This window comes from Bowdeniella nasicola (genome assembly GCF_900107735.1).
Taxonomy (GTDB): Bacteria; Actinomycetota; Actinomycetes; order Actinomycetales; family Actinomycetaceae; genus Bowdeniella; species Bowdeniella massiliensis.
This window is the reverse complement of record NZ_FNQV01000014.1, coordinates 1-57,671: the sequence shown is the minus strand read 5'-3', so window position 1 is coordinate 57,671 and position 57,671 is coordinate 1. Positions and strand designations below refer to the sequence as shown.

The 57,671-nt window shown below is 67.2% G+C and carries 49 protein-coding genes and 1 pseudogene (1 of these 50 running past the window's edge); 9 read left to right on the top strand and 41 right to left on the bottom strand.

Going from position 1 to position 57,671, the window contains the following annotated elements:
* The 4 genes from infB to rimP all read right to left on the bottom strand — a co-directional run.
* A protein-coding gene (gene infB / locus BLU67_RS10385) for a translation initiation factor IF-2 (protein ID WP_222842472.1) crosses the window boundary here: on the bottom strand, positions 1-2,334 show its 5' portion. The gene continues 483 nt to the left of window position 1, outside the view; 2,334 of the gene's 2,817 nt are visible here — the first part of the coding sequence; it begins with the start codon at positions 2,332-2,334; its stop codon lies off the left edge, out of view.
* Positions 2,335-2,469: 135 nt separating this feature from the next.
* Positions 2,470-2,715 (bottom strand): YlxR family protein, encoded by a 246-nt coding sequence (locus BLU67_RS10380; RefSeq protein WP_222842471.1) that lies wholly within the window; start codon positions 2,713-2,715, stop codon positions 2,470-2,472.
* Between the two features lie 74 nt (positions 2,716-2,789).
* Positions 2,790-3,764 carry a transcription termination factor NusA gene (gene nusA, locus BLU67_RS10375; RefSeq protein WP_092565671.1) on the bottom strand — a complete coding sequence of 325 codons (975 nt, stop codon included), beginning with the start codon at positions 3,762-3,764 and terminating at the stop codon, positions 2,790-2,792.
* A 76-nt stretch (positions 3,765-3,840) separates the two neighbouring features.
* The gene (gene rimP, locus BLU67_RS10370) at positions 3,841-4,299 is read right to left on the bottom strand and encodes a ribosome maturation factor RimP (protein ID WP_176780784.1); all 459 of its coding nucleotides are present in this window, start codon (positions 4,297-4,299) and stop codon (positions 3,841-3,843) included.
* 128 nt (positions 4,300-4,427) lie between these two features.
* Here rimP and BLU67_RS10365 point away from each other — a divergent pair, with 128 nt between their 5' ends.
* Positions 4,428-5,231 carry a hypothetical protein gene (locus BLU67_RS10365; RefSeq protein WP_143027408.1) on the top strand — a complete coding sequence of 268 codons (804 nt, stop codon included), beginning with the start codon at positions 4,428-4,430 and terminating at the stop codon, positions 5,229-5,231.
* Here the strand turns inward: BLU67_RS10365 and BLU67_RS10360 are convergent.
* Both BLU67_RS10360 and BLU67_RS10355 read right to left on the bottom strand, forming a co-directional pair.
* Entirely contained in the window at positions 5,228-5,785 is a 558-nt protein-coding gene (locus BLU67_RS10360) for a DUF488 domain-containing protein (RefSeq protein ID WP_092565665.1), read from the bottom strand. The genes BLU67_RS10365 and BLU67_RS10360 overlap by 4 nt on opposite strands.
* Positions 5,769-7,565, bottom strand: coding sequence for a proline--tRNA ligase (locus BLU67_RS10355; protein ID WP_092565663.1), 1,797 nt, complete (start codon positions 7,563-7,565; stop codon positions 5,769-5,771). Before BLU67_RS10355 ends, BLU67_RS10360 begins: the two co-directional genes overlap by 17 nt.
* A gap of 653 nt (positions 7,566-8,218) precedes the next feature.
* On the opposite strand from BLU67_RS10355, the gene BLU67_RS10345 reads away from it, so the two are divergent.
* Together BLU67_RS10345 and BLU67_RS10340 are read left to right on the top strand one after the other, a co-directional pair.
* Entirely contained in the window at positions 8,219-11,899 is a 3,681-nt protein-coding gene (locus BLU67_RS10345; RefSeq protein WP_176780783.1) for a S8 family serine peptidase, read from the top strand.
* Between the two features lie 334 nt (positions 11,900-12,233).
* Positions 12,234-15,614 (top strand): S8 family serine peptidase, encoded by a 3,381-nt coding sequence (locus BLU67_RS10340; protein WP_092565657.1) that lies wholly within the window; start codon positions 12,234-12,236, stop codon positions 15,612-15,614.
* A 54-nt stretch (positions 15,615-15,668) separates the two neighbouring features.
* On the opposite strand, the gene BLU67_RS10335 is transcribed toward BLU67_RS10340, so the two are convergent.
* The 11 genes from BLU67_RS10335 to rpsB form a co-directional block, all read right to left on the bottom strand.
* A complete protein-coding gene (locus BLU67_RS10335; RefSeq protein ID WP_092565655.1) occupies positions 15,669-16,490 on the bottom strand; it encodes a GNAT family N-acetyltransferase in 822 nt (273 codons plus the stop codon).
* Positions 16,491-16,565: 75 nt separating this feature from the next.
* Positions 16,566-17,708: a flavodoxin-dependent (E)-4-hydroxy-3-methylbut-2-enyl-diphosphate synthase gene (ispG, locus tag BLU67_RS10330; protein WP_092565653.1), complete on the bottom strand. Its 1,143-nt coding sequence runs from the start codon at positions 17,706-17,708 to the stop codon at positions 16,566-16,568.
* A gap of 79 nt (positions 17,709-17,787) precedes the next feature.
* Entirely contained in the window at positions 17,788-19,059 is a 1,272-nt protein-coding gene (locus BLU67_RS10325; RefSeq protein WP_092565650.1) for a M50 family metallopeptidase, read from the bottom strand.
* Positions 19,047-20,264, bottom strand: a complete 1,218-nt coding sequence (gene dxr / locus BLU67_RS10320) for a 1-deoxy-D-xylulose-5-phosphate reductoisomerase (protein ID WP_092565647.1) — start codon at positions 20,262-20,264, stop codon at positions 19,047-19,049. Before dxr ends, BLU67_RS10325 begins: the two co-directional genes overlap by 13 nt.
* A complete protein-coding gene (locus BLU67_RS10315; protein ID WP_261977101.1) occupies positions 20,264-20,815 on the bottom strand; it encodes a DivIVA domain-containing protein in 552 nt (183 codons plus the stop codon). Before BLU67_RS10315 ends, dxr begins: the two co-directional genes overlap by 1 nt.
* Positions 20,812-21,981 (bottom strand): dual-specificity RNA methyltransferase RlmN, encoded by a 1,170-nt coding sequence (gene rlmN / locus BLU67_RS10310; RefSeq protein WP_092565645.1) that lies wholly within the window; start codon positions 21,979-21,981, stop codon positions 20,812-20,814. The genes BLU67_RS10315 and rlmN overlap by 4 nt, the downstream gene beginning before the upstream one ends.
* A complete protein-coding gene (locus BLU67_RS10305) occupies positions 21,978-22,907 on the bottom strand; it encodes a phosphatidate cytidylyltransferase (RefSeq protein ID WP_261977100.1) in 930 nt (309 codons plus the stop codon). The genes rlmN and BLU67_RS10305 overlap by 4 nt, the downstream gene beginning before the upstream one ends.
* Positions 22,908-23,465: a ribosome recycling factor gene (gene frr, locus BLU67_RS10300; RefSeq protein WP_092565644.1), complete on the bottom strand. Its 558-nt coding sequence runs from the start codon at positions 23,463-23,465 to the stop codon at positions 22,908-22,910.
* Between the two features lie 41 nt (positions 23,466-23,506).
* On the bottom strand, positions 23,507-24,226 hold the full coding sequence (pyrH, locus tag BLU67_RS10295; RefSeq protein WP_092565643.1) for a UMP kinase: 720 nt from the start codon (positions 24,224-24,226) through the stop codon (positions 23,507-23,509).
* Between the two features lie 76 nt (positions 24,227-24,302).
* Positions 24,303-25,127: a translation elongation factor Ts gene (tsf, locus tag BLU67_RS10290; RefSeq protein ID WP_092565642.1), complete on the bottom strand. Its 825-nt coding sequence runs from the start codon at positions 25,125-25,127 to the stop codon at positions 24,303-24,305.
* A 12-nt stretch (positions 25,128-25,139) separates the two neighbouring features.
* A complete protein-coding gene (rpsB, locus tag BLU67_RS10285) occupies positions 25,140-26,099 on the bottom strand; it encodes a 30S ribosomal protein S2 (RefSeq protein WP_092565640.1) in 960 nt (319 codons plus the stop codon).
* Between the two features lie 347 nt (positions 26,100-26,446).
* Between rpsB and BLU67_RS10280 the strand changes: the two genes are divergently transcribed.
* Positions 26,447-26,968, top strand: a complete 522-nt coding sequence (locus BLU67_RS10280; RefSeq protein WP_261977099.1) for a M23 family metallopeptidase — start codon at positions 26,447-26,449, stop codon at positions 26,966-26,968.
* On the opposite strand, the gene BLU67_RS10275 is transcribed toward BLU67_RS10280, so the two are convergent.
* From BLU67_RS10275 to BLU67_RS10180, 20 genes are all read right to left on the bottom strand, one after another.
* Complete coding sequence (locus tag BLU67_RS10275; RefSeq protein WP_092565636.1) at positions 26,965-27,891, bottom strand: tyrosine recombinase XerC; 927 nt, start codon at positions 27,889-27,891, stop codon at positions 26,965-26,967. The genes BLU67_RS10280 and BLU67_RS10275 overlap by 4 nt on opposite strands.
* Positions 27,892-27,915: 24 nt before the next feature.
* Entirely contained in the window at positions 27,916-29,052 is a 1,137-nt protein-coding gene (dprA, locus tag BLU67_RS10270) for a DNA-processing protein DprA (RefSeq protein ID WP_176780782.1), read from the bottom strand.
* Entirely contained in the window at positions 29,036-30,577 is a 1,542-nt protein-coding gene (locus BLU67_RS10265) for a YifB family Mg chelatase-like AAA ATPase (RefSeq protein WP_092565632.1), read from the bottom strand. The genes dprA and BLU67_RS10265 overlap by 17 nt, the downstream gene beginning before the upstream one ends.
* Positions 30,574-30,933: a YraN family protein gene (locus tag BLU67_RS10260; RefSeq protein WP_092565630.1), complete on the bottom strand. Its 360-nt coding sequence runs from the start codon at positions 30,931-30,933 to the stop codon at positions 30,574-30,576. The genes BLU67_RS10265 and BLU67_RS10260 overlap by 4 nt, the downstream gene beginning before the upstream one ends.
* A gap of 100 nt (positions 30,934-31,033) precedes the next feature.
* The gene (locus BLU67_RS10255) at positions 31,034-31,333 is read right to left on the bottom strand and encodes a DUF2469 domain-containing protein (RefSeq protein ID WP_092565628.1); all 300 of its coding nucleotides are present in this window, start codon (positions 31,331-31,333) and stop codon (positions 31,034-31,036) included.
* Positions 31,334-31,414: 81 nt separating this feature from the next.
* Positions 31,415-32,098: a ribonuclease HII gene (locus tag BLU67_RS10250; protein ID WP_092565626.1), complete on the bottom strand. Its 684-nt coding sequence runs from the start codon at positions 32,096-32,098 to the stop codon at positions 31,415-31,417.
* Positions 32,082-32,807 carry a signal peptidase I gene (lepB, locus tag BLU67_RS10245; RefSeq protein ID WP_222842470.1) on the bottom strand — a complete coding sequence of 242 codons (726 nt, stop codon included), beginning with the start codon at positions 32,805-32,807 and terminating at the stop codon, positions 32,082-32,084. Before lepB ends, BLU67_RS10250 begins: the two co-directional genes overlap by 17 nt.
* 173 nt (positions 32,808-32,980) lie before the next feature.
* A complete protein-coding gene (gene rplS / locus BLU67_RS10240; RefSeq protein WP_092565622.1) occupies positions 32,981-33,322 on the bottom strand; it encodes a 50S ribosomal protein L19 in 342 nt (113 codons plus the stop codon).
* Positions 33,323-33,457: 135 nt separating this feature from the next.
* Positions 33,458-34,795: a tRNA (guanosine(37)-N1)-methyltransferase TrmD gene (trmD, locus tag BLU67_RS10235; RefSeq protein WP_092565620.1), complete on the bottom strand. Its 1,338-nt coding sequence runs from the start codon at positions 34,793-34,795 to the stop codon at positions 33,458-33,460.
* Complete coding sequence (rimM, locus tag BLU67_RS10230; RefSeq protein ID WP_092565618.1) at positions 34,792-35,298, bottom strand: ribosome maturation factor RimM; 507 nt, start codon at positions 35,296-35,298, stop codon at positions 34,792-34,794. Before rimM ends, trmD begins: the two co-directional genes overlap by 4 nt.
* 56 nt (positions 35,299-35,354) lie before the next feature.
* Entirely contained in the window at positions 35,355-35,591 is a 237-nt protein-coding gene (locus BLU67_RS10225; RefSeq protein ID WP_092565616.1) for an RNA-binding protein, read from the bottom strand.
* 2 nt (positions 35,592-35,593) lie between these two features.
* Entirely contained in the window at positions 35,594-36,100 is a 507-nt protein-coding gene (rpsP, locus tag BLU67_RS10220) for a 30S ribosomal protein S16 (RefSeq protein WP_092565614.1), read from the bottom strand.
* Positions 36,101-36,320: 220 nt separating this feature from the next.
* Positions 36,321-36,740 carry a VOC family protein gene (locus tag BLU67_RS10215; protein ID WP_222842469.1) on the bottom strand — a complete coding sequence of 140 codons (420 nt, stop codon included), beginning with the start codon at positions 36,738-36,740 and terminating at the stop codon, positions 36,321-36,323.
* A gap of 35 nt (positions 36,741-36,775) precedes the next feature.
* Positions 36,776-37,576: a helix-turn-helix domain-containing protein gene (locus tag BLU67_RS10210; RefSeq protein ID WP_176780781.1), complete on the bottom strand. Its 801-nt coding sequence runs from the start codon at positions 37,574-37,576 to the stop codon at positions 36,776-36,778.
* A 74-nt stretch (positions 37,577-37,650) separates the two neighbouring features.
* Positions 37,651-38,244: a hypothetical protein gene (locus tag BLU67_RS10205; RefSeq protein WP_143027405.1), complete on the bottom strand. Its 594-nt coding sequence runs from the start codon at positions 38,242-38,244 to the stop codon at positions 37,651-37,653.
* 47 nt (positions 38,245-38,291) lie between these two features.
* Positions 38,292-38,960 (bottom strand): hypothetical protein, encoded by a 669-nt coding sequence (locus BLU67_RS10200; protein ID WP_143027404.1) that lies wholly within the window; start codon positions 38,958-38,960, stop codon positions 38,292-38,294.
* A gap of 5 nt (positions 38,961-38,965) precedes the next feature.
* Positions 38,966-39,694: an ATP-binding cassette domain-containing protein gene (locus tag BLU67_RS10195; RefSeq protein ID WP_092565604.1), complete on the bottom strand. Its 729-nt coding sequence runs from the start codon at positions 39,692-39,694 to the stop codon at positions 38,966-38,968.
* Positions 39,691-40,080, bottom strand: coding sequence for a GntR family transcriptional regulator (locus tag BLU67_RS10190; RefSeq protein WP_092565602.1), 390 nt, complete (start codon positions 40,078-40,080; stop codon positions 39,691-39,693). The genes BLU67_RS10195 and BLU67_RS10190 overlap by 4 nt, the downstream gene beginning before the upstream one ends.
* Positions 40,081-40,136: 56 nt before the next feature.
* A complete protein-coding gene (locus BLU67_RS10185) occupies positions 40,137-41,024 on the bottom strand; it encodes a DNA-formamidopyrimidine glycosylase family protein (protein ID WP_176780780.1) in 888 nt (295 codons plus the stop codon).
* A 3-nt stretch (positions 41,025-41,027) separates the two neighbouring features.
* Positions 41,028-46,010 carry an Lhr family helicase gene (locus BLU67_RS10180; protein WP_092565598.1) on the bottom strand — a complete coding sequence of 1,661 codons (4,983 nt, stop codon included), beginning with the start codon at positions 46,008-46,010 and terminating at the stop codon, positions 41,028-41,030.
* Here BLU67_RS10180 and BLU67_RS12135 point away from each other — a divergent pair.
* Positions 45,966-46,412, top strand: a complete 447-nt coding sequence (locus BLU67_RS12135; protein ID WP_143027403.1) for a hypothetical protein — start codon at positions 45,966-45,968, stop codon at positions 46,410-46,412. The two genes, BLU67_RS10180 and BLU67_RS12135, sit on opposite strands and share 45 nt — an antisense overlap.
* A 64-nt stretch (positions 46,413-46,476) precedes the next feature.
* Positions 46,477-48,501 (top strand): HNH endonuclease, encoded by a 2,025-nt coding sequence (locus BLU67_RS10170; RefSeq protein WP_143027402.1) that lies wholly within the window; start codon positions 46,477-46,479, stop codon positions 48,499-48,501.
* Between the two features lie 80 nt (positions 48,502-48,581).
* Here the strand turns inward: BLU67_RS10170 and BLU67_RS10165 are convergent, their stop codons facing one another.
* Both BLU67_RS10165 and ffh read right to left on the bottom strand, forming a co-directional pair.
* Entirely contained in the window at positions 48,582-49,745 is a 1,164-nt protein-coding gene (locus BLU67_RS10165) for an amidohydrolase family protein (RefSeq protein WP_092565592.1), read from the bottom strand.
* 9 nt (positions 49,746-49,754) lie between these two features.
* Complete coding sequence (gene ffh, locus BLU67_RS10160; RefSeq protein WP_092565590.1) at positions 49,755-51,371, bottom strand: signal recognition particle protein; 1,617 nt, start codon at positions 51,369-51,371, stop codon at positions 49,755-49,757.
* A gap of 362 nt (positions 51,372-51,733) precedes the next feature.
* Here ffh and BLU67_RS10155 point away from each other — a divergent pair, with 362 nt between their 5' ends.
* Positions 51,734-52,126, top strand: coding sequence for a hypothetical protein (locus tag BLU67_RS10155; RefSeq protein WP_092565588.1), 393 nt, complete (start codon positions 51,734-51,736; stop codon positions 52,124-52,126).
* A gap of 51 nt (positions 52,127-52,177) precedes the next feature.
* On the opposite strand, the gene ftsY is transcribed toward BLU67_RS10155, so the two are convergent.
* On the bottom strand, positions 52,178-53,374 hold the full coding sequence (gene ftsY, locus BLU67_RS10150; protein ID WP_092565587.1) for a signal recognition particle-docking protein FtsY: 1,197 nt from the start codon (positions 53,372-53,374) through the stop codon (positions 52,178-52,180).
* Positions 53,375-53,429: 55 nt separating this feature from the next.
* Here ftsY and BLU67_RS10145 point away from each other — a divergent pair, with 55 nt between their 5' ends.
* Entirely contained in the window at positions 53,430-53,717 is a 288-nt protein-coding gene (locus BLU67_RS10145) for a hypothetical protein (RefSeq protein WP_092565585.1), read from the top strand.
* Here BLU67_RS10145 and smc read toward each other — a convergent pair.
* Positions 53,714-57,316, bottom strand: a complete 3,603-nt coding sequence (smc, locus tag BLU67_RS10140) for a chromosome segregation protein SMC (RefSeq protein WP_092565583.1) — start codon at positions 57,314-57,316, stop codon at positions 53,714-53,716. The genes BLU67_RS10145 and smc overlap by 4 nt on opposite strands.
* Before the next feature lie 68 nt (positions 57,317-57,384).
* Here smc and BLU67_RS10135 point away from each other — a divergent pair.
* A pseudogene (locus BLU67_RS10135) lies at positions 57,385-57,671 on the top strand (IS481 family transposase); the annotation flags it as partial.

Below are 57,671 nucleotides of genomic sequence, written 5' to 3'. Positions count from 1 at the left end.
CGTGATCGCACCGACTCCGCGGTGGATGATCCGCAGCTGGACTTCTTCGCCAACATCGATCTTGAGCAAGGAGTCTTCGAGAGCCTCGACGGCACCGGAGACGTCGCCCTTGAGGATGAGGTTGAGGGTTTCGACCTTGCCTTCCTTCAGGGCGGCATCGAAGTCCTCCAGCGAGATGCGCTTGCGGCGCTTGGCCAGCTGCGCGGCACGCTCGGCGGCCTCACGCTTGTCAGCGATCTGACGGGCGGTGCGGTCATCGGGCGCTACCAGAAAGGTATCGCCTGCGCGCGGTACGCTCGTCAGGCCGATCACCTGGACCGGGCGGGACGGGCCCGCCTCGTCGACGTTCTCACCGTACTCATCGAACATCGCACGGACGCGACCAAAGGCCGTGCCCGCGACGATCGAATCGCCGACATGCAGGGTGCCCGACTGCACGAGCACCGTCGCAACCGAACCGCGGCCGCGGTCAAGGTTCGCTTCGATCGCGACGCCGCGCGCGTCCTTGTCCGGGTTGGCCGTGAGTTCGAGCGCGGCTTCGTCGGTGAGCAGGACGGCCTCCAGGAGGCTGTCGATGTTCAGGCGCTGCTTAGCAGAGACCTCGATACACATCGTCTCGCCGCCGTACTCTTCCGGCACGAGACCGTACTCGGTGAGCTGGCCCTTGATCTTGTCCGGGTTCGCTTCCTCGCGGTCGATCTTGTTGATCGCGACGACGATCGGCACGCCGGCCGCCTGCGCGTGGTTGATAGCTTCGACCGTCTGCGGCATGACGCCGTCATCGGCCGCGACCACGAGGATCGCGATATCGGTGACTTCGGCACCACGGGCACGCATGGCGGTGAACGCCTCGTGGCCCGGGGTATCGATGAACGTGATCGTTTCTTCGTGGCCCTCGTGCGGGACGCGGACCTGGTAGGCGCCGATGTGCTGGGTGATGCCGCCGGCTTCGCCTTCCACGACGTTGGTCTGGCGGATAGCATCCAGCAGCTTCGTCTTGCCGTGATCGACGTGGCCCATGACGGTGACAACAGGTGGGCGCTTGGGAAGATCCTCGCCCTTTTCCCCAGCCGCTTCCGCGTCGAGGTCGATATCGAAGGCTTCCAGCAGCTCACGATCCTCGTCTTCGGGCGAGACGATCTTCACGACATAGCCGAGTTCGGCGCCGAGGGCCTGGAACGTGTCCTCGTCGACGGACTGCGTGGCCGTCACCATCTCGCCGAGGTGGAACATCACCGTGACGAGCGATGCGGGATTGACGTTGATCTTGTCAGCGAAATCCGTGAGTGAGGCGCCGGCGCGGATCCGAATCTCGGTCGTGCCATCGCCGCGCGGGATCTGGACGCCGCCGATCGACGGCGCTGACTGCTGCTCGAATTCTTGCCGCTTCGCGCGCTTGGACTTCCGGCCACGCACGCGCCCGCCGCCGCGCCCGAAGGCGCCCTGCGTCGAGCCGCGACCACCGCGACCACCGCGCGGAGGACCGAAGCCGCCGCCACCGCCGGGACCACCAGCGCCGCCGGGGCCGCCGCCACGACCGCGGCCACCACGGCCGCCGCCGCCACCGCCCTGACGTGCGGGGGCACCCGGGCGCGAGACGGCGGAGCGATCGGGCATCATGCCCGGGTTCGGACGTGGGCCACCGCCGCCACCGGGGCGAGGGCCGGGAGCCGGCCGCGCGCCACCGGGACGCTGCCCGGGACGGGGACCGCCCGAGCCGCCCGGACGGGGCATGCCCTGCGAGGAGCTGAACGGGTTATTGCCGGGACGCGGACCACCGCTGCCACCACCGCGCTGTCCCCCGCCGCGCTGACCCGGACGGGCCATGCCCTGCGAGGAGCTGAACGGGTTATTGCCGGGACGCGGACCGCCGCCGCCACGCTGGCCGCCGGGCTTGGGTGCCTGGGGGCGCGGTGCGCGGGCACCAGGCTTGGGTGCCTGGAACTCCGGTGAGCTCGACTCCGGCTTGGGCGCCTCGGGGGCCGGAGCAGACTGGCCGGTAACGTCGGCCGGCGTCGGAGCCGCCGGGCGCTTGGGCGCGGGCTTCGGGCTCGGCGTCGCCGATTCGGCCTTTTCGGCCGGTCCGCTCTTCTTTGCTGGGCCGGGCTTCGCGCCGGCCGTTGGCTTGGGGGACGCCTTCGGCTTAGCTGCCGGGGCGTCCTTCTTAGCCTCGTCCTTTTTCGGGAAGGCATCGCGTACGCGCTTGGCTACGGGTGCCTCGACCGTCGAGGACGCTGTTTTGACGAATTCTCCGAGCTCGCTTAGCTTCGCGAGCACGGTCTTGCTGTCGACACCGAGCTCTTTGGCGAGCTCGTGGACACGCAACTTTGCCACAATTCTCCTGTCCGGGTCCGTTCCCGCACAGGAAACAGACCGCTAGTTGTGCTGGCAGCTCATCGCTGGGTACTCATCGGGTGCCCATCGGCTTCCAACCCGCTTTCCTCGTTGGTGGTCCACATTGGACCGGTCTTACTGGTTGATCGTCTCGACCGACGTAATGCGCGTTTTGAATGCGCGGTTGAATCCGCCATTTTTTAGCGCCGCCGCTCGACACGTCTCATCCGGATGCAACCAGGCTCCGCGCCCCGGTGCACTGGCTTGGGGGTCATAACAAGCCGTGCCCGAACGCACAACGAACCGGATGAGGCGATCACGTGGTGAACGTTGCCGACAGCCGACGCAGGTACGCAGCGGCGTGCCGATCTCATCATTCACCGGATCCACCCTAACGCCTGGGGCGCAGTTTCGCCGCATTCAAATGCGCGAAGAGCCCCGTTGCGTGAGCGGACTCACTGCCCGGAAGGCTCCGCATCCGAGCGGATATCGAGCTTCCACCCGGTCAATCGGTGGGCGAGGCGGGCGTTTTGCCCCTCCTTGCCGATCGCGAGCGAGAGCTGGTAATCCGGCACGATCGCGATTGCCCGGTGGGCTTCTTCGTCGATGATGACCTGGGAGACCTTCGCCGGGGACAGCGCGGCAGCTACGAACTCGGCGGGATCGTCACTGTAGTCGACGATGTCGATCTTCTCGTTACGCAGTTCGCTCATGACGGCGCGGGCGCGCTGACCCATCGGGCCGATGCACGCTCCCTTGGCGTTCAGGCCCGCCACGTTGGACCTCACCGCGATCTTCGAGCGGCGCCCGGCTTCGCGCGCGATCGAGGTGATCGTGACGTCGCCCTTGGCCACCTCGGGGCACTCGTGGGCGAAGAGGCCGCGCACGAACTCGGGGTGGGTGCGAGAGACGATGATCTGTGGGCCCTTGCGACCGCGGCCAACCTCCACCACGTAGGCGCGCAGGCGCTCGCCGTGCTCATAGGTTTCGCCGGGCACCTGCTCGTGTTCGGGCAGGATCGCCTCGACGTCGCCGAGGTCGATGGAAATGTGGCGGGTGCGGTGATCGTGCTGGACGACGCCGGAGACGAGCTGGCCGGCCTTGTCCTTGTAGTTGCCAAGGACCTGCTGATCCTCGGCGTCGCGCAGCCGCTGCACGATGACCGAACGGGCGGTCTGGGCCGCGATGCGGCCAAAGCCCTCGGGCGTGTGCTCGAACTCGCCGATGATCGTACCCTCGTCGTCGTACTCCGGTGCCCACACCGTCACGGCCCCGGTGCGGCGATCGATATCGATGCGGGCGCCGCGGACGGAATCGGGCAGGTGGTGGTAGGCGGTCAACAGGGCTTCTTCGATCGCCGAGATGAGGACATCCAGCGAGATCTCCAGCTCGCTTCCCACGAGCTTGAGTGCACTCATGTCGATATCCACAATCGTCTCCTTATCTCACCCGATGCCGGGTGTGGCCATAGCTTGATGTTGGTGGGCGCGCGCGGGGCGCGGCCTCTTAGAGTGCGAGCCGGATGCGCGCTTTGCGCACCTGCTCGATGGGTAGGACCACGTCGTCTTCGTCGATGCGCAGCGTGACGGTCTGATCCTCATCAGAGGCGTCGATGACGCGGCCAAGGAGCTTGGTGCCGTCGTGCACGAATTCGATCTCGTGGCCCTCGGTGCGGCGGAAATGCCGGGGCGTGGAAAGGGTGCGGGTGGCGCCCGCCGTCGTCACTTCCAGCGTGTAGGTTCCGGGCAGCGGGTCGTGCTCGTCGAGATACCTCGAGATTTCGCGGGAGAGCTCGGTGAGTTTTTCCGAATCGACGCTGCCGGGACCGTCGGGCAGATCGACGGTGACACGGAGGACGGATTTCTTGCCGGCGGGCACGACTTTGACGTCTTCGATCAGCAGTTCGTGCGCTTGGCCAAGCGGGGTGAGGTGGCGTAGCAGGTCGGTTTCGCGTTGGTCGGCCATCTGACAACCCTCCATGTGTAGTTGTATCGCTCGCCATGCTACCAGGACGCGCGCGGCGGGTTTTTCCGCCGCGGCGGCGGCTGTGGCACCCTAAAGAGGTGCAACGACTGCGACTTCTGCTAGTGGCCTTGGGCTGCGCGTTACTGCTCGGCGGGTGCGCGCTGCGCTTCGATATGCCCGCACCGACGCCCGAGCCCCCGAGCGCGGAGGAGACCCTGCGCCAGGAGGCCGCGATCGCACTGCAGGCGCTGGCCGCGGCGAGCCCGGAGGCGCTCGGCGATGAGCAGGCCGCTGACCGCTACCGCACTCGCGTCGAGCTCGTGGGCGGCGTGTGGCAGGCATGCCCGACGGACGCGAGCGAGCAGGAGTGCGAGGCACTGCCCACTCCCCCGGCGATTCCGCCCGTGACGACGAGTGAGCAAGCGATTGCGCAGCGCACCGCGGCAGCAACGGCCCTAAAGCAGCTGGCGGGTGAGGACACGTCGAGCGGAGTCGTCGCCGCGGGCATGCTGCCCGCGTTGCTCGCTGAATTCAGTGCCGAGGATGCCCCCGTCGAGCTGCCGGATTGGGGCAGCGGGCGGTGGACGACGTCGGCCGCCGTCGTGGAAGCCCTCGACTGGGGTGCGTGGCAGCTGGAGGCGCTCGGCGCGCGCTCCGGCGACAAGGAGTCCGTGACGCTGGCCCGCAGTTATCGCGCGGCCGTCGCGGCGCCGCAAGCAAGCGGCGTGAGCGGGGTGCGACCGCCGTCGATATATGTCACGGAACAGCTCTCGCGCGCTGAGATTATCCAGCGCAGCGCCGCGGCAGTCGCGGGCGCCCTGCCCGATCTGGCGGTGGCCGAGCGCGGCGCGGTCATGAGCTATTTGACTGAGGCGACGCGGCAGCTCGCGACCGCGAAGATTGAGGTCCCCGCGAGCTGGTTGGCCGGCTAGGCGCCGCCACCATCCCATACGAGGCCGCCCGCGGGTAGGAGGCGCGCGCCGTCGCTGATGCGGTGCGCCTCGCGCCGGTTGCCGGGTAGCAGGTGGACGACGCCAACACCGAAGCTGAGCTCGGTGACGTCGGCGATGAGGCGGCGATGGCAGCGCCACCACACCGTCTCCGAGCACATGATCGCGACGCGCCCGCGAGGGACCTCGGCGAGGAGTTCGTTCATCGCGTCGGCGAATTCGGGGGTGCGGGTGTGGGCGGCGTAGGCGCGAAACGAGGCGACCTGCCACCACGTATCCGGCGAGCGCGCATCCGCCTCACGGTTCAGGTGTCGCCGGCCGCCGAGGCGCTCATCCCAGCGATAGGCAATGGCGTGCTCGGCGCACATGCGGGCGATGGCCTCGCCCTGCGCGTCCGGGTTGTGCCGCGAGTGTGGGAAGCGCCGGACGTCAACCAGTTGGGTGACGCCCGCCGATGTGAGGAGCGCGGCCAGGCCGGCTGCGGTGAGCCGGCCGTGGCCGCACGTGAGGAGACGTGCCTTAGGCTCCGGCGTCAAGGAGCTGGGCGGTGAGCTCGTCGGCGATGGCCTGCGAAGCACCGTCGATCTCGATCTCGCGGGACTCGCCAGTTGCGCGGTTGCGCAGTTCGACGACACCATCGGCAAGGCCGCGCCCGACGACGAGGATGTTCGGTACGCCGAGCAGCTCCGCGTCGGCGAACTTCACGCCGGCGGAGACCTTGAGGCGATCGTCGTAGATGACGTCGAACTCGGCGTCGTCGAGGTCCTCGGCGAGCTGGGCCGCGGCCTCAAAGATCGCCGGGTCCTTACCGGTGGCGACGATGTGCACGTGGGCGGGCGCCACCTGGATCGGCCAGGTCAGGCCGTGCTCGTCGTGGTATTCCTCGGCCAGCGCCGCGAGGATGCGCGAGACGCCGATGCCGTAGGAGCCCATCGTCACGATGCGCGATTTGCCGTTCTCATCGAGGACGCTCAGCCCCAGCGCTTCGGCATACTTGCGGCCGAGCTGGAAGATGTGTCCAATCTCGATACCGCGGGCGAGCTCGAGCTCCCCGGAGCCGTCGGGGGCAGGATCGCCCGCGCGGATCTCGGCGGCCTCGATGCGGCCGTCGACCTCGAACTCGCGGCCGAACACGTTGTTGATCGTGTGGTAGCCATCTTCGTCGCCGCCGGTCGCCCAGGCGGAGCCGTACGGCACGCGCGCGTCCATGAGGTAGGTGATGAGCGAGTTGCCGTCGGCGTCCTTGCGGCCCTGGGGGCCGATGTGGCGGGTGCCGATGAAGCCGGGAACGAGCTCGGGGTATGCCTTGAAGTCATCCTCGCTGGCGGGTTCGACCTCGGCGGGGCTGAGTGCCGCCTCCACGCGCTTCAGGTCGACGTCGCGGTCACCGGGCAGGCCAATGACGAGCAGGGAGTCGCCATCGGTGGGGTGGCTGACCTTGAGCACGACGTGCTTGAGCGTATCGGCCGCACTCCAGCCCTGTTCGCGGGGAGCTTCGGTCTCCAGTCCGGATACCAGCGTCGCGATCGTCTTGGCGCCCGGGGTATGGATCTGGCTCGGCTCGGGCACGCTGGAAAAATCGACGTCAGCGGGCGCCGGCGTCTCGACGGCCTCGGCATTGGCGGTGTAACCACCGGGCGAGCGCACGAAGGTATCTTCGCCGATCGCGGTCGGGAAGAGGAACTCTTCGGACTTTGAACCACCCATCGCGCCGCTCATGGCCGCGCAGATGACGTAGTCGAGGCCGAGGCGCTGGAAGATCTTTTCGTAGGCTTCGCGGTGCTTGGCGTAGGACTCATCGAGGCCGGAGTCTTCGACGTCGAAGGAATAGGAGTCCTTCATGATGAACTCACGGGCGCGAATGAGGCCCGCGCGCGGGCGCGCTTCGTCGCGGTATTTCGTTTGGATCTGGTAGATGATCGCCGGCAGGTCCTTATAAGAGGAGTACAGGTCTTTCACGGCAAGGGTGAACATCTCCTCGTGCGTGGGAGCAAGGAGGTAGTCGTTATCGCGGCGATCGCGCAGGCGGAACAGGTTGGGGCCGTATTCGACCCAGCGGTTGGTCGCCTGGTAGGGCTCGGCCGGCAGCAGGGCCGGGAAGTGCACTTCCTGGCCGCCGATCGCATCCATTTCTTCGCGCACGATGGCCTCGACCTTGCGCAGAACCTTCAGGCCCAGCGGCAGCCACGTGTAAATGCCCGGGGCGGCCCGGCGAACGTATCCGGCGCGCACGAGCAACTGGTGGCTCGCGACTTCCGCATCGGCGGGGGTTTCGCGCAGCGTGCGAAGGAAGAGTGTTGTCAGTCGAGTGCTCACGGTTTGACCTTACCTAAAAAGTTCGGCAGACGGTTCTCGCTGTGCGCCTGCGGCCGGGCGCAATGAAAACGACTGCACGTGCCAGCATCCATCGTGGCGCGCACTCATGTGGAGCGCGCTGTGCTCGACGCGGCCGTCGGCATGCTGCGTGCTCACTTCGCCACGAATCGTCGCTAGGTCACCGCGCCAGGACACGTGGGCGCCGTCCAGGTGGTAGGTGGGAGCGAGCTCTCGGGCGAGAGGAGCATCGCTCGCGCGTTCGGCGCGTCCGGAAAGCGCACGCGAACCTGAGATAAGTCTCACATATTCTGGGGCGACGATGCCGCATGCAAGGTCAGTCAAGCCAGCCAGAACCGAGGAAACAAGGGCCTTGGTCTCAGCATCAGTAGGGCGTGTCGTCGCATTCATAACGCCACCTTACTGGTCTTCCCAGACCCTCGAGTTGAGAATCCTTTATCGCAACAATAATTAGCAAGATTCAACGACAGCTGTTGGGCGAGTGGCCTCTCGCGGCCGCTGTCAACCCTTCAGCTTTCCGGGAGACGACACCCATATGGGCACCTCTTATGGGGGTGGAAAGCGTCGCGTAGCGTAACCCCCATCGAGTGACCCTCGACACCATGTTGTAATTTCTCCTCATGATAGGACTGCCGATGCCAGGTAGATTCTCCCGGCGTGCGGTGGCGATTCCCGCGGGTCTTGCCGTTGCGTTTTCGCTCACTGCACCCGTCGTCGCCGCTCCCTCGCCGAATCCCGATGTCGCCGAGCTCAGCGCCGCCGTCAAAAAGACCTCTCCGAGTCCGTCCGCCAAGATCGTCTCTCCGCTAGAAAAGGGCCGCGTTACCGCCTTCGTGCAGGTCGCGGCCCCCAGTGTTGTCACGGCCAGTGATGATGGCGTGGCACCCTCGACCGCTAAGAAGCGCGTCGAGGCCATGACGTCGGCCGTCGCCGATGCCATTGCCGATCCCAAGGCGACCGTCATGTACACGACGACGAACGCCATTTCCGGTTTCGCGGTTGAGGCCGATGCGGAAGCCCTGACCAAGCTTGCCCAGCGCGATGACGTCATCGCGATCCGCCCTCTGACGCTCCGCACGCCGTCCAACGGCGGGACGAACCAGCTCACGAAGGCGCTGCAGGCTTGGAAGTACTCCGGCGCGACCGGTAAGGACGTGACGATCGCCGTTATCGACTCCGGCGTCGACTTCACCCATAAGACCTTCGGTGGCTCGGGCGACTACAGCCCCTACCGCGATGCGGCAGCTCGCACCGCGAAGCCGACGTGGCCGATCGGCAACGTCATCGGCGGCTGGGACTTCGTCGGTGAGGACTACTCCCCCTCCGGTTCTCTCGGCTCGCGCGTTGCGGTCCCGGATCCGAACCCCATCGACATCGCCCCCGAGGTCTGCACCGCTGACCCGAAGATCCGCCGCTCAGGCGGCCACGGTACGCACGTGGCCGGAACCGCTGCTGGCAAGGGCGTCAATGCCGATGGCACCACCTTCACCGGCGAGTACGCCGCCCTGAGCGACGAGGATCTGGCCGGCTTCCAGGTCGCCCCGGGCTCAGCACCGGAAGCCAACATCCTCGCATTCAAGGTGTTCGGCTGCGCGGGATCCACCGGCTACGTGCCGGCTGCCCTCGATGAGCTCCTCGCAAAGAACGACGACGGCTCCTATAAGTGGCCCAAGGTCGACATCGTCAACATGAGCCTCGGCGGCACCTACGCGCCGGCTGGCGATCCCGAAAACCTCATCGTCGATGCCCTGTTCAAGGAGCGCGGCATCGTCTCCGTCGTCGCTTCCGGTAACGACGGCGACCAGTACGACATTGGCGGCTCCCCGGGCAACGCCGCGTCGGCGCTGACGGTAGCTAACTCCACCAATGGCGTGTCCTACTTCGACGCGGCGACCTTCGACCTGGGCGGCACGGAAGAAAAGCTCGCCGGGCAGTACTCGGTCAGCTACGAGTGGACCTCCGAAGCGGTCGGCCCGAAGGAGGTTGTCGCCCTGACCGGAGACAACTCCGAGGCGTGCGAGCCACTGTCGGCCGAAGATGTGGAAAAGGTCAAGGACAAGGCCGCGCTGATCGACTGGGTGGAGGCCCCCTCGCTGAAGTGCGGCTCGGCCGCCCGATTCAACAACCTCGAGGCCGCTGGCGCCGCAGGCGTCGTGCTGAAGTCCTCGGTCAACGAGTTCACCTCGGGCATCGCCGGTAATAAGGCCCTGCCTGGTTTCCAGCTCACCGCCGATAACACCGCCAAGGTCGAAGCGGCGCTGGCCGCCGGACCGGTCTCGGTTACCTTCACCAAGGACGGCATCAGCGCGATCCGCGAATTCGACGCGAACAACGCCGACAAGCTCAACTCCTCGTCCTCGCGCGGCGTGCACGGCTCCTTCGGCATCGTCAAGCCCGACGTGGCAGCCCCCGGCACTCAGATTGTCTCGGCCGCGGTCGGTAGCGGCAACGGCCCGACTGCCATGACCGGCACCTCGATGGCCACCCCGCACGTCGCGGGCGTGACCGCGCTGGTCAAGCAGGCGCACCCGGAGTGGAACGCAATCCAGCTCAAGGCCGGCGTCATGAACACCGCCTTCCACGACATCACCTCCGACAAGGGCGCCTACGGGCCGCAGCGCGTTGGCGCCGGCCGCGTCGATGCCAAGGCCGGCGTGGACAACCACATCGTGATGTTCGATTCGCAGGCCTCGGCTCTCGCCTCGGTGAACTTCGGGATCGTCGAGTTCCCGGCGGCCGGCTTCACTGCCGATCGCAAGGTCACGATCCAAAACACCGGCGATAAGGCCGCAGCTCTGAAGCTCTCCTACCTCGAGGCCACCAAGGTTCCCGGCGTGACATATTCGGTCTCCCCGGCCGCGGTCAACGTCCCGGCAGGTGGCCAGGTGGAAGCAACGGTGACGATCGCGATCGATCCGAAGCGCTTCGCCAAGGTCATCGACCCGACGATGCCGCTCGAGCAGGAAGTCGCAGCCCTAGGCGGCGCGAAGTTCCTGCGCGAGTTCATCTCCACCCCGACGGGCCGCCTCGTTGCCAAGGGCACCGGCGCTCCTGAGGGCGGCGAACTGCGCCTGCCGATCTCCGCGACGGTCAAGCCCGCCTCTGCCCTCACCGCGAAGTCCGACTTCGACGCGGACAAGAACACCGGCACGCTGAGTGCCACCGGCGAAACCTTCGCTCACGACAGCGCCTACCCGGGCAAGGTCAACGCGTTTGTGCCCGTGGCACTGCCGCTGGAGTTCGTCGCCTCCTCCCCGGAGAAGAAGGTCTCCGCCGAAGAGGAGCCATACGCCGAGGTGTTGAAGTCCACCGACATCAAGCGCGTTGGCGTCCTGAGTAACGTCAAGCAGTTGACCGGCACCCCGGAGGAGATCGCCAAGGAAGCCCAGGTGCTCGTCGGTCTGGAGACCTACGCCGCCTGGCCGATCTCCCCGGCCGCCCCCGGCTACCTCTCGCTGAAGGTCCAGGCTAAGGGCAAGACCTACTCGGTCCAGGCCATGCGCCTGGAAGGCTCCGATGTCGCCGTAGTCGCGGTCTTCGACGACGCGGGTAAGAACACCGGACTGTCCTTCGTCAACCAGGTGCCCGGCGGTGCCTTCGATACGAACACCTTCGATAGCGCTGTCATGGCGCTGCCGTTCGAGCTCACCGCCGTCGGATTCACGCCGGAGGAGATCGCCGCCGGTGATCTGCCGCTGACCATCACCGCGGTCGGTAACTCCTGGTACGCCGCGGAAAAGCCCGACGAGGGCCTGGCCGCTGGCGAGACCGACGCGGTCGCATTCGAGTACAACGCTGGCAAGCCGCGCATCTCGTTTGCCTCCAACCTCGGCGTCAAGGGCGTGGATCTGAACCTCGACGGTGAAGCCATTGCCTACACGCTCGATCCGGACGCCAAGCGTCCCGTCGCGAAGAACGCGCAGGAGGGCGACGACAAGCACGACGTGCTCTACTTCCACCTCCACAACAAGGTCGGCGAGCAGGCCGAACTGTTGGCGCTGAAGGCGGCGACCGAGCCAACGGAAACCCCGACGGAAGAGCCCACCGATACGCCGACGGAAGAGCCCACCGAGACTCCGACCGAGGAGCCCACCGAGACTCCGACCGAGGAGCCGACCGAGACTCCGACGGAGACTCCGACGGACGAGCCAACGGAAACTCCGACGCAGTCCCCCACCGATGAGCCGACGGCCAAGCCGACGAACCCCGGTAGGCCCGGACTGCCGATTACCGGCGGCGAGGTGCTAGGCGCAGGATTCCTTGCGCTCGTCCTGCTGGGCGGCGGCGCGCTGCTGATCCGACGTCGGACGGCCTAACCGATCCGAGCCCCGCGGGCCGGGTTCCACCACGGTGGGACCCGGCCCGTTGGCGTTGCCGACATGCCGAATTTCGGGGAAGAATACTTCGAGTTTTTTAGCTCTCCTAAACTGGCAGTCAAGAAGAGCTAAACGAGACAGAACCGCGAGATGATGCGGAAAGAGTGTGGCGCAGATCCTGGCTATTAGGTGACGAAATGGTAACGATTCTGCCCTGCGACTTCATGGCGGATTGAGCTGGTACATGACGGGCGACATTTTTGATCGTAGGATGTCCAGAGTCGAGTGACCCTCAACACACCTGAAGTTAGATCCCCTCACGATAGGACTGCCGATGCCAGGTAGATACCACCGTCGTGCGGTTGCGATTCCCGCCGGTATTGCCGTCGCGTTATCGCTCGCCGCACCCGTCGCAGCTGCCCCCTCGCCGAATCCGGATATCTCGGAGCTCAAGGCGGCGGTTGCTGCAGCAAAGATCTCCCCCTCGGACAAGATCGTCTCCAATCTCGATAAGGGCCGCGTCTATGCCTTCGTGCAGGTCGCGGCCCGCACTGTTGTGGATGCGACGGACGCGGGCGAAAAGGCCTCCGTGGCAAAGAAGAAGGTCGAAGATAAGGCGAAGGAAGTTGCCGGTGCCCTGACCGATTCCAGCGCCGAAGTCCTGTACACGACGACGAATGCCATCTCCGGCTTCGCGGTCCAGGCCGATTCGGAAGCGCTGACCAAGCTCGCCGAGCGCGATGACGTGGTAGCGATTCGTCCCCTGACGCTGCGCACCCCGTCCAATGCTGGCAGCAACCAGCTGACGAGCGCCCTGGATGCCTGGCAGTACTCGGGCGCTACGGGTAAGGACGTCACGATCGCCGTCATCGACTCCGGCGTCGACTTCACCCATAAGACCTTCGGTGGCACGGGCGACTACACGCCCTACCGCGACGAGGCCGCGCGCACCGTCGCCCCCGAATGGCCCATCGGCAACGTCATCGGCGGTTGGGACTTCGTTGGTGAAACGTATTCCCCCTCCGGTTCTCTCGGCTCGCGCGTCGCGGTCCCGGACCCCAACCCCATCGACATCGATCCCGACGTGTGTAACGCGGATCCGCGCATCAGCCGCTCCGGCGGCCACGGCACGCACGTGGCCGGCACGGCCGCTGGCATGGGCGTCACCGCAGAAGGCGAGACCTTCACGGGAGATTACTCGGCGCTGATCGCCGAGGATCTCAACACCTTCAAGGTTGCTCCGGGCTCGGCACCGGAAGCCAACATCCTCGCGTTCAAGGTCTTCGGCTGCGCGGGATCCACCGGCTATGTGCCGGCCGCCCTGGATGAGCTGCTCGCCAAGAACGATGATGGCTCCTACAAGTGGCCCAAGGTCGACATCGTCAACATGAGCCTCGGCGGCACCTACGCCCCCGCGGGAGATCCCGAAAACCTCATCGTCGATGCCCTGTTCAAGGAGCGCGGCATAGTCTCCGTCGTCGCTTCCGGTAACGACGGCGACCAGTACGACATTGGTGGCTCCCCCGGCAACGCGACCTCCTCGCTGACGGTGGCAAACTCCACCAACGGCGTCTCCTACTTCGACGCAGCCACGTTCAACCTGAACGGCTCAGAAGAAAAGCTCGCCGGCCAGTACTCGGTGAACTACGTGTGGCCCTCGGATGTCGTCGGCCCGCAGGACGGTGTTGCCCTGACCGGCGCGAACTCCGAGGCCTGCCAGCCGCTGTCGGCTGAGGACGCCGCGAAGGTTGCCGGCAAGGCCGTGCTGATCGACTGGATCGACACGCCTGCCCTCGCCTGTGGTTCGGCCGCCCGATTCAATAACCTCGAGGCTGCGGGCGCCGCAGGCGTCGTGCTGAAGTCCTCGGTCAACGAGTTCACCTCGGGCATCGCAGGCAACGCCACGATTCCGGGCTTCCAGCTCACGGCCGATAACACCGCCAAGGTCGAAGCGGCGCTCGCAGCGGGACCGGTCTCGGTCACCTTCACCAAGGACGGCATCAGCGCGATCCGCGAATTCGACGCGAACAACGCTGACAAGCTGAACCCGTCGTCCTCGCGTGGCGTGCACGGCTCCTTCGGTATCGTCAAGCCCGACGTAGCTGCCCCCGGCACCCAGATCGTCTCGGCCGCGGTTGGTAGCGGCAACGGCCCGGCTACCATGACCGGCACCTCGATGGCGACCCCGCACGTCGCCGGCGTCACCGCCCTCGTCAAGCAGGCGCACCCGAAGTGGAACGCTGTTCAGCTCAAGGCCGGCGTCATGAACACCGCCTTCCACGACATCACCTCCGATAAGGGTGTCTTCGGGCCGCAGCGCGTTGGCACCGGCCGTGTTGATGCCAAGGCCGGCGTGGATAACCACATCGTGATGTTCGATTCGGCCAACCCGCAGCTTGCTTCGGTGAACTTCGGTGCCGTCGAGTTCGCTGACAACACCTTCAACGCCCAGCGCAAGGTGACGATCCAGAACACCGGCGATAAGGCCGCTGCCCTCAACCTGTCCTACGTCGAGGCCACCAAGGTTCCCGGCGTCACCTACACCGTGACGCCCGCGAAGGTCTCGGTGCCCGCCGGCGGCCAGGTCGAGGTTTCGGTCAAGCTCACGATCAACCCGAAGAACTTCTCCAAGGTCATCGACCCGACGATGGAGCTGTCGCAGACTGTGGCCGCCCTGGGCGGTGTCGAGCTGCTGCGCGAGTTCATCTCTACGCCGACGGGCCGTCTCGTTGCCAAGGGCACCGGCGCTCCCGAGGGCGGCGAGCTGCGCCTGCCCGTCTCGGCAGCGGTCAAGCCCGTCGCCAACCTGAAAGCGAAGGCCAAGCTCGATAAGAAGACGAACGACGGCACTCTGACCGCTAACGGCAAGTCCTTCAGCTACCCGAGCGCCTACGACGGCGTCGTCAACGACTTCTTCCCAGCTGCCCTGCCGCTCGAGTTCGTGGCGTCCTCGCCGGAGAAGGTCGTGGATGAGGCCGACGCGGAATACGCGGAGCTGCTGAAGTCCACCGACATCAAGCGCGTCGGTGTTCGCTCCAACGTCAAGGAACTGACCGGTACGCCGGAAGAGATCGCGAAGGACGCGCAGGTCATCGTGGGTCTGGAGACCTACGGCGCCTGGCCGATTTCCCCGGCCGCGCCCGGTTACCTGTCGCTGCAGGTCGTAGCCAAGGGCGTGCCGTACTCGGTTGAGGCGATGCGCCTGGATGGTTCGGACGTGACGATCGTCGCCGTGTTTAACGCCCTGACGGGCCGCAACACCGGCATCTCCTTCGTCAACCAGCTGCCGGGGGGCGCCTTCGATACGAACACGTTCGATAGCTCCATCATGGCGCTGCCGTTCGACCTGACTGCGGTCGGCTTCACGCCGGCCGAGATCGCTGGTGGCGACCTGCCGCTGACGATCCGCGCGATCGGTAACTCCTGGTACGCCTCGGCCAGCCAGGAAGAAGGCCTCGCCTCCGGTGAGACCGACGCCGTGGTCTTTGAGTACAACGCGGCTAAGCCCCGCATCTCCTTCGGATCCAACCTCGGTGTGACGGGGATCGACGTGAGCGCTGATGGCGAGCCCATCCCGTTCAAGGTCTTCCCCGAAAACCCGCGCCCCAACGCACTGAACGCCCAGGGTGGAGACGACAAGCAGGACGTGCTCTACTTCCACTTCCACAACAAGGTCGGCAACCAAGCTGAACTTCTGAACCTGAAGATCAAGTAGCCGATACGACGGCGGCCGGCACGATTGAGATCGTGTCGGCCGCCTTTGTCGTGTCTAGAACAAAATCGTCGCGAAGGTGGCGACCTGTTCGAAGCCGGTGCGCTGATAGATTCGCATCGCCGGCGCGTTATAGGAGTTGACGTACAGGCTCACCGTCGAGGCGAGGTGGGCGGTCGTCAGCTCGCACACCCCGGCCATCGCCGCCGAGCCGATGCCGCGCCCCCGCAGGCGTGGATCGACCCACACGCCGTGAATCTGCGCGACGTCGCCCGCCAGCACCCCAACCTCGGCTGTGAAGACCACGGGCGAGCCGGGCGTATCGTCCTCCGTAATGACGAAGGTGCGGCCCGCGCGGATCTGGGAGCGGATGTGGTGCTCGTAGCCCGCACCAAAACGCCGCGGGTCATAGCCCACTTCCTCGGTGTACATCGCGATCGCGGCTGGGACGATCGCCTCGGTATCGGCCACGGTGGCAAAGCGCAGCCGCGGATCGGGCGCGACGCTCGAGGGCTGGCGTTTGACGAGGACGGGCTGGTCCAGGCGCTCTTCGCGCGGTGGCGACCATACGTCACGCAGCTGCTCCCACAGCCCGGCGACATGGCCGAGATGCCCCACGATCGAGGAGCAGCGCCGGCCCTGGCTCGCGGCCAGCTTCGCAAAATCATTAAGGGCGTCTTGATAGCCGAGCGCGATGAGGTTCGCGCCCGACCACAGGGCGGCATCCACCCGCGGTCCCCGCTCGGTTTGCTGCACTCGGGCATAGAGCTGGCCGTAGGCTGCCGAGCGCCGGCCCATCGCATCGACGTGGCGGCGCATCATCACCGCCGTGACGGGTTCGGCTTCACACAGCTCGATGACGGCGTGGCGCAGCGCCACGTCTTGGGCCGTGACCGGCCGGATCTGAGGGCCTCGGCTCGCGCCGCGTCGCGCCCACCGCTGCAACACGGCGGCTTACTTTACGGCGACGGTCGGTTCGCCGGAGGCGTGACCTTCGGCTTCCATCTGTTCGGCGATGCGCTGGGCTTCGGCGATGAGGGTCTGCACGATCTCAGCCTCGGGCACCGTCTTGATGACCTCGCCCTTGACGAAGATCTGGCCCTTGCCGTTACCGGAGGCGACGCCGAGATCGGCTTCGCGGGCCTCGCCCGGGCCGTTGACGATGCAGCCCATGACGGCGACGCGCAGCGGCACGGTAACGTCCTTGAGGCCTTCAGTGACCTCGTCGGCGAGCTTATAGACATCGACCTGGGCGCGGCCGCACGAGGGGCAGGAGACGATCTCGAGCTTCTTTGGCCGCAGGTTCAGCGACTGCAGGATCTGGATGCCGACCTTGACCTCTTCGACCGGCGGCGCCGACAGCGAGACGCGGATCGTGTCTCCAATGCCCTTGGATAGCAGCGCGCCGAAGGCGACGGCGGACTTGATCGTGCCCTGGAAGGCCGGGCCGGCCTCCGTCACGCCGAGGTGCAGTGGCCAGTCACCGCGCTCGGAGAGCATCTCATAGGCCTGCACCATGACGACCGGGTCGTGGTGCTTGACCGAGATCTTGAAGTCGTGAAAATCGTGTTCCTCGAACAGCGAGGCTTCCCATACGGCGGACTCGACGAGGGCCTCGGGGGTGGCCGAGCCGTACTTTTCCAGCAGGCGCGGATCCAGCGAGCCGGCGTTCACGCCGATGCGGATGGAGGTGCCGTGGTCCTTCGCGGCCTGGGCGATCTCCTTGACCTGATCGTCGAACTTGCGGATATTACCGGGGTTCACGCGCACGGCCGCGCAGCCGCCCTCGATCGCGGCAAAGACGTAGCGCGGCTGGAAGTGGATATCGGCGATGACGGGGATCGTCGACTTGCGAGCGATGATCGGCAGCGCTTCGGCGTCGTCGGCGCTCGGGCAGGCGACGCGCACGATATCGCAGCCGGCGGCCGTCAGCTCGGCGATTTGCTGCAAGGTGGCGCCGATGTCCGTAGTCTTCGTCGTCGTCATTGATTGCACCGAGATGGGGGCATCGCCGCCGACCTCGACGGAGCCCACCTTAATCTTGCGGGTCGGGCGCCGCTGCGCGAGGACGGGCGGGGCTTCCTTAACCTGGGGCATGCCTAGTGAGATCGGAGTAGTCACAGCCCTAGGGTACCGCTGCTGGGGCGGGCGTGCGTTCGGGAAGGGATCGCGCCCGCTATAACGTGATTGGTTTGACGATATCGGCGTAGCCGAGCAGCAACGTCATCCCGATCAGGAGGATGAAGACGGTGTAGGTCAAGGGCAGCATGCGCGCGGTATCGACCGGGCCCGGGTCCGGCCGGCCGAAGGCGCGCGCGATGCGGCGCCGGGCGCCTTCATACAGCGCCCCCGCGATGTGGCCGCCGTCCAGCGGCAGCAGCGGGATGAGGTTGAAGGCGAACAGCGCGATGTTCAGCGAGGCGATGAGCGAAAGCAGCGACATGATCTTGTCGGTCCAGCCGGGACCGGCGCTAGTGCCGGTAGCGGCGCCCTCGCTCGGGGTGGCCGCGACCTCGCCGGCGAGGCGGCCCACACCAATAATCGACATGACGCCGTCCTCGCGCGGCTCGTCGGTCACGAGCGAGCGGGCCACGTCATACAGCCGCATCGGCAGCGCCCCGATGACCTTGAACGTCTCGGTGACGCCCTTGCTCGTCATCGCGACGACCTCGCCGAACGCCGCGGGCTTGCGTTCCTGGCCGGCGATCACGGTAATGACGGGCCGTTCGACGACTTCGCCATCGACGCGGGTGACGCTGCGCAGCTGGGGCGTGATGGGCGCGGTGTGCTCGACGCCGTCGGAGACGAAGGTGATCTCCGTCGGCTTCAGGTCGTTTTCCGCTACCGCGCGGGGCAGATCCTCCCAGGTGCGGATGGGCTTGCCCGCGAAGCCGGTGATGGTATCGCCGGGGCGCAACCCCGCGGCGTATGCGGCGCCGGGGCTATCGCACGGCTCGGACTCGGTGGCGCACGCGGGGACGTCGGCGAGCGTCGTCGAAGCGACCGGTAGCCCCCAACCCATGAGGATTCCGGCGAGCAGCACGAACGCGATGATGAGGTTCATGACCGGGCCGGCGAGCATGACGATGATCTTTTTGGGCGTCGACAGGCGGTAAAAGGCGCGGTGCTCCTCCCCCGGCTCGAGGTCCGCGAGGGCCTCGGCGCGGGCGGCGCTTGCCAGGGAGCGGCGATCGGCGGGGACCTTGGCGAGCGCCTCGGCTGGCGGGTACATCCCCGCCAGGCGCACGTAGCCGCCGAGCGGGATCGCCTTGATGCCGTATTCGGTCTCGCCGCGTTTCGTCGACCACAGCGTCGGGCCAAAGCCGACGAAGTACTGCGGCACCTTCACGCCGAACTTCTTCGCCGGCCACATGTGGCCGACCTCGTGCAGCGCGATGGACACGAGGAGTCCAACGATCAGTAACCCGATACCGATCAGGTATGACACGCGCTCAACCTTTCGCTCGCTTCGCGCCGGGCCCAGGCATCGAGCTCGGCGAGGTCGTCGAGGCTTGGCGTCCTACCGGAATCCCACCGGTGGGCGGCCAGCACCTCGCTGACGGTATCAACGATCGCGAGGTAGGCGATGTTCCCGGAAAGGAACTGTGCGACGCACGCCTCATTGGCGGCGTTGAGCACGGCCGGGTGCGTGGGGGATGCGGCGACGGCGGCGCGCGCGAGTTCGGTCGCGGGGAAGGTTTCGGTGTCCACGGGCTCAAAGGTCCAGTTCGTCGGCGCATCCCACTGGCAGGCGGGCGCCGGGTAGGTGCGCTGCGGCCAGGTCAAGGCGAGGGCGATCGGCAGGCGCATGTTGGGCGGGGAGGCCTGGGCGATCGTCGAGCCGTCAACGAAGGCCACCATGGAGTGGACGATCGATTGCGGGTGGACGACGACGTCGATATTCGCGGCGTCGACGTCAAACAGGAGCTGGGCTTCGATGAGCTCCAGGCCCTTGTTCATGAGGGTGGAGGAGTTGATCGTCACGACGGGGCCCATGTCCCACGTCGGGTGGGCGAGCGCCTGCTCCGGGGTGACGGCATCGAGCTCGGCGCGGGTCCTGCCGCGGAAGGGCCCGCCCGAGGCGGTCAGGACGAGGCGCGCGACGTTGGACTCGCCGTCGAGGTTTTCGCTGCACAGGCCCCGGTGGTGGGTGCCGGCGGCGAGCGCCTGGAACATCGCGGAGTGCTCGGAGTCGACGGGCACGATCTGGCCCGGGCGCGTCATGGCCTCGGCGACGAGGGCGCCACCGACGACGAGCGACTCCTTGTTGGCAAGGGCGAGGCGGGCGCCGGTGGCAAGGGCCGACAGCGTGGCGGGTAGGCCGATCGAGCCCGTGATGCCGTTGAGGACGGTGTCCTCGCTTTGGGCGCGCCCCGCGAGCTCGGCGGCGGCGGCCGCTCCGATGAGGATGTCGGGGGCGGCGAAGGTACGGCCGGCGCCGGCCTCGGCCAGCCGCGAGCGCAGCTCGGCTTCGCCGCGCTCATCGGCGATCGCGATTACCTCGGGCGTGAATTCGGCCGTTTGGGCGACGAGCAACTCTAGGTTCGCGCCGCCGGCGGCTAGGCCTGCAACGCTCATCTGCTCGGCGCGGGCGACATCCAGCGCCTGCGTGCCGATCGATCCCGTCGCCCCGAGGACGAAGAGGGCGGCCACTACTCGACCGCCAGTAGGACTTCGGCGACCCGATCGAGATAGGCGTCGACGACGTTCTCGCTGTAGGCCTTCGAGCCGCGGGCGGCGGGAAAGTCCGCGTGCCGAATGTCGTGGCTCGTGAGGTCAGCGCCGTCGTCAAAATACGACACGAGCGTCTCCATCAGCTCATCGACGTCCTTTTTGGCATAGCCGCTGCCCTCAGCGTCGGCGAAGCGCTCGCCGGCGGGGCGCTGCAGGCGCGGGTAGAGCGTCTTGGCAAGCTCGGCAATGTGGTCCATCCAGGCTTCCTGGCCGTTGGCGGCGATGAAGTCGGCGCGGCGGCGCTTGACGAAGGCGACCTCGAGGCGGTCCAGGGCCGCGTCAACGGCGGCGAAGCGGTAGCCGCCGCGCACCTGCTCGAAAGCAATGTTGCGCACGTCCTGATCGCTCATGGAGCGCGTGCCGGCATCCGCCTCGTAGGAATCGCGAGCTCGGGTGAAGAACTCCTCGACCTGCTCGATGTCGTACCCCTCGCTGAAGCGAGACTCGCGCGGAAACATGTCCTTGCTCATGACTGTGCCCCTTTCAGCACTTCGGTCGCGAGCTGGCCGCACGCGCCGTCTATGTCGCTGCCTCGAGTATCTCGCACGCTCGTGTGAATTCCGGCCCGACGCAGCGTGTCGACGAAGGTCCGGGTCGCCTGCTCGCTCGCGGCCGTCCACATCGAGCCGGGCGTCGGGTTGAGCGGGATGGGGTTGACGTGCGCCCAGCCGTGGCCGCGCGCGTTGAGCTCATCAGCGAGCAACTGAGCGCGAAACGCCTGGTCGTTGATGTCTTTAATGAGGGCGTATTCGATCGAGACGCGGCGGCCCGTCGCGCGGAAGTAGGCGCGCGCGGCATCGAGCAGCTCGCCGACCTTCCACCGCGAGTTCACGGGAATGAGGTTGTCGCGCAGCTCGTCGTCGGGAGCGTGCAGCGAGACGGCAAGCGTGACGGGGATCCCCTCGGCCGCGAGCTTATTGATAGCGGGCACGAGGCCGACGGTCGAGACGGTGACGTGGCGCGCGGACAGGCCAAAACCCTCGGGCGATTCATCCACGAGGCGGCGCACGGCGCCGATGACGGCGCGATAGTTCGCGAGTGGTTCGCCCATGCCCATGAAGACGATGTTCGACATGCGAGCCGGGCCAGTTGCGAGCGCGCCGTTTTGGCTCATCGCCGCCGCGATCCGCACCTGCTCGATGATTTCGGCGGTTGACAGGTTGCGCGTCAGGCCCATCTGGCCGGTGGCGCAAAACGGGCAGGCCATGCCGCAGCCGGCCTGCGAGGAGATGCACAGCGTCGTGCGATTGTCATAGCCCATGAGGACCGATTCGACGCGCACCCCGTCGAAGAGCCGCCACAGCGATTTGATGGTGGCGCCGCCGTCAGCAGTGATATCGGTGACCTTGCTGACGAGTTCGGGCAGCAGCAGCGAGGTGAGCGATTCGCGCTGGCTCGCGGGAATGTCGGTCATGTCGCCCGGCTCGCGCGTGAAGTGCGTGAAGTAGTGGCGCGAGAGCTGATCGGCGCGGAATGCCGGCAGCCCGGCTTCGCTCACGAGGTCGCGCCGCTCGGCGCGGCTGAGGTCGGCCAAGTGCTTGGGCGGTTTGCCGCGGCGCGGCGCGGTGAAGGTCAGCGGCAGGCGCAGGGCCGGGTCGAGCGACTCAACGGGCGCGCCGGTCGGTTCGGATGTCATGCGACGGCCTCCAAGACGAGGTAGATCACGGGTACGGTCACGAGCAGGGAGTCGAGGCGATCCATGATGCCGCCGTGCCCGGGCAGGATCGTGCCCATGTCTTTCAGGCCGAGGTCGCGTTTGATGAGCGATTCGGCGAGATCGCCGACGGTGCCCGTCAACACCCCGAGCACGCCGAGCAGCACGCCGGTCCACCACGGTAGGCCGAGCGCAAAGTGCGCGCAGACAATGGCGATCGCCGTGGCAAGCGTGATCGAGCCGGCAAAGCCCTCCCAGGACTTCTTCGGCGAGATCGACGGACTCATCGGGTGCTTGCCGAAGAGCACGCCCGCGATATAGCCGCCGGTATCGGAGGCGACGACGATCGCGACGAATGTCAGCACGGCCCAGGCGCCGTCCGGCCGCCGCGCCAAAAGGACGGCGAAGGAAGCCAAAAATGGCAGGTAGGCCGCGACGAACATTGCCGTGGAGGCATCGCGCACGGCGGCCAGTCCCCCACCTTCGACGACGCGCCAGACGAAGACCGCGCCGCAGGTCAGGGCGAAGGCCATGAGCAGCGCCGATGGGCCGCCGACCCACGCGGAGATCATCATGCCGGCGCCGCCCACCCACAGCGGCTCGAGCGGGATGCGGATGTTGGACAGGCGCACGGCGCGCGCGAGTTCCCACATGCCCGCGCCGATGACGAGGGCGACGAGGCCGACGAAGATACGGATGTCGTAGAGCAGCGAGGCGACGAGCACGAGCGCGAGCCCGATGCCAACGCCGATGGCGGCGGTTAGATCGCGACCGGCGCGGCCGTGGGTCGTCGGCGGATCCGTTGGGGTGGGCGGGGCGGGCTCAACGAGCGCGCTTGACGCCCGACGTCGAGCCTCCCGCAGCCGGTCAAGGACCTCGCGAGTATCGGATTCTTCGCTATGGCGCACTTAGATTTCGAGGAGGTCGGTTTCCTTGGCGTCCAGCAGCTCGTCGATGAGCTCGACGTACTTCTTGGTCAGCCCTTCCAGCTCCTTTTCGCCGCGCTCGACGGCGTCTTCGCCCTCGTCGCCGTCCTTCTTCAGCTTGTTCAGGGCGTCCATCGCCTTGCGGCGTTCGTGGCGCACGGAGATGCGGGCGTCCTCGGCCTTCGTCTTGGCGAGCTTGACATACTCCTTGCGGCGCTCTTCCGTCAGGATCGGCAGCGCGACGCGGATGTGCTGGCCGTCGTCCGTGGGGTTGACGCCCAGGTCGGATTCGCGCAGCGCGCGCACGATGGCGTCGGTGGCGCCGCGGTCGTAGGGGTTGATGAGGACCATGCGGGCCTCGGGAATCGTCAGGCCCGCGAGCTGCTGCAGCGGGGTCGGCGCGCCGTAGTAGTCCACCAGGATCGATTCGAACATCGCGGCGTTGGCGCGGCCGGTGCGGATATTGCCGAACTCTTCGCGCGTGAAGTCCACGGCCTTGCTCATCTGCTCCTCGGCTTCGAGGAGAATATCGTCAATCACTTGTGCTCCTTACAGGGGGTATCTCGCTACCGGCGGCGCCGCTAGGAGGCGCTAACCAATGTTCCTATTGTGTCACCTCGAAGCGCCCGCGCGACATTGCCGGGCTCGCTCATGCCGAACACGCGCATGTTCAGGCCGTTGTCCATGCACAGCGAGAAGGCCGTCGCGTCGACGACCTTCAGGCCCTTGGCAAGGGCGTCGTGGTAGGTGACGTAATCGAGTTTTTCTGCGTTCGGGTCGAACTTCGGGTCGGCCGTGTAGACGCCGTCGACGCCAGATTTGCCGACGAGCAGCTCATCGCAGTTCGTCTCCAGGGCGCGCTGCGCGGAGACGGTATCCGTCGAGAAATAGGGCATGCCGGCGCCGGCGCCGAAGACGACGACGCGGCCCTTTTCCATGTGGCGGATGGCGCGCAGCGGAATGTAGGGCTCGGCGACCTGGCCCATGGTGATGGCGGTTTGCACGCGGGTGCGGGTGCCGGCCTGCTCGATGGCGTCTTGCAGCGCGAGTGCGTTGATGACGGTGCCGAGCATGCCCATGTAATCCGCGCGGGCGCGGTCAAAGCCGCGGCTGGACAGTTCGGCGCCGCGGAAGAAGTTGCCGCCGCCAACGACGCAGGCGACCTGGACGCCTTCGGTGACGGCGTCGTGAATTTGGGAGGCAATGAGGTTCAGGACGTCGATGTCCAATCCGAGAGTGCCGCCGCCGAAGACTTCGCCGGAGAGTTTGAGCAGGACGCGACGGGGCTTTTCGGACATCATTCCTCGTTTGCAGGTGGTGGGTGGTGGTTATGGGCCGGCCCCGCCTCGCGCAGTGCGAAGCGGGGCCGGGGCGACATTAGGCGCCGACGCGGAAGCGAGCGAAGCCGGTGATGGTGCCGCCGGTGGCGGACACGATCTGGCCGACGGTCTGCTTCGGATCGCGGGCGAAGGCCTGGTCCAGCAGGCAGTTCTCCTTGAAGAAGCCGTTCATGCGGCCTTCCACGATCTTCGGCAGCGCCTGCTCGGGCTTGCCTTCGTTCTTCGCGGTTTCCTCGGCGATACGACGCTCGTCCTCGACGGTTTCGGTGGGAACCTCGTCGCGGGACAGGAAGTTCGGCGAGTAAGCCGCGATGTGCATCGCGACGTCGCGGGCCACCTCGGCGCCAGCGGCGTCGGAGGCGACGAGCACGCCAACCTGCGGCGGCAGGTCCTTGGCGGTGCGGTGCAGGTAGACCTCGACGTTCTCGCCGGTGACCGACGCGATGCGGCGGATGACGATCTTCTCACCGAGCGGCGCGGTGGCGTCGGTGAAGGTCTGGCCGAAGTCGGAGTTCAGCAGCTCTTCCGGCGTCGCGATGCCGTGCTCGGCCGCGTAGGCGACGGCCTTGTCGGCGATCTCGATGAACGGGCCGGACTTCGCAACGAAGTCGGTCTCGCAGTTGATCTCGATCATCGTGCCGACCTGGCCGCCCTCGCCGGGGCGCACGTCGGTGGCAATGATGCCCTCGGAGGTGGAACGGCCCTCGCGCTTGGCGATGCCCTTCAGCCCCTTGACGCGGATGATCTCGTGAGCCTTTTCGGCGTCGCCGTCAGCCTCGTCGAGAGCCTTCTTCACGTCGAGCATGCCGGCGCCGGTCTTTTCGCGCAGCGCTTTGATGTCAGCAGCGGTGTAGTTAGCCATGGATGGTTCTCCTTAGGCGTTGTCGGTGGTCTCGGACTTGTCGCCTTCGACGACGGTCTCCGAGGTGGTCTCCTGGTCCACGTCACCGGCCGGGGTCGACTCGGGAGTGGCGGTCTCGACTGCGGACTCTTCCGTCGTCGAGGCTTCAGCCGGGGCCTGCTCGGCCGCTTCGGCCGACTCGTCGGCCTCGGTGGCGGTCTTGTCCTCGCCGGAGCCTTCGAGCATCTCGCGCTCCCACTCGGCCAGTGCTTCGCCCTCGCCGGCTTCGCCGGTGGAGCCACCGTGGCGGGTCACGAGGCCTTCGGCAGCGGCATCGGCGATGACGCGGGTGAGCACGGCGACGGAGCGGATCGCGTCGTCGTTGCCCGGGATGCCGTAGTCGACCTCGTCGGGATCACAGTTGGTGTCGAGGATCGCGACGATCGGAATGTTGAGCTTCTTGGCCTCAGCGACGGCGAGGTGTTCCTTGTTGGTGTCCACGATCCACACGGCCGAGGGGACCTTGGCCATGTCGCGGATGCCGCCGAGGGTGCGCGAGAGCTTGTCCTTCTCGCGGGACTGCATGAGCAGTTCCTTCTTCGTCAGGCCGGAGCCGGCGACGTCATCGAAGTCGACCTGCTCGAGTTCCTTCAGGCGCTGCAGGCGCTTGTGGACGGTGCCGAAGTTGGTGAGCATGCCACCGAGCCAACGCTGGTTGACGAACGGCATCCCCACGCGCTGGGCCTGCTCGGCCACGGCTTCCTGGGCCTGCTTCTTGGTGCCAACGAACAGGATGGTGCCGCCGTGGGCGACGGTTTCCTTAACAAAGTCGTAGGCGCGATCAATGTCGGTCAGCGACTGCTGCAGATCGATGATGTAGATGCCATTGCGTTCCGTGAGGATGAAACGCTTCATCTTGGGGTTCCAGCGACGGGTCTGGTGTCCGAAGTGGACGCCGGACTCCAGCAGCTGGCGCATGGTTACGACGGCCATGACGCTTCCTTCCCGCAGACGGTTGCCTGCGTATTTCGGGCAGCGTAGCTACCCTGATTTCGGTTGATAGTCCTAGTGCGCGGTTCGCCGGGCGCCCCAGGGGGACCGATGCCGGGCGAGGTTTTCCACGCACGCGATAGTCAACGAGCAGAAGAGTTTCCACACGTTGCCACGCGTGAGTTTACCTGATTGCGCCGCGTCGAGCCACGACGAATGCGCCGATCCTGCGGCGAGGTTGCCCACATGCGGCGGCTGTCGCCATCCACACTGGGGCCCAGGGCGCTCGGCGTGGCGCTGCGACGATGACGAAACTCCTGGATCGCCACGTCGCGGTGCACGGTAGGGCCATGAATCGACGAGTACGTGCGGCAGGGCTGTTGGCACTCACCATGGTGGTGCTGCTGTTCTCCCCGGGCGCTGCAGTAACGCGAACGCCGGAGTCGAGCGATCTTGACTTCGACTGGCCGACCGGCGGGCCCGTAGCGGTGCTGCGTGCTTTTGATCTGCCCGCCCAGCGCTGGCAGAGCGGACATCGCGGAGTTGATCTGGAGGCTGGGGCGGGCTCACCTGTTCGAGGTGCGGGGGCGGGCCGGGTCGCCTTCGCGGGCAAGGTCGGCGGCAAGCCCGTCGTGGCACTGGAACACGCGGGCGGGCTGCGCACGACGTACGAGCCCGTTCAAGCCCTCGTGAGCGTGGGAGACGTCATCGCCCGAGGGGACCTCATCGGCGAGCTCCTGCCGGGCCACTGCGAGGGGGCTTCCTGCCTGCATTGGGGCGCGAAATACGGGACAGGGCGAAACGAGCAATACATCGATCCGCTGCTGCTGCTCCAGCCGCTGCGCTACCGGCTCGTGCCCGATCGCGACTAAGCGCGGGGATGGGCCTGCTCGAACGCGGCTCGAAGCTTATCTTTCGTGACGTGGGTGTAGCGCTGCGTCGTTGAGAGCGAGGAATGTCCCAGCAGCTCTTGGACCGTGCGCAGGTCTGCTCCCCCGTCGAGGACGTGCGTTGCGGCCGAGTGCCGTAGTCCGTGCGGCGCAATATCGCGCACGCCGGCGCGCGTAGCGAGGCGATGCAACGCCGCTCGAATGGTTCGCGGGTCAAGGCGCCCGCCACGTGCACCGATGAAGAGCGTGCTGGCGTCGTTCGCAGCGATGTCCGCTCGGACGGCAAGCCAGCGGTCGATCGCTTGTAGCGCGGGTCGTCCGATCGGCACCGTGCGGGTTTTGCGGCCTTTACCGGTGACGGTGACAACGAGCCGTGACCGGTCGATTGCATGCAGGGGCAACTCGGCGGCTTCACTGACGCGCAGTCCCGCCGCATAGATGAGCTCAAAGATCGCGGCGTCCCGGATCTTTATCGGATCGTCGTCGGCTGCTTCCTCGTTGGCGAGTGCGAGCAGCGTCGTGACTTCGTCTTCTCGAAGAACCGTCGGCAACCGGGAGTCACGTTTGGGAGCGACGAGCCGGAGCGCCGGGTTCGATTCGATGAGCGAGACATTGGCGGCCCAAGAGAAGAACTGCTTAATGGCGGAGGTGCGGCGCGCAAGCGATGCGCGTGACTCCCCCGCTGCGGCGAGCGTCGCGAGCCAGCCGCGCAGCGTCGTGAGGGTGAAGGCGAAAGGTTCGAGCGATTCGGGGGACGAATCCTCCAGTGCTGCCGCCGTCGTGGAATCCGGCGCCGCAAATATCAGGAGCGAGCGCACATCGGAGAGGTAGGCGCGCACGGTGTTCTCGCTGACGTCGCGCTCATAGCGCAAGAAGTCAGCGTAGCGAGAAAGGACCGGGGCCATGCCCTCAATCGTGCCACGGCCTCCTCACGAACGTCGGAATGCATGGCCCACCTGTTCGACTTTTCCGGCCAGCGTCAGCATGCCGAGGGCCGCGCGAGCGTCCTCGATGGACAGCGCACTTTCTTCGGCAACGCGGGTGAGCTCGTAGCTGCCGCGGGGCGGGAGTACATCGAGCACCTTGGCCTCGTGGGGCTCGAGTCCATCGAGGAGGCCAGCTTGCTCGGATACCTTCGTGGCATCGTGGGTGCCGATCGGTGCGATGAGCTCGCGGACCTCGTCGGCATCGGTCACGAGCACCGCCAGCTGGGAGCGAATCGCCTCGTGGCAGCCGGCGCTCGCCATATCGGTGACCGGGCCAGGAATGGCCGCGACGTGGCGTCCAAGTTCGCTAGCGTCGCGAGCGGTGCGTAGGGCACCGCTACGCAATGCCGCCTGCACGACGATCGTGACCTCTCCGAGGGCGGCAATGAGGCGATTGCGTTCCAGGAACCGGAACCGCGAGGGCGCGCGTCCGGGCGGGTGTTCACTGATGATCAGCCCGCGGCTTTCGATTGCTTCCAGCAGGGATGTGTGCGCTGCCGGATAGAACCTGTCGGGACCTCCCGCGAGGATCGCGATGGTAGGGCCATCGACGGCGAGCGCGCCGCGGTGCGCCGCCCCATCGATCCCGAAGGCGCCGCCGGAAACGATCGTGTGGCCAAGAGTTGCCAGGTGCGAGGCGAGCTCCGTTGCCATGTGCAGCCCGTACGTGGTGGCGGCGCGCGCTCCAACGATTGAGACGTGCGGCGCCGCGCTCATGAGCGTCGTGAGGTTCTTGCCGCGAGCCCACAGCGCAAACGGGGCGCGGTCGCCCAGGTCAGCAAAGGGTCTCGGCCAGGCATCATCGTCGGGCGTGAGCAGGAAGCCCCCGTAGCTCAGGTGGCGGTCAACGAGCTCGTCGAGATGGAGAGCCGCGATGCGCGGCGCCCAGCGTTGCACCGCTTTGCCGGGAACGGCGATCTCGGTGCCGCCCGCGATCGCGCTGCCCACGAGGTTGAGTGCCTCAATGGGCCCATGTCGGGCGATGAGGCGGTGGGCATCACCGTCGCCGCTTTCGGTCAGCGCCGACCATGCGGCATAGGCCATTCGGACGGGGTGGGAATAGTTACGCCACGTGAGCATGGTCGTCTCCGATACGAAGCAGTAGGGCCGTTGAGATGTCATCGCGCGTGGGCGCTGTCCCGCGCAGATCCGCCAGGGTGAGCGCGAGGCGAAGGATGCGATCGAGTCCGCGTAACGTTATGTGGCCGCGCGCGAGATACGGATCGAGCATCGTGCGAGCCGAGGCGGGAAACGGGGAGTCGGCGCCGCGCAGGATCTTCGCTGGCACATGAGCGTTCAGCGAGAACGGGTAGTCACGCCACCGCTCGGCCTGCCGGTTCCTAGCATTGGCGACGCGCTGCGCGATCATGGCGCTTGTTTCGGTGCCTGCGAGGGGACGGGACGTCGAGGGTGCCATGACGTGGCTGCGAATATCGATGCGATCGAGCAGTGGGCCCGACAGCGCCTCGAGATAGCGACGCTTCTGCAGTGGCGTGCACCGGCAGCGAGCACCCTTGCCATGGCCGTTGCCGCACGGGCACGGGTTCGCGGCCAAGACGAGTTGGAAGCGAGCCGGGTAGGTCGCCACCGATTGCGATCGATGGATCGAAATCTCGCCCGATTCGAGCGGCTGACGCAGAAGCTGAAGATTGGCGGCGCCGAATTCGGGTGCTTCGTCGAGGAACAGGACCCCGCCGTGGGCCTGGGAGATCGCACCGGGGCGCGCGATACGGGCCCCACCGCCAACGAGCGATGCCCGCGAGGCGGAGTGGTGGGGCGCCACAAACGGCGGCGTCCGGACGAGTTCGGTGCCGCTAAACGTCCCCAGCACGGAACGCACTGAGGAGACCGCGACAGCGACGTCGTCGTCAAGGGGCGGCAGGATCGTCGGGAGCCGGGAAGCGAGCATCGTCTTGCCGGTGCCGGGCGGGCCCATGAGGAGGACGTGGTGGCCACCCGCCGCGGCGACTTCGAGGGCGTGCTTGGCATCGTCTTGACCGGTGACGTCAGAAAAGTCGAGTGCCTCGGCGCACTGATCGTCGGCAGCGATAGCCAGCCGGTTGATCACTGGCATGGGCGTCACGGTGCACTCGAGCGCGTAGTGGTGCAGCAGGTGGGACATGTGATCAAAGGCGAGCACATCCATCTCGGGCACGAGCCTCGCCTCGGCCTCATTCGCGCGGCTCGTCACGACCGCGCGGTAGCCGGCTGCCTTGGCGGCCTGCACCGCCGGTAGGACGCCACGCACCGGCAGGATCGCGCCATCGAGGCCAAGTTCGCCGATGTGGACGACGTCGGTAATGGAGGGCCGATAGGCGGCAGGCTCGTTCGCAACGAGCACGGCGATCGCGATCGCCAGGTCGAACCCGGATCCGGTCTTCGGCAGCGAGGCGGGCTGCAGGTTCACGGTGATGCGCTGCGGCGGCAGGATGCGTCCGCAGGATTCGATCGCTGCACGCACCCGATCCTTCGCCTCGGCAAGCGATGCGTCGGGCAGCCCGACGAGAGTGAAGCGCGGGATGTGCGTCGCGAGGTGCGCCTCGACCGTCACGACATCGCCGACGAGTCCGCTCAGGCTGACAGCGAGCGTGCGGGCGAGCTTCACCGGTCCGCCCCTTCCAGGTGCCACACCTGGGGCGTGGTGCCGGAGGCGTCAACGCAGATGAGGTCGAGCCGAACCGGGTGCGGTCCGCCCTTCTCGCGTCGCCAGTACCCCGCGACCTGACGCATTCGCGCGATCTTGGCGCGCGTGATGGATTCGGCCGGGTGGCCGTAGGCGAAGGTGGATCGCGTCTTGACTTCGACGAGGCAGATCGGGCCGCCGCTGGCTTTCGCGACGATATCGACTTCCCCGGCAGCGCATCGCCAGTTGCGATCGATGATCTGATAGCCGTGGGAGACGAGGTAGGCTGCGGCGGTGTCCTCGCCGTAGGTTCCGAGGCGTTGATTGTGGGTGCTCATGGAGCACAGCCCACCAGGCATCGCGCCTCAGCTGGCGCCGCGGTGTGTCCTCAGCCGGCCTTCGCGCGCCAATCGCGCGCTTGTGGATAGTGCCGGCGAGCTAGATCGTCATGTCGGGTTTGGTGAGCTCTTCGATGTTGACGTCCTTGAACGTCACAATGTTGACCTTGGCAACGAAGCGGGCCGACCGGTACACGTCCCACACCCAGGCGTCGGTCAACGTGAGTTCGAAGAAAACCTCGCCCCCCGCGCTGCGTGGCTTGAGCTCGACCTCGTTGGCGAGGTAGAACCGTCGCTCAGTTTCCACGACATAGCTAAACAGGGAGACAACATCGCGGTATTCGCGGTAGAGATCGAGCTCGAGCTCGGTCTCGTAATTTTCCAGATCATCGGCACTCACCCTGCCATCATGCCGCGTTGACTGCCCGCGCGCAGTCGTTTGTCTGGCGCTGTTCGCCACCGGGTGAACACCCGCGCCGCGTTAGGGGGTTGGCAGCAGGCGCCAACTGCGCCGATGAAAATTGCTCGGCCCGAGCCGCTGCAGTGCCTCCCGGTGCACCGCGGCGGCATAGCCCTTGTGCGCGGCAAAGCCGTAGCCCGGGTCGGGGTATTCCACCATGATCCGATCGCGCTCGACTTTGGCGAGCACCGATGCAGCCGCGACGACGGCGCACTGCTGATCGGCCTTGACCCGCATCGTCACGGGTGCCTGGCACCAGGCATGCGTCTCAGTGGGCGTGAAGAGATCGAGCGTCGGCACGAGCCAGTTGTGGCTCCCATCCAAAATGATGGCGCAGGCGGCGGCACACGCATCTTCCCCACCGAGGCCTTGGGCGGCGACGGCGAGCGCCCGCAGCGCAGCAAGCCTGAGTGCCGCGATGATCCCGACGGCATCGATCTCGGCTGGCGAGGCATGCCCGACGGCTCGCGCTGCACCCCACGAGGCGAGCTCTGCCACCATCGCCTCCCGGCGGGTGGGGGTCAGCAACTTGGAGTCGGTTAGCCCTTCCGGCGGGCGTCTCGTGTCAGCGTCGACGACGCACACGCCGACGCTTACCGGCCCGGCGAGTGCGCCCCGCCCGACCTCATCGATCCCGATCACCCAGCGCGCACCCGCCAGGAGCTCGGTTTCCAGGTCGCGCGTCGCGCTACGGAGCTGGGACATTGTCAAAGGCCTTGGATCCATGGCCGAGCGACGTCCAATGGTCGTAGGGCCACATGATGACAAACGCGCGGCCGAGCACGTGATCGAGGGAGACGAAGCCGCCCCCTGGCAGCCCGATGTGTGCGCGTGAATCGCGTGAATTGGAGCGGTTATCGCCCATCAGCCAGACGCTGCCGTCGGGGACCTTGACGGAGAACTCGATATCCGAGGGGCTCACGCCGGGTTTGAGATAGGGCTCATCGATGCTCTCGCCATTGACCTTGATGCGGCCCTGCGCATCGCAACACTCCACGGTGTCTCCCGGCAGCCCGATGACGCGCTTGATGAGGTGTTCGCCCGCATCGGCAGGCAGGATGCCGATCGCGGTCAAGGCATCTTTGCCGAAGCGTTTGATCGTCGACGCCTCTTCCATCATCGGTGGCAGCCAGCCGCCCGGATCTTTAAAGACGACGACGTCGCCGCGGGAGATATCGTCGCTTCCCACGGTCTTGTTCACAAGGATCCGGTCGCCGATCCGCAGCGTGTCTTGCATCGAGGCGCTGGGGATAAAGAAGGCCTGGACGAGGAAGGTCTTGACGAGGAAGGACAGCACGAGCGCGATGACGACGATCAGCGCGGTTTCCTTGAGCCACGTGCCGAAGCTCTCTTGCGCGATCGCGCGCGGAGAGAGGTGCTTGGCGGGCTTTTTCGGTTCGATACTGGGCGGCATCGTATCTTCCGTCTCGCCACGCGGTCGGATGGTCCTCCGCGTAATGCGAGGTTCAGATGCCATGGAGTCCTCTTTCGGAAAACGTCAGTTACTGACCTTACTGCATTCTCGCACGAGTAAAGACATCGGCCCGGCAGGTGATGCCGGGCCGAAGCTGAGGTGTGAAAAACGACTTAGCGCTTTTCCTTGATCTTGGCGGACTTGCCGTGACGATCGCGCAGGTAGTAGAGCTTGGCGCGGCGCACGGCGCCACGGGCCACGACCTCGATGTGGTCGATCGTCGGAGCGTGCAGCGGGAACGTGCGCTCAACTCCAACACCAAAGCTCACCTTGCGGACGGTGAACGTCTCGCGAACACCGCCACCCTGACGGGCCAGGACGGTGCCCTGGAAGACCTGGATACGCGAACGGCTACCTTCGATAACCTTCACGTGGACCTTGACGGTGTCGCCGGCACGGAAATCCGGCACGTCGTCGCGCATCGACTTCTTGTCGAGGGCATCCAGCTTCTGCATGATTGTTCTCTTCCCGCTCGCGCCACAGGTCGCGCGCGCATATCGGGGCAACGGGTGTTGCCGGGTGGTTTGTGGTGTGCCGCCGAACTTCGACCGCCCCCTGTGGCAGGTGGCCGCGCGAGGCACATGACCGCACTAGTCTGCCACAGGCCTCGCGTATTTTGCCAGCTTCGGAACTGTGATGATGACGTCGTCTTGGGGCTCGCCTCCGACATCGAACGTCCGAGATCCGGTGACTTTCCAACCGCAGCGCTCATAGAACGTGATGGCGCGAACATTGGAGCGATTGGTTCCGAGCCACAGCCCGCGCACCGTCGGGCTCGCGCTCGCGACATCGCGCATGACGCGATCCATCAAGGCGCGCGCTAGACCCGTGCCGCGGGCGGCACGATCGACGTAGAACTTAGAGACTTCGGCCAGCCGCCCCTTCGGCAGGCGGTGACGGACCTCGCGCGCGCCCTCTTCGTCTTCTGGGCGCAGCCCGAAGATGACCATGCAGTAGGCATGCAGCTGGCCGCCGGCGCTGGCGAGCCAGATTCGTCGCTGTGGGTCGGCCAGGTAGCGCGCGAACTTTTCTGGCGTCAAGTACGTCTCGATGAACTCCGCGATCGCTTGCGGGCCGAGCTCCGGTGGGCAGGCGTCCGGGAACGTACGGCGAGCAAGCTCCGCGACGGCCACCGCGTCCGCCGTCGTCGCCTCGCGAATCTCACACGGCAGGACCTCTCCCCCAAGGACAAAGAAGCCGGCGCGCACGAGGGTGAGCCGATCGGCCATCGACAGGGGCTCGTCGCGCTCGATCAGCATGTCTGGCCGACGCTGCGCGGTACGCAGGAGCGCTTGCGCTCGCCGCCACTGACGGATCTTTGCGTGGTCGCCGCTGAGCAGGACCTCGGGGATGTCCTCTCCGCGCCAACTAACGGGGCGGGTGTAGACGGGGTATTCGAGCAGGCCGGCAGCGCCGTGGGACTCTTCCACCAGGGATTCGGGGTTGCCGACGACGCCGGGCGCTAGCCGACCGATCGCCTCAATCGCGACGAGCGCCGCGACCTCACCCCCGTTTAAGACGTAGTCGCCGATCGAAAACTCGACAACGCGCACCCGCTGCCCGTAGGACTGCGCGACGCGCGCATCGATGCCCTCGTAGCGTCCGCAGGCGAACACGAGATGGTTCTCGCGCGCAAGGTCCTCGGCCAGGCGCTGGTCGAAAACCTCGCCAGCAGGCGTGGGCACGAGCAAGACCGCGTCGTCGGTCAATACCTCATCGAGCGCCTGCCCCCACACGTCCGGGCGCATGACCATCCCCGCGCCGCCGCCGGCGGGAGTGTCATCGACGGTGCGGTGCTTATCGCTCGTCCAGCCACGCAGGTCGTGGACCGCGAGCTCAATCAGTCCCCGCTGGCGGGCCTTGCCAATGAGGGAGAGATCCAGCGCCGCGAGATAGTCGGGAAAGATCGTGACGACGTCGATCTTCACGGCCGGACTTCTTCCGCGTCATCATCAAATAATCCACGGGGCGGATCGACGACGACGCCGCTCTGCGTTACCTCGGGCACCAGTTCGCTGACGAAAGGAACCATGACCTCGCCGCGGGCGGTCTCAACGATGATGAGGTCGTGGCCCGGCATCGCTTGGATCCGTTTGACCGAGCCGAGTTCGCGGCCGGCCGTATCAACCACCGGCAGCCCGAGCAGTTCGTGATAGAAAAACTCGTCCTCGTAGGCGTCTTCGTTATCGGTTTCGATGTACAGCCGGACATCACGCAGCGCCTCGGCCGCCGTGCGGTCCTCGTGCCCCTTAAAGGCCACCTGCCACGACTTGCCATCGCTGCGCACATCCGCAACGGTCAGTTCACCGTCATCAGTGAGCAGAAGCGCGCCGGGAACGAATCGCGCTGCGGGATCATCGGTCGCGACCTTCAGCCGCACGTGGCCTTTAAGCCCGACGGCCGAGGCGATCGTTGCTACGGCAAGACGCATGATGGTCCTTTCAGATATGACAAACCCGGCCCATGTGGGCCGGGCGTGTCAGCTAGTTAGCGGCGGTCGGTATCGACGACGTCAATGCGGACGTGATCCTCTGACAGCGAACCGACGACGGTACGCAGCGCCTTCGCGGTGCGTCCGGAGCGTCCGATCACGCGGCCGAGGTCTTCCGGGTTGACGTGCACTTCGAGGAGTTCTCCTCGACGCAGCCGCCGGGTGTTGACCCGGACATCGTCCGGGTTGTCGACGATTCCGCGAACCAGGTGGTCCAGTGCTTCAGCCAGCATGATTACTCAGCGGACTCAGCAGACTCAGCGGACTCAGGCGAGTCAGCGGACTCCGGGGAGTCAGCGCTTTCCGGGGAGTCAGCAGACTCGGCGGAATCGGCGGACTCAGCGGAGGCGGCTTCTTCTTCAGCCTTCTTGGCGGAGGCAGCGGCCTTGCGCTTCTCGGCTTCTTCCTCGGCGGCCTTGATGGCGGCGCGAGTTTCTTCCTCGCTGACGCCCTCAGCGGTCCGGACCTTGCTTTCGGTGTCCTTCTCGCCCTTGAACTTCTGCCAGTCGCCGGTGAGCTTAAGCAGCTTCTCGACCTGGTCCGTCGGCTGCGCACCAACGGAAAGCCAGTACTGCGCGCGCTCCGAATCGATCTCGATGACGGAAGGCTCGCGGGTCGGGTGGTACTTGCCGATCTCTTCGATCGCACGGCCATCACGCTTGGTGCGCGAATCCATGACGACGACGCGGTAGAACGGCGCACGGATCTTGCCCATGCGCTTCAAACGAATCTTGACTGCCACTTGTGTGGTCAACTCCTGATAAATATCGGGGTGGACGCGCGCCCCTGCTGGTGGGTCACAGCAGCGGTGGTTGTCCTGGACACGTCCTCGCACGGTGAGAGGGGCCGTACGGGCCGGGTACAGCAGATCATTCTGCCACGAAAAGCGGGACGACGGCTAGCACGACGATGCCGGGCGAAAGGTGATACGCCTAACGCCCGGCACTCGCGACATCCCAGGGCTAGTTGCCGGGCACGTCAAATGCCCACATCACTCCGAACTTGTCGAAGACCTGACCGTAGGTATCACCCCACGGCGCCTTCTCGAAGGGCATGTTGATCTCGCCGCCGGCAGCGACGAGCGCGTCGATCAGCTCCTGCGCTTTGGCGACATCGTCGAGTTCGTACATGAGGGAGTAGATGCTGCCTTTAACGACGTAGTCCTCCCCCGGCATTCCGTCACTGCCCGTGATCGTTCCGCCCGGCAGGTCGAGTTGGGCGTGCGCGACGGCAGTCGGATCGGGTTCGAAGGGCATGCCCTCCATCTGCGGCATATCGGCGTAGGTAATGAGAGTGAGGTCGCCGCCGAAGACCCCCTGATAGTGCGTGAACGCTTCCTTGGCGTTGCCCGGGAAGGCGATGTAGGTCGAGAGCTGGGCCATGATGGACCTCCTGAACGTGTGGTGGTACTTCGAACCTAGGGTGTGCCGGGGCCGTCCGCTTGTCCCGAGTTGCTCACCTCAAGATCGAGCTGGCCTTTGGCCGCTTGCGCGAATAATCGCGGCAGGTTCAAGGTGATCGGCGGATCCTCGGCGATGCGCTCACGCAGCTCAAGGTCAACCGTCGCTCGTTCGGTCAGCGGGAACTGGACCGGCACTCGGCGCAGTTGGCGACGATTCCCCGCCATCTGGAAGTAGGCCCGCACATCGGATCTGCGCGGCACCTCGACGACCATGACGTAGTAAGTGCCTGCGGGAATCGCATCGACGTTGTATGTGTTCGTACCGAGCAACGCGATGCCTAACGTTGGCTCGTCGCGCACCAGCGGATCAGGATTCAGGGCGACGAAGAGCGCGCTGCCCGGCTGCGCGCCGCTGACCTGAACCGTCAGCGGATGGGCCGAGCGGTGTTCGCCCGCCACGAATCGCCGGTGAAGCACCACCAGCGGCGCATCCCGGTTCTGCTGGCGCATAAGGAAAGCCGCAAGCGACTGCATCTGTTTGCGATACTCCGCGGGCGCCATGCCGGTGTGACGACGAAATGCGCGATGAAAACTCGAGGGCGAATCGTGCCCCGCATCAATCTGCGAGCGCGTGACGTTATGCCCGTCGACGAGCCCATCGATACTCCGTTCCACCCGCGCCGCCGCGAGAAAGTCGCGCAACGGAAAGCCGAGGTGCTTTTTCAGCAGGCGCGACAGGTGGAACCGCGAGAAATGCGCCTGCGCTGCCAGTTCATCGAGGGAGTCAATCTCCCCACTACGCGCGGCGTCGAGCAACCGGGCGACGTCGTCGCGTGCCGGCTCCTCGGCTGGTGTGCCTGTGGGCGCCATGCGCTCATTATGCCCGTGTCCTAGTCGGGTTGGATGTCGCGAACCTGGAGCGTGGCAATGAGCGACGCCATCGCCGCAAGCAGGATCGGAACAACGAACACCGCAACGCTCGCGTCCGCCTCGAAGATGAGCTGCGGAATCAGAATCCCGGGCCAGACCCCCATCCCACTGTGGAGAGCAAGTGCCGCACCCCACACCACCAGGGTCAAAGCGCCCACTGTCACGGCAAGACGCCACGACGAGACCTCACTCACCACCTTCACAATCCACACCAAGCAGTACAGGAAAAGGGCGCGCAACACGATGCCCCAAAAATCCATATCGACGACGATGAGCTCGACGTCACCTGCGTAATACGGTGGCCTCAGTACGCTAGCGGCGATTCCGACGACGGCGGCGCAGCCCAAGCCGAGGGCTACCTGCACAGCCACCATGCCTCGCGTCATGCCTGCCCTACGTGCAGCGAAGAGCTGTCTCGAATCCAGCAGGGCGAGAACAATGGGGACGATAGCAAGGACCAATTCCAGCCAGAACGTGATCGGTAACAGCAAGCTGCCGCCCATTGGCAGGATCGGCGCCAGCAGTTGCATAGCAAGGGAGGCGATCAGCGCCATCGCTACACAGACGCCTGTAATGATTACGTTTGCTCTCATCAATATTCCTATGCCCGCTTCCGAGGCTCATAGCGCCACACCATGATCCCCAATGCGGCCCACCACACAATAGCGGCGAGGCTTCGCGCCGCCATCCCAGGCTCGGCCAATTCACCACCAATCGCCGTCGTCGCGAACCAAGGCCCTACCCACCAGATCGCTTGCACATTAAAAGACCACACCGCCGCCACGTTCGCGATGACGATGGCAAATATTAGGAGGGTCGTAAGTACCGCAAGCCCCCACCGACGATAGATCAAGACAAGGATTGACGTGGAGGCAAAAGTGATGAGAGGGGCTGTCACGACCGCCACCATGATTCCACTCGGACTTGCCATTCTGGCGTCGTTATCCCCGAAGAAGATCGTCAGAGACATGATGAGGACGACGAGCGAGCTTGCCACGATGATGAGTGCGGCAGCACCGATCATGGAAAGCACGACATCGCCTCGAGATTGTCCCGACCGGAGAGAACCATCAATTCGCCACGCCACCATTAGGCCAAATACATAGGGCAGCACCGTGACGGCCAAGCCGATCACTGTATAGGAGGTGATGATTGCTTCCATTAGCGGCTGGCCAGTAGCCGCAAGCGCCCAAATCCAGATGATCGAGATAGCCGAGAAGGCCGCGATGACGCCGACGACCTTCACCTCAGTCCGGAGGGTTGGCGTCACCACACTCATGATGCCTCAGCTCCGGAGACATCCATCAGGACATCAGTCAGCGAGCGTGCCCCCGGCAGGGCAGCTCGCAGCGCATCGGCGTCACCAACCCGGACGACGCGCCCACGGTCCATGACAACAGCGTGGGAAATGAGGTGCTCGACGTCCTCGATTTGGTGCGAGGAAATGATGTACGTCCCGCCGGTAGCGATGAATTCCTCGAGCAGGGTGTCGTAGTAACGGCGACGAATGACGGGATCCATTCCCAGGTGGATTTCGTCGAGAATCGTAAGCGGCGCGCGGCAGGCAAAGGCGAAGGCCGCGTTAGCGGAGGACCGCTCCCCGCGAGAAAGCATGTTCTCCTTCCGGTCGGCTCTGACCTCGAAGCGATCGAGCAGCTCGGCCAACCGATCGGTATCAAAGTTCGGCCGCTGCCGCGCCCAATAGAGCCCGAGCTTGTCGAGCCGCGTCGAGCGATTTAGGCAGCTTCCCGAACTCATAAGGACGACGCTCTTGAGCCCAGTCGCATCGCTGAACGGGTTGCGGCCATGAACTCGGACCGTACCCGAGCGGGGCCTGGCAAGACCCGCCGACAGGTAGAGCAGCGTCGTTTTACCGGCACCGTTGCGACCAAAGAGCCCCGCCACCATTCCGGCTTCGATCGAGACGTCGACGTCAGTCAGAACCTCTCGTCGGGACAGCGGGTAACGATAGGACACGTGCGAAACGGACAGCGCAGTACTCATAATCTCTCCTCGATCGAGCCCTGGCGGGTGGCGACGGCCTCACGCACGGCATCGAGGACTTCCTCGACGTCGAGCCCCAATTGAACAATGTCGTTGGCAAAGGGCCGCACGACGTCGGATTCGAAAGTTGCTTGGCGGCGTGCGAGCAGCATCTGGTAGGCGCCACTCGCCACAAAGACACCAATGCCCCGCTGCTTGTAGACAATCCCCTCAGCCTCGAGGATCGAGAATGCCTTAGCGGCGGTTGCGGGATTGATGCGGTAGGTCGTCGCATACTCCGTGGTGGACATGACCTGATCCCCCGCGCACAGCACGCCGGCGAGGATCTGCTCGCGAATATCTTGCGCGATCTGCAAGTAGATCGGTTCTGGTCCCGAGAAGTCCACGACACACCCCCTTTGGTTTCTTACTCAACTAATGAACCACAGAAGCGGTGTGCGCGTCAACCCCTTTGACACCTCGGACACCACCACACCCAGCGCAGCTTCAGCGGCCGACCATCGCGCTCCAGCACCTCACCGCTCGGTCCCAGCGCCAGGACCGAATCATCATGCTCCGCAACGAGGATCCGCTCTCCGCACCGACGACATGGGCGGCCACCGCGCACGTAGACCCATAGCGAGTCACGGCCGCGAGCCGCAAGACCCGTGGTGGAGCGCGGCAGCCGGAACTTATTGAGGTCGAGCAAGCGATGGGCCGTGCGCACTGCCTCCTCGACTTTCTCGGCGGCCACATCCCCGACGCGCACGCCGTGGCGCAGCCCGATGAGGAACATCGTCTCGTTGCGGTAAATGTTTCCGATGCCAGCCAGATTTCGCTGATCCATCAATGCCGACGACACACTGCGCGCCGGCCGTGCCAGGATCCGCTCGACGCTGGCCTCGACGTCGCGCTCCGAAAAACTCGGGTGGAGCAGGTCCGGGCCGAGATGGCCGATGAGCGTGGCCTCATCGCGCGTTGGCACTAGTTCGAATCCCTGGACGTCTTCCGCATAGGCGCGTACCCGCGCGGTTTCGAGCATTGCGCGCACCCGAAAATCTCGCGGGCGCGGCCAACCCGCCTCCTGGAAGCGCCACATCCCATCCATCATCAAGTGGGAATGGAGCGTGAAATCCCGCGTCGGCCTGGCCCCTTTCGACACCACCTCCACGGGTGCGCGCAGCCGAATCAGGAGGTGTTTGCCGACGGGAATGGCCTCGCGCACTAGCCAGCCGGAAAGGTCCGTCGTCGCGAGCTGCGGGACGCGAAACTCGCTGCGAACCACAACGTCACCCGCGAGCAGCTGGTGCAGGCGCGCTGCGGTCTGTAAGACGGTATCTCCCTCGGGCATCATTCACGCCCGCAGGCGCATTCCCTTCGGCGTCGCGGTAAAGCCCGCCTGCGCGAGCGAGGCCTTAACCGCCTCCGGAAGGGGGTGCCGCGCGTGAATCGAAAGTCCCGCGACCGTCTCAATCGTGACCCTCGACAAGGCTCCGGCAGCGACGACCGACGCGATCGCAGGCCCAACATCGGCGAGCGACGCCTCGTCATCGCGAAAGACGAGGAGCGATTTGCCGCCGCGTTCGACGTAGGAGAGCAGGTCCCCCTCGCGTAGCAGCACGACGCCGCCGGCTCGGCGCGCGGGACGGTGGCGCGCGGCGTCCTCGTCGAGGCTGATCGCCTCGGGCCATGCGAGGGCCGCGCCGTAGGCATTGGCCGGATCGGAGGCTGCGAGCGCGAGGACTCGAGGCCCCGCATCCTCACTGCCGGCCTGCGCCGAATCCGCCGCCCGCGCTTCCGCGTCATCGAGTTCGCGTGCCGTCTCGCGCAGCAGATCCACCGTGCTTGCCGCGGCGAACTGGGCGCCCCCAAGGTGGGAGATGAAGTGGCCCCGCCGCACCGCGCCCGCATCCTCCATCGCCGCAAGGACGCGGTAGAGCGCCGCAAAACCGCCCGGCACGTCCTCGCGGATGAGCGATCCACGCGTCACGACGCCGTGCCGGTCAAGCATGAGCTCAGCGGTCGCGGCCGCCCGAATGGCGGGTTCGAGCTCGCCGCGCCGCACGAGCGACCAGCGCCCGGCCGCCCGCTCGGAGGCGACCGTCATCGCACCGCGCACCGCCGCAGTCGTGAGGCTCCCGCGCCCCAGCCGCGCGGGTCGCAGCCGCCCCGCACCACGCCGCAGTGAATTGCGCGCCACGGGTGTCGGCGCCTTCGCTTTGTGTGCTCCGCCGCGCCGCAGCAGCGAGCGAATTGGCGCTAGCGAATCGTTCGTCACGTGCCCCGCGAAGAACAGCTCCCACAGCGCCTCGGTGATCTCCTCGCCGCTCGCCGCCACGCCCGCCTCCGCAAGCGCCGCCGCAATCTCGGCGTGCCGAAAACCGCCGCCGCCCGCCAGCACCTCGGCGATGGCCTGCTGCACGCCGGGCGCCACGGCCGCGTTCGGCTCCGTCAGCGTGAGATCGGCGGCCTCGGCCAGGTGGAACGCGATCCACGCGTCATCGCCGCCGAGCCGCCCCGCCCCGGTGACGAGCACCTCGCCGGAGCTGAGCGCAGCATCGAGCAGATGCGGCGCATAATCGGCGACGCGCGCCGGCAGCACGAGCGACTCCCACGCCGAGGCGGGCAGCGCCACGCCCGCGAGCTGATCGATCGCGGTCAGCAGTGCGTCGGTACCAGAGCCCGGCGCCGCGAGGTGCTGCCACGTCGGCAAGAACTTGGCGTAGGCCCGCTGCGAGGTGGGCTCGACCTCGGCTCGCAGCGCCGCTAGACACCGTCGCCGGATAGTCTGCAGCACCCGCGCATCGACCCACTCCGTCCCGCTCACCCCGGGCGTAAATTCGCCATCGGTCACGCGCGCGGCATCCTTCAAATCCATGAGCGCATGTTCCACGACGCCGACGGCGAGCCCCAGATCCGCGGCGGCCTGCTCGAGCGTGAACGGCCCGTGCGTTCTCGCATATCGTCCGACGACGCCCCGCAGCGGCGCCACGGCCGGCTCAAGGAACGTGCGCGCTATCCCCTGCGGGAGCACGACGCCGTACACGTCCCGAAGTTGTGCGGCATCCTCGATCGCGACGACGACCTCCTGGCCCGCCAGCCGCACGGCCACGGCGCGCCCGGCCGCCACCAGCTCCTCGATCCAGGCCCGTACCGCCACCCGTGCGGTATCTCCCGACGGATCCTCATCGCCGCCACCCGCTGCGCCGGCCCCATCCCAAGTAAGCCGTGCGGCGATCGCGTCCGCCGATAGCGGCCCTAGTAACCGCAGCAGGTCGGCGACGGACTCGGCGCTTGCCGGCAACCGCCGCTGCTCGCTCAGCCGCTGCAGGTCGGCCGCGACCTGCGCGATGATGTCCGCGTCGAAGAGCTCGCGCAGCCGCGCCCGCCCCAGCAGATCGTCGAGCAGCGAAGGATCGAGCGCAAGCACGGCCGCTTTCCTCTCGGCAAGCGGCTGATCGCCCTCGTACAAAAACTGCCCGACGTAAGAGAACAGTAGCGCTTGCGCAAACGGCGAGGCGACGCGCGTTTCGACCTCCAGGAGGGAAACCTCCCGCGCCGCAATCCGCGTGAGCAACCGCGCCAACGCCCCGACGTCGTACACGTCGTGCAGGCATTCGCGCAGCGTCTCAAAAATGATCGGAAAATCGCTGTGTTGACGCGCCACATCAAGCAGTTGGGCACCGCGCCGGCGCTGGGCCCACAGCGGCGAACGCTTGCCCGGATAGCGCCTCGGCAGCAGCAGGGCGCGCGCCGCGCACTCCCGAAATCGCGACGCAAACAGCGCCGATCCGCCGAGCCTACGCACGACGATGTCCTCGATCTCATCAGCGTCAAAGGTCACAAGCGAGGCGATCTGCGGCGGCTCGTCGGTGCGCGGCAGCCGCATGACGATCCCGTCGTCGCTGGCCTGCACGTCCCCGGCGGTGCCGTAGCGTTCCTCGACGCGCTCCCCGATCGCGAGCGCCCACGGCGCGTGCACCTTCAGCCCGTAGGGCGAGAGCAGCACGATCCGCCAATCGCCCAGTTCGTCTTCGAAGCGTTCGATGACGAGCGTCCGATCCGAGGGCAGCACGCCCGTCGCGGCCTTTTGCTCCGCGATATACGACGCGAGATTCTGCCGCGCGTACTCATCCAGATCCGCCAGCCCCAACGCCGCACCAGTCTCCCCGCCGACGTCGCGGCGCGAGGAAGAGATGAGCGCCCCGAGCTCGCGCACGAACTGCCCGACGGCCTCCCCGAGTTCGGCGCCGCGGCCACCGCCCTCGCCGTGCCAGAACGGCACCTTGCCCGGCAGCCCGGGCGCTGGGATGACGCTCACGCGGTCATGAGTGATCTCGGTGATTCGCCAACTGCTTGCCCCGAGCGCAATGACGTCCCCCGCGCGCGACTCATAGACCATCTCCTCATCGAGTTCGCCTACGCGCATGGGCGCGCGCCGCGCCCCGGCCCCGCGTCCCCCACCGGCCCCGGCCGCCGTCCCACCAACGACGGTCCCGGCCTCCGCCTCCGCAGCCTCGGTGCCGGGCCCCGCGAGGTAGACGGGGAAGAGCCCACGGTCGGGAATCGTGCCACCGCTCGTGACGGCGAGCCGCTGCGCCCCGGGCCGCCCGCTCAGCACCCCGGCCGTTCGATCCCACACGAGGCGCGGCCGCAATTCCGCGAAATCGTCGCTCGGATACCGCCCCGCGAGCATGTCGAGCGTTGCCTCGTACAGGCTGCGTGGCAGCGTCGCGAACGGCAACGTAGTGCGCAGCAGCGCAAACCACTCCTCGACGTCGAGGTCATCCATCGCGGCGGCGGCCACCGTCTGCTGCGCCAAAATGTCGAGCGGATTGGCGGGCGGCGCGAGCGCCTCAATCAGCCCGGCACGCATCCGATGAACGATGACGGCACTTCCGACGACGTCGGCGCGATGCGTCGGAAAAAACACGCCGCGGCTGATCTCGCCGACCTGATGCCCCGCGCGCCCGACGCGCTGCAGTCCCGACGCAACCGACGGCGGCGTCGCTACCTGAATGACGAGGTCGACGTCCCCCATATCGATGCCGAGCTCCAGCGAACTCGTCGCGACGACGCATCTCAGCTCACCGGATTTGAGCGCATCCTCGATTGTCGCGCGCTGCTCCTTGGACACCGAGCCGTGATGCGCCCGCGCGTACTCCTCGCCGCCCTCGGCGACGGCGGCCTCGTTGAGCCGCGCCGTGAGCCGCTCGGCCTGCCCGCGAGAGTTCGTAAACACGATGGTCGATGTGTGCGCGGCGACGAGCTGGGCGATCTCGGCCTCAATGTGCGGCCACAGCGAGGGCCCGCGCTCCCCGACTACCCCCGCGTCAGCGTCCTCCGCCTCGACGCTCCCCCGTCCGCCAGCCTCGACGTCAGCATCCCGAGCCCGCGCGTCCGACTCGTGCCCAACGCCCGCGAGCCGCGGATCGGCTAGCTCGTCAAGCCGCGGCGTCACGTTCCGCCTCTGCTCCGCACCTGTCGCTTGCCCCGGGATCCCGGCCAGATCGGTCATGTCCGGAACCGGCACCCGCACCGAAAGCTCGAGGTCCCGCCGCGCCTGCGGGTCCACGACGGTGACCGGCTGCGCGCCACCAAGGAACCGCGCTACGGTCTCGACGGGCCGCACGGTCGCCGATAGCCCAATACGTTGCGGCCGCCGCCCCCTGTCCGACAGCCGAGCCGCCTCATCCGCGCCTCGCTGCAACGCATCGAGCCGCGCCAACGACACCGCTAAGTGCGAACCCCGCTTCGTGCCGGCCACCGCATGAATCTCGTCGATGATCACGGTGTGGACGTCCCGCAGCGTCTCGCGCGCGGCACTTGTCAGCAGCAGATACAGCGACTCGGGCGTCGTAATGAGAATGTCCGGCGGCTGCGAGACCTGCCGCCGCCGCTCGGCCGCGGGCGTATCCCCCGTCCGCACCCCGACCCGCACCTCGCGCGTCGCCTGCCTGAGCTGCGCCGCACTGCGCGCAATCCCGACGAGCGGCGAGCGCAAATTCCGCTCAATATCCGTCCCGAGCGCTTTGAGCGGCGAAATATAGACGACGCCGACGCCACACTCACGCTCTGCCCCGTCCGTATCCTGCTCTGCGACGACGCCTCGTCCGCTCGCCGTGCCGCTGCCACCGCTCGGCGCGAGCGTCTGATCGAGCGCATACAAGAATGCGGCGAGCGTCTTACCGGAACCCGTGGGGGCGACGACGAGGGTGTCCTCACCGCGAGTGATTGCCTGCCACGCCCCAGCCTGTGCCGCCGTTGGCGCGGAAAAAACGGCCTCAAACCAGTGGCGCGTTGCCGCACTAAAGCCCGCGAGCGCCTCATCCGTCATGACGACACCCTATCCCCGGGACGCCGGCCCTCGCGCGCCCGCGCGCACCCCGCACATGCACCCGCACCCGCGCCCGCCCGCGCGCGTAACCGTGCGCGCCCGGGCTCATCGCGCCGAACTGCCCCCGGCGGCCTCCTCCTGGACACGCTCGGCATCGCCTGGCAGTTCGCGCGCGCATCCTCGCTGGTGACCGACGACGATCACGTCCCCGCCCCCGGCACCGCCACCACCCCAGACACCGCCTCCACCAGCGCGCCCACCAGCAACGCACCGGGTTTCGCCCCGGGCTGCCGGGCGGACATTGTCCTTATCGACGCGATGAATCCGCTCGACGCGCTCGTGCGCACGCCGCCCCGCGAGGCGGTCATCGGCGCTGGCCGCCTGTTGTACTCCCGCACCTAGGAGTTATCCACAGCCAGCGTTGACCCCCTCGACAGGTGCGCCGCGAGCCCGCATGCTGGCGTACATGTCTGCTGTTGCACCGATCACCTACGCGGAGTTCACCGCCGCCCGCGAGCTGCTCGCCCGCGCCGCGAGCGCCGGCATCGCGATGCAATCCAAGCAGACCAAACTTGCCCTCACGCGCGAGATCCTTGCCCTTGAGCGCAGCGTCGCCACTGCAAAACTGCGCATCCTCGCCGCCGCCGACGCCGCCAAGGCTGCGCGCAGCGAGGGCCACGACGTCGCCGACGTCCTCGCCGAATTCGAACACCTGCCAACGCGCGAATGTGAGGGGATCGTCCTTGGCGCACACCGCTCGATGCGCCATCCCGAGCTCTTGGAGGCCTACCGCAGTGGCCGCATCAGCCGCGCAAACCGCGTCACCGCCGAGTTCACGATCGACCACCTGCGTCCCCTCATCGCCGACGCCACCGAACTCGCGAGCATCCAAACGGCACTTATCGCCGACGCGCAGCGCCTCACCCCCACCTACTTCCAGCGCCACGCTGAGGCACTGAAGCATCGCTACGACGGCGAAGCGGCGAAGCGATCGAAGGCTGAGCGCGCCAAACGCGCCCGCGCCGCCCACGAACGCCGCGGCGTGCGAATGAGCCAGCACGGGCCGGCCTTCCGGCTGGGGCTCGACCACACGGCCGCGGCCGGTGACATCATCACCGAGGCCCTGGGCCGCCGCGCCCGCACCAGGCGCGCCGCGCGCCTGAACGCCCGCGCCCCCGGGGCTGCGGTGCCGCTACGTCAGCGCCTGGCGGACGCGCTCCTTGAGTTGTGTCGGGAGGACAACGCCCGCTACCCGTCGGCGCGCGAACTCCTGTCCGACCCCAACCCCAATGCCACCTCCGAAGCCACCGGCCCCCACCCCGCAACCGCCGGCACCCGCCCCGCAGCCGACGGCCCCCACCCCGCAGCCGCCAGCGCAACGGCCGACCTGCCCGAGCATCCGAGCCCGCGCCAACTGCGCGCCTTCGTCCAAGCTCGTTATCGCGGCCAGTTTGACCTCGGCCGCACCAAACGCCTCGCCGATGAGCGCCTGCGCACCATCGTCAACGCGCGCGACGGCGGCTGCGTCTACCCGGGCTGCACCACGCACGCCGCCCTCTGCGAAATCGCGCACATCACCTCGTGGCGGGACGGCGGGCCAACGGACCTCACGAACCTCGCGACGCTGTGCCCTCACCACCACTGGATCACGGAACACCCGGTGGGCGACCCGGAGCGCTACTCGATTACCGTCTCGGCCGACGGCCTGCCCGCCATCATTCCGCCCATCCGCGTCGACGCACGCCAGCGCCCCATCTTCCACGAGCGCTTCGGCCCCACGTCCTCCCCGGCGCCCTCCCCGAAGCACTCCTCCCACTCGGGATCGCCCTCCCGCGCTGGTCACGCTGACCCGACGAGTGCCGCCCTAGCCGACCGCACCGAACTTGCTCTCATCGGCCGGGCTGAACTAGCTGAACGTGCCGAACGCGCTGCCGAGGGTGCCCTACGAGCTCTTGAGCGCCGCGAAGCATCGTCTTCTCACCGCCACACCACGCACCGTGACCCGGGACCGACCCAACCTCTCGGCCACGAGCCAGCACCGACCCAGCCGCTGCGCCACGCCCCGGAACCGACTCAAGCCCCGGACATGACTCAAGCCCCGGGGCCGGCCCCAGCCCAGTCTCCGATACCGGACAGTTCGCCACCTCGATCCTCGAGCCGAAGTTCGATCCCGAGCCGTCGCGGCGAGTTCACCTCGGCACCAAGAAACTCCGCCCCCGCAGGCCCGGCCCGGGAGCACATCCCCCATGCAAACCCACCTGCCGGTCAATCACCGCCCGCGAATCCACCGCCGACGCACGCCCCGGCACGTCCGCCGCCATCCCCGGCAATCTCGTCATCGACTCCGAGCCACCAGATGCTCGCAACGCCACCACCGGAAGCCGCGCCACCGACGCAGGCCGCCCCACTACTGCAAGCAGCATCACCACCGGAAGTCGTCCCACCACCGCAGGCGGCGCCACAATTGGCACCGCGCTGCTCACCTCCGTAACAGGCGCCGCACTCACACGCGCCCACAACAAGAAACGGCCTCTCCCAAATCGTCGGGAGAGGCCGTTTCGCTGCGCCTAGCTATGCGCCGCTATGCTCGCCCGCACGCACGACGGTCGTCGGCGTCAACGCACCGGCCGCCAGCAGCTCCGCCGGATCCTGCTCGTAGTGCACGACATCAGCCATCGCGCCGTCGATCAAGCCGGTCGCGCCCGCCTGCACCGCACCCGCGCCCGGCCCCGACGCCAGATACGCCCGCGCCCGCCACGTCGCGAAATCCATAATGTCGCCTGCGGACAGCCCGGCCTCAGCCCACAGCGCAAGCTCATCCGGAAGCGTCCCATGCGCCAACGTGCCGCCGGCATCCGAGCCGGGCAGAATCTGCACTCCGGCGTCCACCAGCTGCGCAAGGAGCGCAAACCGCCGTTCGTAAAGCCAGCGCATCTGCGCCGCGTAAGCCGGGAACTTCGCCTGCCCGGCGGCCGCGAACTCGGCAAAGTTCGCCGATTGCACGAGCGTCGGAGTCACCGCCACGCCGCGCGCCGCAGCCTCGGAAATGTGCTCCTCCAGCATTCCGGATCCATGCTCGATGCAGTCGATGCCCGCCTCCAGCAGCGGGCCAATCGCCTCGGTGGAAAATGCGTGCGCGGTCATCCGCGCCCCCGCCTCATGCGCCGCAGCCACGGCATCGGCGAGCACCGCCGGTTCCCACAGTGGCGCGACGACGGCCTCCTGTCCCGCCGAGCGGTCAATCCAGTCGGCGACGATCTTGACCCAGCCGTCGCCCGCCCGCGCTTGCCGCGCCACTTCCTCGGGCAGGTCTGCCGCCTCGTCTAGTTCGACGGCCAGGTGCCGCAGGTAACGCTTCGGGCGTGCGACGTGCTGCCCGGCGCGAATGATGACGGGCACGTCGCCTCGCCCATCCAGGAAGTGCGTATCGGCCTGCGCGCCCGCATCGCGCACGAGCAACGTCCCCGCAGCCAAGTCGGCGCGCGCTTGCGTCACCGCCGTCTCGCGGGCGACGGGGCCCTCGCTACCAAGCCCAATATGGCAGTGGACGTCGACGAGCCCGGGATAGAACCAGCCGGTGAGCTCCGCGTCGGGAGCCCCCGCGCCCCTGCTTTCCGCGCTGCCTGCGCCCGCCGGATCGCGCAGCGTCAACCGCCCATCGACGAGCCAGGCGCGCGAAGCGCTCTGCCCGGAATTAAGAACGACGCGGCCCGATAGGGCCACCACGCGCGCCACGGCGTGCGCCTACTTCTTCAGGAACTTCTCGAGGCCTTCGGGCACTTCGAAGGACTGGTCGGCGCCCGCGGCCGAGCCGAGCGAACCCAGCCCGAAGCTCGAGCCCTTCGGCTTCGGTTTGCTCGCCTCTTCGGCCCGCTGGCGCGCCTTGCGCTCCATCTCGGCTTCCTGGCGCGCCCGCTTCGCCGGGTTACCCGACTTGCCCTTGGGACGCTTCTTCGCGGGGGCCTGACGCCCGCGTGCCTTCTTGCCCATCCCGGGCATGTTCCCCATCCCCGGCATGCCGCCAAGGCCGCCCATACCGCCGGGGCCGCCCATGCCCCCGCCGGAGCGCGCCATCGACTCCATCATCGTCTTGGCCTGCAAATAGCGTTCGACGAAGGCGTTAATCTCCGCCACCGTCGTGCCCGAACCGCGCGCAATGCGCGAGCGCCGCGAGCCGTTCAGGATCTTGACATTCGCGCGCTCGGCGGGCGTCATCGATCGCACGATCGCCTCGATCCGATCCACTTCGCGCTCGTCGAAGTTATCGAGCTCATCGCGCAGCTGCCCCATGCCGGGCAGCATTCCAAGCATCTTCTTCATCGAGCCCATGCGCCGCAGCTGGCCGAGCTGGCTGAGGAAGTCATCGAGCGTGAACGCGCCCTGCCCGAGCTTCTCGGCCATCTTTTCGGCCTCGCCCTCATCGAAGGCCTTTTCGGCCTGTTCGATCAGGGTCATGACGTCGCCCATGTCGAGGATTCGCGACGCCATGCGGTCGGCGTGGAAGCGCTCGAAGTCCCCGAGCTTTTCACCGGTGGAGGCAAACAGCACGGGCACGCCCGTCACGGTCCGCACGGACAGCGCCGCACCACCGCGCGCATCGCCATCGAGCTTGGACAGCACGACGCCCGTGAAGCCGACGCCGTCGCGGAATGCCTCGGCGGTGTGCACGGCGTCCTGGCCTATCATCGCATCGAGGACGAACAGGATTTCGTCGGGGTGGACGGCGTCGCGAATGTCGATCGCCTGCTGCATCATTTCTTGATCGACGCCGAGCCGGCCCGCGGTATCGACGATGACGACGTCGTGCAGCCGCGATTTCGCCGTCGCGAGGCCGCTGCGCGCCACCTCGACCGGATCACCGACGCCGTTGCCGGGCTCGGGCGCCCACACGGGTACCCCCGCCTGCTCGCCCACGACCTGCAGCTGCGTCACCGCGTTGGGGCGCTGCAGGTCGGAGGCTACGAGCAGCGGCGTGTGACCGGATTCGCGCAGCCACTTGCCGAGCTTGCCGGCGAGCGTCGTCTTACCCGCACCCTGCAGGCCCGCCAGCATGATGACAGTCGGGCCAGTTTTGGCAAAGCGCAGTTCGCGGGTGGCGCCGCCGAGGATTTCGATCAGTTCCTCGTTGACGATCTTGATGATCTGCTGGCCGGGGTTCAGCGCCGCGGAGACCTCCACGCCGCGCGCCTTTTCCCGCACCTGGGAGGTAAAGGCCCGCACGGCCGGCAGCGCGACGTCGGCATCGAGTAGCGCGCGCCTGATCTCCCCGATCGTCGTATCGATGTCGGCGTCGGTCAGCCGCCCCTTGCCGCGCAGGTTTTTAAACGACGCGGTAATCCGGTCAGAAAGCGTTGCGAACACGAAAAATCCTTACCTGATGAGGTATCCGGGCATATCTGCCCCATAGTCTATTGCGTTCGCCGCCGGAGGTCTTCTCACCCCACCCGCCGCTCGTTACAATATCGTATACATTAGGGGGTGCGGGCGAACGTGCCCCGAGCACGAACCCAAGGAGTCATCATGACACGTCCCGATTCGAGCCCCGGGGTTAACCGACGCAGCGTCGTCGCCGGCAGCGCATGGGGCGTTCCTGCCATCATCGCTGCCACCAGCGCACCCGCCTTTGCCGCCTCCCGCTGCGCGGGCGGCTTTAACAAGCACTCCTGGACCGTCGGCTGGTACGGCCTTACCGGCATTGTGGGGTATGTGAACGACGCGCATTCTTGGATCAAAGCCTTCGAAACGCCCACTCCCCCCGGCTGCCGGCCGGACCAGGCCATCGACAACTACGGGATCCCGCGGCGGATACCGGCGGCACCGTCGTCGTCGAAACCCGCCGCGCCTCCGGCTCGACCTCCCGCCTCCGCAGTGTTCTGCTGACCCAGGGCAACCCCAACTACACCAACGTCACGAAGACCCTCGACGTCATCAACGCCAAACCCTGGCAGATCGGCAAGGTCGACTACCGCTGGGAGGTGACCTTCGCGCCCGGCGAGCTCGCCCAGTGGAAAGACGGCGTCATGGTCAACCTTGGCAACGCAGACGGCGGCGTCATCGACGGTCGCATCACGCATGAACTCGTGATCGACGGGAAGCCGACGGGCCATATCTTCTGAGCCCGCGCAACCTCGCGGCCGGGGCCGAGCAGCCTCGCGGCGGGCCGCCGCTTAGCCGGCGAGGATCGCGTCGACGAAGCCCTCGGCGTCAAACGGCGCGAGGTCGTCCGCACCCTCGCCAAGTCCGACGAACTTCACGGGGACGCCGAGCTCACGCTGCACGGCCACGACGATCCCGCCCTTGGCCGAACCATCGAGCTTCGTTAGCACGATGCCGGTAACGTCGACGGCCTCGGAGAAGACCTGCGCCTGGCGCATGCCGTTTTGGCCCGTCGTCGCATCAAGGACGAGCAGCACCTCGCGCACCGGCGCCTTGCGCGACATCACCCGCTTGATCTTGCCGAGTTCGTCCATGAGGTGGGCCTTGTTTTGCAGGCGCCCAGCGGTATCGACGAGCACGACGTCGGCGCCGTCGGCCGCCCCCTGGCGCACGGCCTCGAACGCGACCGATGCCGGATCGGCGCCCTCCTTATCGCTTTTCACGACGGGCACGCCCACGCGCTCGCCCCACGTGGAGAGCTGCTGGACGGCGGCAGCGCGGAAGGTATCGGCGGCGCCGAGCACGACGTCGTGGCCCTCGGCGACGAGGACGCGCGCGATCTTGCCGACCGTCGTCGTCTTGCCGGCGCCGTTGACTCCGACAACGAGGATGCTCGCGGGGTGCTTCTCGCCGTCGTCGCCGACGACGTGCTCAATCTTCAGTGCGCGATCCATGCTGGGATCGACCAGGCGCAGCAGCTCGGCGCGCAGCACGCCCTGGATCGCTGCCGGATCGCTCGTGCCGAGCACCTTGGCCTGGGTGCGCAGGTGGTCCATGAGCTCCGTCGTCGGGCCAAGGCCAAGGTCAGCCATGAGGAGCGTCTCCTCGATCTCCTCCCAGTCCTCCTCGCGCAGATCGCCGCGCGACAGGATCGCGAGCAGGCGGTTGCCGAGCGCTCCGGAGCGCGACAGGCGCGCCTTCAGGCGCTGGAAACGCGTGCCGGCGGCCTCGGGGCGCTCCAGCGTCGGGGCCGAAACGCCCGCGCCCGTACCCGCGCCCGCGCCTGCGCCCGCGCCACCGGCCGGATCGGTCAGTGGCGGCTGATCGCGCTCGCCGGTTTCGGCGCCGGCCCCGCCCGGGAACGGGCTGCGCTGCTCGGGCGGCAGCTGGGCGCGGCGCGATTTTCGCACCCCGGCAACGAGCGCGACAATACCGAGCAGGAGGATGACGACGAGTCCGGCAATGAGGGCGTAATCTTGGCCAGTCATGCCCCCATTGTCGCCGAGAATCGCCGCGCGCCCAAACGAGATTTAGACTGGCCTCATGGCTAGCCTCGCACCCATCGCGTTTGCGCTGGTGCTCGTTGCGCTGCTGTGGGCCGGGCTCGGCGGCATGGTCGCCTACCAGCAGCATCGGCCACATTCCGCGCTGCGCGGCCTGATCGCCGTGGCGGCGCTCGTGGTGTTCGTCGTGAGCGTCGTTGCCGGGCGCTCGCCAGACCTCACCGCGGCCGCGCGCGGGTGGGGCATCGTGATCGTGCTCGCCGCCGGAGTCGCGGGTTACGTCGTGGGGTCGAGCCTTGCGCGGCGCGGCGGGCAGCGCCAGCCCTAGAGCCGCTGCGAAATAACGGCAGATACCCCGTCGCGCATCGAGACGCCGTACAGGGCGTCGGCGATCTCCATCGTGCGCTTTTGGTGCGTGATGACGATGAGCTGGGAGTCGCGCTGCAGCTCGGCGAAGATGCCGAGCAGGCGGTCCAGGTTGCGGTCATCGAGCGCCGCCTCGACCTCGTCCATGACGTAAAACGGCGAGGGCCGAGCCTTAAAGATCGCGACGAGCAGCGCGATGGCCGTGAGCGAGCGCTCCCCGCCGGACAGCAGCGAGAGTCGCTTGACCTTCTTGCCCGCGGGCCGCGCCTCCACCTCGATGCCGGTGGTGAGCATGTCCTCGGGGTCCGTCAGCACGAGGCGCCCCTCGCCGCCGGGAAACAGGCGGTCGAAGACGCCCGTGAACTCGCGCGCCGTATCGGCATAGGCCTCGGTGAAGACGCGCTCAACGCGCTCATCGATCTCGCGCACGATCGTCAGCAGATCGGCGCGCGACTTCTTGATATCCGCGACCTGCGTGGCAAGGAAGTTATGGCGCTCGTTCAGCGCGGCATGCTCCTCCAGCGCGAGCGGGTTGATCTTGCCGAGGCGCGCGACGTCACGCTCAGCGCGCTTGAGGCGCTTTTCCTGCTGCTCGCGCACATACGGCTGCTCGACGCGCACCTCCTCGCCGTCGGCGTCCGTTGTGACTTCGACGAGCGGCATGTGCGGCCCGAATTCCTCGACGAGCGTGTCCGCATCGAGCGCGAGCTCCTCGCTGATGCGCGTCGCGAGCGCCTCCAGGCGCAGGGTCAGCTCCGCGCGGGCGAGTTGCTCGCGGTGGGCGGCGTCGGTGAGCTCGGTCAGGCGCGTGCTCGCGTCGTCGATCGCCGCGCGCGCGGCGGCGAGCTCGCGCTGGTGTTCGGTCTGGGCGGCTTCGGCGGCCTCGCGCTCGTCCTGGGCGCGCGCCACGGACTCGGCGATCGCGGCAAGGGCGGCGTCGGCATCGGCGCGCACACCATCGGCGACGCGGGCGGCGGCCTCACGGCGACGGTGACGTTCCTCGGCGCGGCGGCGCGCCGTGCGCTCCGCCTCGGCTGCTTCGGCGAGCTGTTGCGCCCGGCCCGATAGCGCGCTCACGCGCTCCTGGATCGTGCGCAGTTGCAGGCGCGCGTCCGTCTCCGCGCGGCGCGCGAGCGTGGCTGCTTCGGCGGCCGTATCGCGCTCGCGCTGCGCCTCGGTGAGATCCGCCTCGGCATCCTGCGGCGCTTTTTCGGCGACGACGAGCCGCTCGCGTAGCTCGGCAAGCTCCTCGGCGTGCGCCGCGAGCTCGGTATCGAGGCGGGCGATCGCGGGCCCGGTGCGCTCGACCTCCGCCTGCGCCGAACGCAGCGTCGCCGATAGGCGCGCCAACTTCTGGTTCGCTTGCGCGGCGCTGGCGTCCGCATCGCGTACGGCGCTCAGGCTAGCCGCGACGGCGCGTCGGGCCTCCTCGGCGGCGGCGTCCGCGGCCTCGCGCTCGCGCTGCAGCTCGCCGGCGCGCGCCTCGGCTGCGGCGCCGGCTTCGGCGGCCTCGTCGTAGCGGGCCTGAAGTTCGATAAGTGAGCCGGCGGCGCTCCCCCCGCCGCTGACGCGCGCCCCATCGATGACGTCACCGGCCGCGGTGACGATCCGCAGGTGCGGGTGCGCGGCGGCGATATCACGCGCCTCGGCGAGGTCGGCCGCGAGCGCGGTTCGACTCAGCAGCGCGGTGATCGCCGCGGCGTATTGCGGCTCCTTCACCTCGACGACGTCCAGCGCCGCAGTCAGGCCCGCGGGCACCTCGCGCTCACCGGCCCGTCGTCCCTGCTCATGCGTCTCCGGTTCAGCGGCGCTTGCTGCCTGCGCCTCCTCGCGCGCGCGTGCGCCCGTGCCTGCGCGTGCGCCCGCGTGCGCGAGGCGCACACTGCCCGCATCGGCCGCTCGGGCGTGATCCAGCGCCGCCAGCGCGGCCGCGAGGTCCGCGGTGAGCGCCGCCTCCGCAAAGTCGCCCAGCGCCGCCGCGATCGCGGCACGCCACGGCTCGGCGACGCTGATCGCCTGCGGCACCAGCACGGCCGCATGCCCGTCGGCGACGAGCTGGGCGGTCCCATCGCGCCGATCGAGCGAGAGCGCGAGCGTGTCCATCTGCGCCGTCGCCACCTGGACGCGCGAGCGCTCGGCGCGTTCGGCCTCCGCAAGCTGCTTGGCGCTGCGGTCGGCGGTATCGGCGGCTGCGAGCGCGCGGGCATGCGCGGCCTCCAGATCCTCGCCGACGCCGACACTCGCGGCGATGTCACGTTCCAGCTCGCTGTAGTCCGCCTCGGCGGCTCGGGCGCGTTCTTCGGCTTCGACGAGGGAGGCGGCCAGCCGGCCCCGCTCCGCGCGCGCCGCCTCGATGCGTGACTCGCGCGCCGCGACCTGGCCGGCGAGCCGCGCCAGCCCCTCGCGTCGATCCGCCACCCCGAGGTGCACAGCAGCGAGCCGATGCTCGGCGGTGCGTTCGGCCTCCTCGGCCGCACCGCGCCGCTCGCTCGCCCCGGCTAGCGCCTGCTCGGCCGCCTCCTGCTCGCCGTGCAGTTCGGCCTCGGCGGCCCGCGCCGAGCGCGCCTGGCCCTCGAGCTCTTCGGGGTCCGGGCCGGAAAACGTCGGCGCGGGGGCGTCAAGGAAGCGGGCCCGTTCGCGCGCGAGGCTCTGGATCGATCCGAGCCGTTCGCGCAGCGTCGTCAGCGCCACGACGGTATCGGCCGCCGCGCGCACCCGCGGCCCGGCCGTCTGCGCCGCCGCCTCGAGCTCGGCGAGGACCCCGCGCAACCGCCCTAGCTCGGCCTGCGCCGCTGCCCGCTGCTCGCCCAGCTCCCGCTCGCCCTGGGACTCGCTGGCCAGTTGCGCGCTCAGCTGCGCGTAATCGTCGGCATATAGCCGCGATTTCGCATCGCGCAGGTCCGCCTGGATCACCTGCGCGCGCCGCGCCACGTCGGCCTGCCGCGCGAGCGGCCCGAGCTGCCGCCGAATCTCCGCGGTGAGGTCCTCCAGCCGGTTGAGGTTCGCGGCCATCGTCTCCAATTTGCGCAGCGCGCGGTCCTTGCGCCGGCGATGCTTGAGGACGCCCGCGGCTTCCTCGATGAAGCCCCGCCGCTCCTCGGGCGTGGCATGCAGCACGGCGTCGAGCTGTCCCTGCCCCACGATGACGTGCATCTGGCGCCCCATGCCGGTATCGGAGAGCAGCTCTTGGATGTCCAGCAGCCGGCACGCCGTGCCGTTGATCGCATACTCCGAGCCGCCGGAGCGAAACAGCGTGCGCGAGATCGTCACCTCGGAGTAGTCGATCGGCAGCGCCCCGTCGGTGTTATCAATCGTGAGCGAAACTTCGGCGCGCCCGAGCGCCGGCCGCGAGCTCGTTCCCGCGAAGACGACGTCGGCCATATTCCCGCCGCGCAGCGCCTTGGCGCCCTGCTCGCCCATGACCCAGGCGAGGGCGTCGACGACGTTGGATTTACCGGACCCGTTCGGCCCGACGACGCACGTGATGCCCGGCTCGAATTTCAGGGTCGTCGCAGACGCGAACGACTTAAAGCCGCGCAGCGTCAGCGTTTTGAGATGCACGCCTTGAGCTTACCGGCTCGGGCGGTGCGTTGCGGAAAATCGCGCCGCGCCTACACTGGCGAGGATGGCCGCGCTCGACCGTCGGCCGGGTTCTCGAGCGATACCGGATGCCACGCCTTGACCACATCGACCAGGCCACAGGCTTACCAATCCGCAAACCCAAACCATTGCGCTACGAGATGACTCGTCCGGGCGAGCTCGTGCACGTGGATATCAAGAAACTCGGTCGGATCCCTGACGGTGGTGGGCATCGCATGCTCGGCAGAACCCTCGGCAATAGAAACAACAAGAAGCAAGGTCGTGGCTATTCATTCCTGCATCACGCCATTGATGATCACTCACGATTGGCATATTC

Coding starts and splice junctions, on each gene's coding strand:
- rimP (WP_176780784.1), bottom strand. CDS start 4,299: ATGGCCGACCAACGCGAAACCGACCTGCTACGCCACCTCACCCCGCTT.
- BLU67_RS10345 (WP_176780783.1), top strand. CDS start 8,219: ATGCCAGGTAGATTCTCCCGGCGTGCGGTGGCGATTCCCGCGGGTCTT.
- BLU67_RS10340 (WP_092565657.1), top strand. CDS start 12,234: ATGCCAGGTAGATACCACCGTCGTGCGGTTGCGATTCCCGCCGGTATT.
- ispG (WP_092565653.1), bottom strand. CDS start 17,708: ATGCCCCAGGTTAAGGAAGCCCCGCCCGTCCTCGCGCAGCGGCGCCCG.
- BLU67_RS10315 (WP_261977101.1), bottom strand. CDS start 20,815: ATGAGCAAGGACATGTTTCCGCGCGAGTCTCGCTTCAGCGAGGGGTAC.
- rlmN (WP_092565645.1), bottom strand. CDS start 21,981: ATGACATCCGAACCGACCGGCGCGCCCGTTGAGTCGCTCGACCCGGCC.
- pyrH (WP_092565643.1), bottom strand. CDS start 24,226: ATGATGTCCGAAAAGCCCCGTCGCGTCCTGCTCAAACTCTCCGGCGAA.
- tsf (WP_092565642.1), bottom strand. CDS start 25,127: ATGGCTAACTACACCGCTGCTGACATCAAAGCGCTGCGCGAAAAGACC.
- rpsB (WP_092565640.1), bottom strand. CDS start 26,099: ATGGCCGTCGTAACCATGCGCCAGCTGCTGGAGTCCGGCGTCCACTTC.
- BLU67_RS10280 (WP_261977099.1), top strand. CDS start 26,447: ATGAATCGACGAGTACGTGCGGCAGGGCTGTTGGCACTCACCATGGTG.
- BLU67_RS10275 (WP_092565636.1), bottom strand. CDS start 27,891: ATGGCCCCGGTCCTTTCTCGCTACGCTGACTTCTTGCGCTATGAGCGC.
- dprA (WP_176780782.1), bottom strand. CDS start 29,052: ATGCTCACGTGGCGTAACTATTCCCACCCCGTCCGAATGGCCTATGCC.
- BLU67_RS10260 (WP_092565630.1), bottom strand. CDS start 30,933: ATGAGCACCCACAATCAACGCCTCGGAACCTACGGCGAGGACACCGCC.
- BLU67_RS10250 (WP_092565626.1), bottom strand. CDS start 32,098: ATGTCCCAGCTCCGTAGCGCGACGCGCGACCTGGAAACCGAGCTCCTG.
- lepB (WP_222842470.1), bottom strand. CDS start 32,807: ATGCCGCCCAGTATCGAACCGAAAAAGCCCGCCAAGCACCTCTCTCCG.
- rplS (WP_092565622.1), bottom strand. CDS start 33,322: ATGCAGAAGCTGGATGCCCTCGACAAGAAGTCGATGCGCGACGACGTG.
- rimM (WP_092565618.1), bottom strand. CDS start 35,298: ATGCGTCTTGCCGTAGCAACGATCGCCTCGGCCGTCGGGCTTAAAGGC.
- BLU67_RS10225 (WP_092565616.1), bottom strand. CDS start 35,591: ATGCTGGCTGAAGCACTGGACCACCTGGTTCGCGGAATCGTCGACAAC.
- BLU67_RS10215 (WP_222842469.1), bottom strand. CDS start 36,740: ATGGCCCAGCTCTCGACCTACATCGCCTTCCCGGGCAACGCCAAGGAA.
- BLU67_RS10205 (WP_143027405.1), bottom strand. CDS start 38,244: ATGGCGCTGATCGCCTCCCTTGCTATGCAACTGCTGGCGCCGATCCTG.
- BLU67_RS10195 (WP_092565604.1), bottom strand. CDS start 39,694: ATGAGTACTGCGCTGTCCGTTTCGCACGTGTCCTATCGTTACCCGCTG.
- BLU67_RS10185 (WP_176780780.1), bottom strand. CDS start 41,024: ATGCCCGAGGGAGATACCGTCTTACAGACCGCAGCGCGCCTGCACCAG.
- BLU67_RS10180 (WP_092565598.1), bottom strand. CDS start 46,010: ATGACGGATGAGGCGCTCGCGGGCTTTAGTGCGGCAACGCGCCACTGG.
- BLU67_RS10170 (WP_143027402.1), top strand. CDS start 46,477: ATGTCTGCTGTTGCACCGATCACCTACGCGGAGTTCACCGCCGCCCGC.
- ftsY (WP_092565587.1), bottom strand. CDS start 53,374: ATGACTGGCCAAGATTACGCCCTCATTGCCGGACTCGTCGTCATCCTC.
- BLU67_RS10145 (WP_092565585.1), top strand. CDS start 53,430: ATGGCTAGCCTCGCACCCATCGCGTTTGCGCTGGTGCTCGTTGCGCTG.